Origin of the sequence: Chromobacterium vaccinii, from assembly GCF_000971335.1 — a bacterium.
GTDB classification, from domain to species: Bacteria; Pseudomonadota; Gammaproteobacteria; order Burkholderiales; family Chromobacteriaceae; genus Chromobacterium; species Chromobacterium vaccinii.
Genome location: NZ_JZJL01000032.1, coordinates 1 through 56,464, shown reverse-complemented (window position 1 = coordinate 56,464; position 56,464 = coordinate 1). Strand labels below are relative to the sequence as shown.

General features: G+C 66.0%; 49 protein-coding genes (1 of these 49 cut by a window edge). 24 read left to right on the top strand and 25 right to left on the bottom strand.

The features are described from left to right. The 6 genes in view from VL52_RS15555 to VL52_RS15530 are tightly spaced (at most 32 nt apart) and all read right to left on the bottom strand, a layout consistent with a single transcriptional unit that may run on beyond the window. Positions 1-683: the 5' portion of an ABC transporter ATP-binding protein gene (locus VL52_RS15555; RefSeq protein ID WP_082113783.1), read on the bottom strand. It extends 418 nt beyond the left edge of the window; 683 of the gene's 1,101 nt are visible here — the first part of the coding sequence; its start codon is at positions 681-683; its stop codon lies off the left edge, out of view. Beyond that, positions 671-2,290 carry an ABC transporter permease gene (locus VL52_RS15550; protein ID WP_046157878.1) on the bottom strand — a complete coding sequence of 540 codons (1,620 nt, stop codon included), beginning with the start codon at positions 2,288-2,290 and terminating at the stop codon, positions 671-673. The genes VL52_RS15555 and VL52_RS15550 overlap by 13 nt, the downstream gene beginning before the upstream one ends. Next, a complete protein-coding gene (locus VL52_RS15545) occupies positions 2,291-3,295 on the bottom strand; it encodes an iron ABC transporter substrate-binding protein (protein WP_052717679.1) in 1,005 nt (334 codons plus the stop codon). Positions 3,296-3,319: 24 nt separating this feature from the next. Then, positions 3,320-4,609 carry an iron uptake transporter deferrochelatase/peroxidase subunit gene (efeB, locus tag VL52_RS15540; protein WP_046157877.1) on the bottom strand — a complete coding sequence of 430 codons (1,290 nt, stop codon included), beginning with the start codon at positions 4,607-4,609 and terminating at the stop codon, positions 3,320-3,322. Next, complete coding sequence (locus tag VL52_RS15535) at positions 4,606-5,727, bottom strand: NHL repeat-containing protein (RefSeq protein WP_046157876.1); 1,122 nt, start codon at positions 5,725-5,727, stop codon at positions 4,606-4,608. Before VL52_RS15535 ends, efeB begins: the two co-directional genes overlap by 4 nt. 32 nt (positions 5,728-5,759) lie before the next feature. Further along, positions 5,760-7,250 (bottom strand): carbohydrate porin, encoded by a 1,491-nt coding sequence (locus VL52_RS15530; protein ID WP_200896035.1) that lies wholly within the window; start codon positions 7,248-7,250, stop codon positions 5,760-5,762. A gap of 407 nt (positions 7,251-7,657) precedes the next feature. Between VL52_RS15530 and VL52_RS15525 the strand changes: the two genes are divergently transcribed. The 9 genes from VL52_RS15525 (at position 7,658) to VL52_RS15485 (ending at position 18,084) form a co-directional block, all read left to right on the top strand. Next, on the top strand, positions 7,658-8,872 hold the full coding sequence (locus VL52_RS15525; protein WP_046157874.1) for an aspartate aminotransferase family protein: 1,215 nt from the start codon (positions 7,658-7,660) through the stop codon (positions 8,870-8,872). Between the two features lie 139 nt (positions 8,873-9,011). Beyond that, positions 9,012-10,031, top strand: coding sequence for an arginine/ornithine succinyltransferase subunit alpha (gene aruF, locus VL52_RS15520; RefSeq protein ID WP_046157873.1), 1,020 nt, complete (start codon positions 9,012-9,014; stop codon positions 10,029-10,031). A 12-nt stretch (positions 10,032-10,043) separates the two neighbouring features. Beyond that, a complete protein-coding gene (gene astA / locus VL52_RS15515) occupies positions 10,044-11,090 on the top strand; it encodes an arginine N-succinyltransferase (RefSeq protein WP_046157872.1) in 1,047 nt (348 codons plus the stop codon). Further along, entirely contained in the window at positions 11,087-12,547 is a 1,461-nt protein-coding gene (gene astD, locus VL52_RS15510; protein ID WP_046157871.1) for a succinylglutamate-semialdehyde dehydrogenase, read from the top strand. The genes astA and astD overlap by 4 nt, the downstream gene beginning before the upstream one ends. Before the next feature lie 10 nt (positions 12,548-12,557). Next, on the top strand, positions 12,558-13,904 hold the full coding sequence (gene astB / locus VL52_RS15505; RefSeq protein WP_046157870.1) for an N-succinylarginine dihydrolase: 1,347 nt from the start codon (positions 12,558-12,560) through the stop codon (positions 13,902-13,904). A gap of 662 nt (positions 13,905-14,566) precedes the next feature. After that, entirely contained in the window at positions 14,567-15,496 is a 930-nt protein-coding gene (locus VL52_RS15500; protein WP_046157869.1) for a branched-chain amino acid ABC transporter permease, read from the top strand. A 16-nt stretch (positions 15,497-15,512) separates the two neighbouring features. Beyond that, positions 15,513-16,604: an ABC transporter permease subunit gene (locus VL52_RS15495; RefSeq protein WP_046157868.1), complete on the top strand. Its 1,092-nt coding sequence runs from the start codon at positions 15,513-15,515 to the stop codon at positions 16,602-16,604. 2 nt (positions 16,605-16,606) lie between these two features. Then, positions 16,607-17,377 (top strand): ABC transporter ATP-binding protein, encoded by a 771-nt coding sequence (locus VL52_RS15490; protein ID WP_021478328.1) that lies wholly within the window; start codon positions 16,607-16,609, stop codon positions 17,375-17,377. Then, a complete protein-coding gene (locus VL52_RS15485; protein WP_046157867.1) occupies positions 17,374-18,084 on the top strand; it encodes an ABC transporter ATP-binding protein in 711 nt (236 codons plus the stop codon). Before VL52_RS15490 ends, VL52_RS15485 begins: the two co-directional genes overlap by 4 nt. Before the next feature lie 181 nt (positions 18,085-18,265). On the opposite strand, the gene VL52_RS15480 is transcribed toward VL52_RS15485, so the two are convergent. After that, the gene (locus VL52_RS15480) at positions 18,266-18,982 is read right to left on the bottom strand and encodes a substrate-binding periplasmic protein (protein WP_046157885.1); all 717 of its coding nucleotides are present in this window, start codon (positions 18,980-18,982) and stop codon (positions 18,266-18,268) included. 412 nt (positions 18,983-19,394) lie between these two features. Here VL52_RS15480 and VL52_RS15475 point away from each other — a divergent pair, with 412 nt between their 5' ends. Then, a complete protein-coding gene (locus VL52_RS15475; RefSeq protein ID WP_021478330.1) occupies positions 19,395-20,165 on the top strand; it encodes a substrate-binding periplasmic protein in 771 nt (256 codons plus the stop codon). Positions 20,166-20,218: 53 nt separating this feature from the next. Next, positions 20,219-20,977: a YdcF family protein gene (locus VL52_RS15470; RefSeq protein WP_046157866.1), complete on the top strand. Its 759-nt coding sequence runs from the start codon at positions 20,219-20,221 to the stop codon at positions 20,975-20,977. A 122-nt stretch (positions 20,978-21,099) separates the two neighbouring features. Here VL52_RS15470 and VL52_RS15465 read toward each other — a convergent pair whose 3' ends face one another. Together VL52_RS15465 and VL52_RS15460 are read right to left on the bottom strand one after the other, a co-directional pair. Beyond that, entirely contained in the window at positions 21,100-21,360 is a 261-nt protein-coding gene (locus VL52_RS15465) for a hypothetical protein (RefSeq protein ID WP_046157865.1), read from the bottom strand. A gap of 203 nt (positions 21,361-21,563) precedes the next feature. After that, the gene (locus VL52_RS15460; protein WP_046157864.1) at positions 21,564-22,688 is read right to left on the bottom strand and encodes a multidrug effflux MFS transporter; all 1,125 of its coding nucleotides are present in this window, start codon (positions 22,686-22,688) and stop codon (positions 21,564-21,566) included. A 95-nt stretch (positions 22,689-22,783) separates the two neighbouring features. Between VL52_RS15460 and VL52_RS15455 the strand changes: the two genes are divergently transcribed. Continuing rightward, on the top strand, positions 22,784-23,548 hold the full coding sequence (locus VL52_RS15455) for an AraC family transcriptional regulator (RefSeq protein WP_046157863.1): 765 nt from the start codon (positions 22,784-22,786) through the stop codon (positions 23,546-23,548). Here the strand turns inward: VL52_RS15455 and VL52_RS15450 are convergent. The 9 genes from VL52_RS15450 to pdxR all read right to left on the bottom strand — a co-directional run bounded on the left by VL52_RS15450 (position 23,545) and on the right by pdxR (position 35,797). Beyond that, the gene (locus VL52_RS15450) at positions 23,545-24,186 is read right to left on the bottom strand and encodes a hypothetical protein (protein WP_046157862.1); all 642 of its coding nucleotides are present in this window, start codon (positions 24,184-24,186) and stop codon (positions 23,545-23,547) included. The genes VL52_RS15455 and VL52_RS15450 overlap by 4 nt on opposite strands. A gap of 52 nt (positions 24,187-24,238) precedes the next feature. After that, positions 24,239-25,597: an alkaline phosphatase gene (locus tag VL52_RS15445; protein WP_046157861.1), complete on the bottom strand. Its 1,359-nt coding sequence runs from the start codon at positions 25,595-25,597 to the stop codon at positions 24,239-24,241. A gap of 20 nt (positions 25,598-25,617) precedes the next feature. Continuing rightward, on the bottom strand, positions 25,618-27,078 hold the full coding sequence (locus VL52_RS15440; protein WP_046157860.1) for an alkaline phosphatase: 1,461 nt from the start codon (positions 27,076-27,078) through the stop codon (positions 25,618-25,620). Between the two features lie 97 nt (positions 27,079-27,175). Beyond that, positions 27,176-28,315 carry an HD-GYP domain-containing protein gene (locus VL52_RS15435; protein ID WP_046157859.1) on the bottom strand — a complete coding sequence of 380 codons (1,140 nt, stop codon included), beginning with the start codon at positions 28,313-28,315 and terminating at the stop codon, positions 27,176-27,178. Positions 28,316-28,388: 73 nt separating this feature from the next. Further along, positions 28,389-32,324 carry an ATP-dependent RNA helicase HrpA gene (gene hrpA / locus VL52_RS15430; protein ID WP_046157858.1) on the bottom strand — a complete coding sequence of 1,312 codons (3,936 nt, stop codon included), beginning with the start codon at positions 32,322-32,324 and terminating at the stop codon, positions 28,389-28,391. Between the two features lie 75 nt (positions 32,325-32,399). Beyond that, positions 32,400-33,515: a zinc metallochaperone GTPase ZigA gene (gene zigA / locus VL52_RS15425; RefSeq protein ID WP_268753717.1), complete on the bottom strand. Its 1,116-nt coding sequence runs from the start codon at positions 33,513-33,515 to the stop codon at positions 32,400-32,402. Next, on the bottom strand, positions 33,506-33,613 hold the full coding sequence (locus VL52_RS25590; RefSeq protein ID WP_268753716.1) for a GTP-binding protein: 108 nt from the start codon (positions 33,611-33,613) through the stop codon (positions 33,506-33,508). The genes zigA and VL52_RS25590 overlap by 10 nt, the downstream gene beginning before the upstream one ends. Positions 33,614-33,642: 29 nt before the next feature. Beyond that, on the bottom strand, positions 33,643-34,266 hold the full coding sequence (locus tag VL52_RS15420) for a DUF1826 domain-containing protein (protein ID WP_046157857.1): 624 nt from the start codon (positions 34,264-34,266) through the stop codon (positions 33,643-33,645). 106 nt (positions 34,267-34,372) lie between these two features. Continuing rightward, complete coding sequence (gene pdxR / locus VL52_RS15415) at positions 34,373-35,797, bottom strand: MocR-like pyridoxine biosynthesis transcription factor PdxR (protein ID WP_046157856.1); 1,425 nt, start codon at positions 35,795-35,797, stop codon at positions 34,373-34,375. A gap of 98 nt (positions 35,798-35,895) precedes the next feature. Here pdxR and VL52_RS15410 point away from each other — a divergent pair, with 98 nt between their 5' ends. Together VL52_RS15410 and VL52_RS15405 are read left to right on the top strand one after the other, a co-directional pair. Further along, positions 35,896-36,744: an isocitrate lyase/PEP mutase family protein gene (locus tag VL52_RS15410; RefSeq protein WP_046157855.1), complete on the top strand. Its 849-nt coding sequence runs from the start codon at positions 35,896-35,898 to the stop codon at positions 36,742-36,744. A 37-nt stretch (positions 36,745-36,781) separates the two neighbouring features. Beyond that, on the top strand, positions 36,782-37,246 hold the full coding sequence (locus VL52_RS15405) for a carboxymuconolactone decarboxylase family protein (protein ID WP_046157854.1): 465 nt from the start codon (positions 36,782-36,784) through the stop codon (positions 37,244-37,246). 60 nt (positions 37,247-37,306) lie between these two features. Here VL52_RS15405 and VL52_RS15400 read toward each other — a convergent pair whose 3' ends face one another. Then, positions 37,307-37,966, bottom strand: a complete 660-nt coding sequence (locus VL52_RS15400) for a BamA/TamA family outer membrane protein (RefSeq protein WP_144410289.1) — start codon at positions 37,964-37,966, stop codon at positions 37,307-37,309. 100 nt (positions 37,967-38,066) lie between these two features. On the opposite strand from VL52_RS15400, the gene VL52_RS15395 reads away from it, so the two are divergent. Genes VL52_RS15395 through VL52_RS15380 form a run of 3 tightly spaced genes read left to right on the top strand, consistent with a single transcriptional unit; the run spans position 38,067 to position 41,328 of the window. Beyond that, positions 38,067-39,569, top strand: coding sequence for a sensor histidine kinase (locus VL52_RS15395; RefSeq protein WP_144410288.1), 1,503 nt, complete (start codon positions 38,067-38,069; stop codon positions 39,567-39,569). Next, positions 39,566-40,693 (top strand): histidine kinase dimerization/phosphoacceptor domain-containing protein, encoded by a 1,128-nt coding sequence (locus VL52_RS23430; protein ID WP_052729331.1) that lies wholly within the window; start codon positions 39,566-39,568, stop codon positions 40,691-40,693. Before VL52_RS15395 ends, VL52_RS23430 begins: the two co-directional genes overlap by 4 nt. Beyond that, a complete protein-coding gene (locus VL52_RS15380; RefSeq protein ID WP_235429315.1) occupies positions 40,660-41,328 on the top strand; it encodes a response regulator in 669 nt (222 codons plus the stop codon). Before VL52_RS23430 ends, VL52_RS15380 begins: the two co-directional genes overlap by 34 nt. 21 nt (positions 41,329-41,349) lie before the next feature. Here VL52_RS15380 and VL52_RS15375 read toward each other — a convergent pair whose 3' ends face one another. The 3 genes from VL52_RS15375 to VL52_RS15365 all read right to left on the bottom strand — a co-directional run bounded on the left by VL52_RS15375 (position 41,350) and on the right by VL52_RS15365 (position 44,838). Next, positions 41,350-42,222 carry a hypothetical protein gene (locus tag VL52_RS15375; protein ID WP_046157850.1) on the bottom strand — a complete coding sequence of 291 codons (873 nt, stop codon included), beginning with the start codon at positions 42,220-42,222 and terminating at the stop codon, positions 41,350-41,352. A gap of 191 nt (positions 42,223-42,413) precedes the next feature. Then, on the bottom strand, positions 42,414-43,925 hold the full coding sequence (locus VL52_RS15370) for a methyl-accepting chemotaxis protein (RefSeq protein WP_046157849.1): 1,512 nt from the start codon (positions 43,923-43,925) through the stop codon (positions 42,414-42,416). Positions 43,926-44,055: 130 nt separating this feature from the next. Next, the gene (locus VL52_RS15365; protein WP_046157848.1) at positions 44,056-44,838 is read right to left on the bottom strand and encodes a DeoR/GlpR family DNA-binding transcription regulator; all 783 of its coding nucleotides are present in this window, start codon (positions 44,836-44,838) and stop codon (positions 44,056-44,058) included. Between the two features lie 155 nt (positions 44,839-44,993). On the opposite strand from VL52_RS15365, the gene VL52_RS15360 reads away from it, so the two are divergent. Together VL52_RS15360 and VL52_RS24680 are read left to right on the top strand one after the other, a co-directional pair. After that, positions 44,994-45,773 (top strand): HAD family hydrolase, encoded by a 780-nt coding sequence (locus VL52_RS15360; RefSeq protein WP_046157847.1) that lies wholly within the window; start codon positions 44,994-44,996, stop codon positions 45,771-45,773. Between the two features lie 321 nt (positions 45,774-46,094). After that, a complete protein-coding gene (locus tag VL52_RS24680; RefSeq protein WP_144410287.1) occupies positions 46,095-46,859 on the top strand; it encodes a hypothetical protein in 765 nt (254 codons plus the stop codon). A 118-nt stretch (positions 46,860-46,977) separates the two neighbouring features. Here VL52_RS24680 and pta read toward each other — a convergent pair whose 3' ends face one another. Both pta and VL52_RS15345 read right to left on the bottom strand, forming a co-directional pair. Further along, the gene (gene pta / locus VL52_RS15350) at positions 46,978-49,059 is read right to left on the bottom strand and encodes a phosphate acetyltransferase (protein WP_046157845.1); all 2,082 of its coding nucleotides are present in this window, start codon (positions 49,057-49,059) and stop codon (positions 46,978-46,980) included. A gap of 15 nt (positions 49,060-49,074) precedes the next feature. Then, a complete protein-coding gene (locus VL52_RS15345) occupies positions 49,075-50,268 on the bottom strand; it encodes an acetate kinase (protein WP_046157882.1) in 1,194 nt (397 codons plus the stop codon). Between the two features lie 610 nt (positions 50,269-50,878). Between VL52_RS15345 and VL52_RS15340 the strand changes: the two genes are divergently transcribed. From VL52_RS15340 to VL52_RS15320, 5 genes are all read left to right on the top strand, one after another. Further along, positions 50,879-51,988, top strand: coding sequence for an aromatic ring-hydroxylating oxygenase subunit alpha (locus VL52_RS15340; protein WP_046157844.1), 1,110 nt, complete (start codon positions 50,879-50,881; stop codon positions 51,986-51,988). A 76-nt stretch (positions 51,989-52,064) separates the two neighbouring features. After that, complete coding sequence (locus tag VL52_RS15335; RefSeq protein ID WP_046157843.1) at positions 52,065-52,589, top strand: hypothetical protein; 525 nt, start codon at positions 52,065-52,067, stop codon at positions 52,587-52,589. Positions 52,590-52,685: 96 nt separating this feature from the next. Then, positions 52,686-53,498, top strand: coding sequence for a DMT family transporter (locus tag VL52_RS15330; protein WP_046157881.1), 813 nt, complete (start codon positions 52,686-52,688; stop codon positions 53,496-53,498). A 47-nt stretch (positions 53,499-53,545) separates the two neighbouring features. Next, entirely contained in the window at positions 53,546-53,902 is a 357-nt protein-coding gene (locus tag VL52_RS15325) for a SpoIIAA family protein (protein WP_046157842.1), read from the top strand. A gap of 59 nt (positions 53,903-53,961) precedes the next feature. Next, positions 53,962-56,274: a Tex family protein gene (locus VL52_RS15320; protein WP_046157841.1), complete on the top strand. Its 2,313-nt coding sequence runs from the start codon at positions 53,962-53,964 to the stop codon at positions 56,272-56,274. 4 nt (positions 56,275-56,278) lie between these two features. On the opposite strand, the gene VL52_RS25430 is transcribed toward VL52_RS15320, so the two are convergent. Then, on the bottom strand, positions 56,279-56,464 hold a 186-nt coding region (locus tag VL52_RS25430), incomplete at its 5' end, for a hypothetical protein (RefSeq protein WP_235429314.1).

Genomic DNA, 56,464 nt, shown 5'->3' with positions numbered 1-56,464 from the left:
GCCGGGCGCTGGTACAGCGCCAGCGGCGCGGCCACCTGCAGCAGCCGGCCTTGCCACAACACCGCCACCCGGCGGCCCATGGTCAGCGCCTCGGCCTGATCGTGGGTGACCATCAGCGCGGTAGTGCCGCTGGCGGCCAGCGCGTCGGCCACCGCCTGACGGGTTTCGGCGCGCAGCGCGGCATCCAGCGCGGAGAAGGGCTCGTCCAGCAGCACCAGAGCCGGCTTGGGCGCCAGCGCGCGCGCCAAGGCGACCCGCTGTTGCTGGCCGCCGGACAGCTGCTGTGGCGCGCGGCCGGCGAAATCGGCCGGCAGGCCCACCATGTCCAGCAGCTCCGCCACCCGGCGCCGTTCGCGGCGCTCGGCGCGCGGCAGGCCGAACACGATGTTGTCGGCCACCGACAGGTGGGGAAACAGCGCGCCTTCCTGCGGCACGTAGCCGATCTGGCGTTTTTCCGGCGGCAGGTGCAGCAGCGGGCTGCTGACCAGCTTGCCGCCGATGACGATGCTGCCCTCGTCGCAGCGCTCGAAGCCGCACAACAGCCGCAGCAGCGTGGTCTTGCCGCTGCCGGACGGGCCCAGCAGCGCCAGCAGCGAGCCTTGCTCCACGGTGAGGCTGATGTCGTCCAGCACCCGGTGCGCGCCGAAGCGTTTGCCCAGCTTCTCTATCTTCAGTTCCGACATGGCGGCTCTTCCTGTTGATTCCATGGTTGCGCCTGGCCGCCCAGCACCGCGCCGCGTCCCAGGCAGGACATCAAGAGCCAGGTGGCGGACAGCGACAGCGCGATCAGGATGGCCGCGTACGGCGCGGCGGCGGCGAAGGCCAGCGCCGCGGTGTCGGCCCATACCTGGGTGGCCAGCGTCTCGGTGCCTATCGGCGCCAGCAGCAGGGTGGCGGTCAGTTCGGTGATCACCGAGATGAACACCAGGCTGGCGGCGGCGCCCAGGCCGGGGGCGGCCAGCGGCAGCACCACCCGCCACAGCGATTGCCACCAGTTGAGCCCCAGCGAGCGCGCCAGCTCCTCCAGCCGGCTTTCCGCCTGCAGCAGCGCGCTCCTGACGCTGACCAGGGCCAGCGGCAAAAACATGATGGCGTAGGCCAAGGCCAGCATGGCCGCGGTCTGGTACAAGGGTTTCAGCCACTGGATGGCCAGGTTGACCAGCGCCAGCGCGATGACGATGCCGGGCACGCCCTGGGCCAGATACACCACCCGTTCCAGCAGGTGGGCCAGCCTGCCCGGATGGCGCGCCAGCAGGTAGCCCAGCGGCAGCGCCAGCAGCGTGGTCAGCGCAGCGGCGGACAGGCCCAGGACCAGCGAAGAGGCGGCGGCGGACAGCAGCAACTGCGGCGACACCTCGGCCGGCGTCACTGCGTCCGCGCCCGGCTGCAGCGTCCAGTACAGGATGGTGGCGATGGGCACCAGCAGCGTGGCGGATGCCTGCAGCAGCAGCCAGGCCAGCGCCGGCCAGCGTATCCAGCCCAGCTCCAGCCGGCCGGCGGCGCGCCGCGCGCCGCGGTCCAGCCGCTGGTAGCGGCCCTGGCCGCGCACGCGCAGCTCGGCCAGCAGGATCAGCACGCCGGCCGCCATCAGCACGCTGGCCAACAGCGAAGCGCCGGCGCTGTCGAAGCTGGCGCGGTATTCGGCGTAGATCTCGGTGGTGAAGGTGTGGAAGTGCAGCAGCATGAAGGCGCCGAACTCGGACAGGGTGGACAGCGCCACCAGCAGCATGCCGCCCAACAGCGCCGGCTTCAGCTGCGGCAGCGTCACCCGCAGGAAACAGGACCATGGCGACAGGCCCAGCGCGCGCGCGGTTTCCTCCAGCGCCGGGTCCATATTGCGCAGCACCGCCGACACCGGCAGGTAGACCAGCGGCGTGTAGGCGGTGGTCAGCACCAGCCAGGCGCCCCAGAAACCCTGCAGCTCCGGGCTGATGGACACCCAGGCGAAGCTGGTGATGAAGGGCGGAATCGCCAGCGGCGCGACGCACAGCAGCGCCCACAGCTTGTGGCCCGGCAGCCGGGTGCGCTCCACCAGCCAGGCCGAGGCGGTGCCTGCCGCGGCGCAGCTGGCGGTGCTGGCCAGCACGATCAAGACGGTGTTGCCGGCCAGCCGGGCGACGATGGGGCGGAACAGCAGCTCGGCGGCGGCGCCGCCGCCGTAGCTGATCGCCTGCCACAGCGTGAAGCCCAGCGGCAGCAGCACCAGCGCGGCCGCCAGCGCGGCGCAGGCGGTGAGGCCCAGCGGCCGCCGACGGGCGCCGGCGGCCAGGCGCAGGACCGCGGCGTTCATTTACAGCAGCCCCGCCTGGCGCAGCAGCTTGGCCGACTGGCTGTCGTCGCCCAGCTTCTGCATGTCCAGCGGCGGCGGGTTCAGCTGGTTGAAGGGCTTCAGCTGCGGGGCCGGGGCCACGCTGGGCAGCAGCGGGTATTCAAACGAGATGTTGCTCTTGGCGATCAGCTGCTGGGCGCGCGGGCTGACCAGGTAAGCCAGGAACTTGTGCGCCGCGTCGGCGTTGCGCGCGGTTTTCAGGATGCCGGCGCCGGACACGTTGATCAGCGCGCCGACGTCGGCATTGCCGAAGTGGTAGAGCTGGCTGTGCATGCCCTTGCTGCCCAGTTGCATCTGCAGGCGGGTCCAGTAGTAGTTGTTGATGATGCCGACGGCGACGCCGCCGCGGTTCACCGCCGCCACCACGCCCTCGTTGTCGTCGAAGGTCTGGGCGTTGTCGCGCAGGCCCTTCAGCCAGGCCAGCGTCGCCGGCTCGCCCTTCAGCGCGCGCACCGCGCTGACCAGCGGCAGGAAGTCGCCGTCGGACGGGGCGATGGCCAGCTTGCCCTTCCATTGCGGCTTGGCCAGATCCATCATCGAGGCCGGCATCTGGGCGCCGGCGGCCAGCTTGGTGTTGAAGACCAGCACGTTTTCGCGCGCCATCACGCCCACCCACTCGCCCTGCGGCGAGCTGAAGCGCGCCGGGATGGGCGACAGGGTGGCGGCCGGCAGCTTGGCCAGCATCTGCTTGCCTTCCAGCAGCATCAGCTCGGGCGAGTTGGAAGCGAAGTAGACGTCGGCCGGCGAGGCCTTGCCCTCGGCCAGCAGCTGGGCCGACAGCTCCGGTCCTTCGCCGGAGCGGATCTTGACGCCGATGCCGCTCATCTTCTCGAAGTCGTCTGCCAAGAGCTTCACCGTCTGCGGGTGCTGGGCGTTGTACAGCACCAGGCTGGCGGCGAGCGAGAGCTGGCTGGCCGCCAGCAGGCCGCCGGCGAGCAGCGCGGCGATCAGTTTCTTGGTGTTCATTTGTCTTTCCTTTGCAAGCGGGGGTTACAGGCCGGCGAACAGCGTTTCGCCGATATGGCCGCCGGGGCGCGCGCCGGGCGGGCAGGCGAAGACGGCGCTGGCCACGTGGGTGATGTACTGGTTCATCATGTCCATCGCCGCCAGCTTCTTGTTGATGCGGATGAAGCCGGTGCGCGGGTCGCGCTGGTAGGCGAGGAAGAACAGGCCGGCATCGTATTCGATGCCCTGGCGCCAGGGCGGCCAGCGCTCGGCGGTGAAGTTGGCGCCGTCGTTGTACGAGTAGGCGCGGCGCAGGATGCGGGCGCCGTCGTTCTCCTGCGGCGAAGCTACGCGCGAGTGGGCGGTGTCCGGAATCACCGGGTTGCCGTCCTTGTCCACCGCGTCCAGCTTCAGCGGCTCGAACTCATGCTGCTGGCCCAGCGGCGCGCCGCTGTCCTTGTAGCGGCCCACCACTTCCTGCTGGAAGCCCAGTTCGGTCTTGTCCCAATGTTCCAGCGCGATGCGGATGCGGCGCGCCACCAGGTAGCTGCCGCCCTTCATCCAGCCGCCTTCGTCGCCGACCCAGACGAACTGGCTCATCAGCGCCGGGTCTTTCGGCGACGGGTTGTTGGTGCCGTCCTTGAAGCCCATCAGGTTGCGCGGGGTGCCGCCGCCGGGCGCGCCGCTGGCGAAGCCGGTCTGCGCCCAGCGCACGGCGGCGACGCCGTCGGCCAGCGCGGCCAGCTGCCGCACCGCGTGGAAGGCCACCTGCGGATCGTCGGCGCAGGCCTGGATCGACAAGTCGCCGCCGCTCTTCTCCGGCACCAGCTGGTCGCCGTTGAACTTGGGCAAGTCCACCAGCGCTTCCGGCCGGCGCGCGGCCAGGCCGTAGCGATCCACGCCGTTCTTGCTGAACAGGCCGGGGCCGAAGCCGAAGGTGAGGGTCAGCCGCGCGGTGGCGAGGCCGACCGCTTCGCCGGAGTCCAGCGGCGCTTGGTGGGCCTGGCTGCTCAGCGCGCGCGCCGGCTGGCCGCGCGTCAGGCGGCCGGCGGCGTCGGTCCAGGCTTTCAAGAGCGCGATCACGTCTTCGCGCTTGGCGGTGTCGGCCAGGTCGAAGGCGGCGAAGTAGCTGTTCTGCTGCTGCGGGGTGAGGATGCCGCCCTGGTGCGGGCCGTAGAAGGGCTCCTGGTCCTTGGCCGGCGCGGTCTTGGCGCGGCCGGCCGCCGCGCGGGCTATGCCCGGCGCTCCGCCCAGCCAGCCGGCCAGCGCCAGCGCGCCGCCGCCGGCGAGAAAGCCGCGCCGGGTCGATTGCTTGGGTGCTTTGCTATCGCTCATTTCGCCAGCACCAGATTATTGTTGTCGTCGGTGACGTAGTAGAAGCCGTCGCCCTCCGGCGTCAAGGCGATGCCGAACAGGTCGCCGTTGCCGGGCGGGGTTTGCGCCTTGTTGGCGTCTATCCAGCGCGCGCCCAGCTGTTCGCCGGTGGCCGGGTCGATTTCCACCACCTTGCCGTTGGAGCCGTTGGTGGCCAACAGGTGGCCCTGCGGCGTGGCGGTCAGCGCCAGCGGGCGCAGCAGCAGGCCGTCGTGGGTCAGCGTGCGGCCGACGCCGGCGCTGGTGGTGCGGCTGGCGGCGTCCCAGATCTCGCTGATGCGGTTGCCCAGCGCGTCGGACACGTAGAGCTTGTCGTCCTTGCCGTAGACCAGGCCGGTGGGGCCGATCAGGAACACGCCCTTGTCGGCCTGCTCGCCGAAGCCGCTGGCGACGACGGTGCGGCCCGCGATCCTGGGCAGCTTGCCGGCCGGGATCTCCAGATCCAGCCTGAGCACGGTGGCCAGGTTGATCACCGGCGGCGCGCCCTTGGCGCTGCCGACGCCGAAGCCGGCGTTGCTGACGAACAGCGTGGCTTTGTCGCCGTTGTCTATCACCGCCATATTGCCCCAGGGATCGTTGATGTCCGGGCCGGACCACACGTCCACCAGCTTGCCTTCGGTGTCCAGCACCATCAGGCAGCCGGCGCCCTTGGTGTCGGTGGTGCCGTCGTTGCTGGGCGTGCTGCCGACGATCACCCAGCCGCTCTTCAGCACCGCCATCGCGGTGGACAGGCCGACGCCGCCCGGGCACTGCGCCAGCGTGCGCGGAATCTGCGCGAACAGCGTCAGGCTCTTGCTGTCCGGGTGGTAGTCGACGATGGTGCTGCCCATGCCTTGCAGGTTGGCGGCGTTGTTGAAGTTGTCCACCAGCACGTCGCCGGCCTTGATCTTGCCGGAAGTGATCGGCGAGACGACGATGGCGTACGGGTTCTGGTCGCCGTTGTCCGGCACGGTGTTGGTCAAGACGGTGTGGCGCTTGATGCCGGCCAGGAAGGCGTCGCCGGCCTGGGCGCCGCCCGCCAGCGCCAGCAGGGCGCAGGCGGCGGCGAGCAGCTTGCGCTGCGGAAATTCCAGTTTCATCGTTGCGTTCTCCAATGGGCAGAGGCCCGCGCTCAGAAGGTGATGTTGGTCTTCAGGCCCACCACCCAGCTGTTGGGGATGCGCTGGGTCTGAGTCGGATCATTCGGCGACACCACGCCGGCGCCGACGTTGCGCACGTACTGCACGTCGGCCTGCCACTGCCACCACGGGGTCAATTGATAGATATAGGTGGCCTCGACCTGGGTTTCATCGCCGCGCGCCGGATAGGCCGGGTTGCCGTTGGCGATGCCGGTGTCGGCGTCGTTGCCGGCGGCGTGGTTGCCCACCTTGACGTAGCCGAAGGCCAGGCCGACGGTGTCGTTGTCGCGGCCGGCGAACGGCGCGGTCAGCGTCACGCCGGCGTTGGCGGAGAAACTGACCAGGTTGCGGTCGCCGGGCGCGCCCATCAGGCGGGCGAACAGGTTCAGCGTCCGCGCGCTGTCCTCGGCCGGCCGCCACACGGTTTGGTCGGCCACCGCGTAAACGCTGTAGTTGCCGCTGTGCAGCTGCGGGCTGGCCAGGTTGAGCGCCAGCGGCTGGCCGTTGACGTCCCAACGGGTATCGGCGGTTTTCTGGTTCAGATACCAGAAGCCGATCTTGTAGGTGCCGGGCAGGCCGCCGATGCCGTTCAGCGGGCGCGGGGTTTCCAGCGCGCCGTTGGACGGCAGGTTGCGGCCGTACTGCAGCTCGCCGATGAACAGCGTGCCGCCGTGGCGGCTGAAGGTGGTGCCGTGCTTGTTCAACTGCTGCGGATCGGCCGGATTCTGGCTGACGTCGCGGGTCGGGTCGCCGGCGAAGGCGCCGCCCAGCCAGGTGAGGTTGTCGCCTATCTTGCCGCGCAAGCGCACGCCCAGGCCAGACAGCGGGTAGGCCGGGCCGCCGGCGGGCAAGTCGGCGGACGGCACCGCCGGCCAGCCGAACATGGTGCCGATGAAGGCTCCGCCGTACTGGGTGGCCATGAATTCCTGGTCCAGGCTCTGCTGGCCGATCTTCACATCCAGCCGCTCGCCGTCCAGCTGCTGCTGGAACCAGGCCTCCCACAGCCGGGTGGCGCGATCGGCCTCGATGCCGCTGGCGCTCTGGATGCTGCCGACGTGGTCGGCGCTGAACGGCTTGCCGTGGATATCCAGCGCGCTGACGTTGAAGCTGCCGCCGTTCCACCAGCCTGCGCGCTGGGTGTCCAGGCCCAGCGTCAGCGTGGAGAGGCCCTGATAGGCGCCGCCGTATTGCGCGCCGCCGCTGACGTTGCGCAGGTATTCGCTGCTTTCCGTCAGGCCCAGGGTGACGCCGTTGCGGCCCAGCGCGGAGCGCAGGCCGCCCATGTCGCCCAGCAATGTGGAGCGGTTCCACCAGCCGGTCCACTGGGTATCGGGCTTGGCCTTGATCGCTTGGTCGGCTTCCGGCAGGTCGGCGGGATTGACGTCGGCGTCGGCGCTGTCGGCGGCGCGGGCCAGGCCGGCCAGCAGCAGGCTGGAGGCGACGGCGCAGGCCAGCAGCCGGCGGGGTGGTGCGTATCGTTTCACAGTGTCACTTCTCCCTATGAGGGTTCCATTGCATCCTGAAGTAATGCGTATCGTTCTCGTTATTCGGCCGGAACGCGCCGGCCGCGAAGCCATGACCGCCGCGGTTGTACGGCAGTGGACTGTTTCAGCATAGAAAAACGAAAATCATTCTCAATGGTTGACTGTGGTCATGGATTTTTTTGTCAGACAGCTCGCCGGGCGACAGATGGGGCGCAAGAGTGGGGCAAAGAATGGATATTGCTGATTGTCAAACATGAAACCATGTTTTAACGAATGCTTTCTGTACGGCGGTGTCGCAAACAGGATAGTGACTTCTCGTCCGCTTCCTTTAGAATCGATCGAGCATGTAAAAACAGCCGCGCGGAAAAAGCGTTGGCGCACGACAGAACAAGGAAGGAAAACCATCAATGAGCAATTCGGTAACCCGCGCTGATTTCGACCAGATCATGGTGCCCAACTACGGCCCGGCCGGTTTCATCCCGGTTCGCGGCGAAGGATCCCGCGTCTGGGACCAGGACGGCCGCGAATTCGTCGACCTGGCCGGCGGCATCGCCGTCAACTCGCTGGGCCATTGCCACCCGGAACTGGTGGCCGCGCTGACCGAGCAGGCCAACAAGCTGTGGCACGTGTCCAATGTGTTCACCAACGAGCCGGCGCTGAAGCTGGCCAGCCTGCTGGTGGAGAAGACCTTCGCCGAGCGCGTGTTCTTCTGCAACTCCGGCGCCGAGGCCAACGAGGCCGCGTTCAAGCTGGCGCGCAAGTACGCTCATGACAACTTCGGCGCCGACAAGAACCAGATCCTGTCCTGCGTCAATTCCTTCCATGGCCGCACGCTGTTCACCGTCAGCGTGGGCGGCCAGCCCAAGTACACCGAAGGCTTCGGCCCGGTGCCGGGCGGCATCGGCCATTTCGAATTCAACGACATCGAATCGCTGAAGGCGGCCATCTCCGACAAGACCTGCGCGGTGGTGATCGAGCCCGTTCAGGGAGAGAGCGGCGTGCTGCCGGCCGATCCGGCATTCCTCAAGGCCGCGCGCGAGCTGTGCGATGCGCACAACGCGCTGCTGATCTTCGACGAAGTGCAAAGCGGCATGGGCCGCACCGGCGCGCTGTACGCCTACCAGCAGTACGGCGTGACGCCGGACATCCTGTCGTCCGCCAAGGGCATAGGCGGCGGCTTCCCGATCGGCGCGATGCTGACAACCGAGAAGGTGGCCAAGAGCTTCGGCATCGGCAGCCACGGCTCCACTTACGGCGGCAATCCGCTGGCCTGTGCGGTGGCCCACAAGGTGGTGTCCATCGTCAGCTCGCCCGAGGTGCTCGCCGGGGTCGAGGCGCGCCACAACCGTCTGGTGGCCGGCCTGGAGGCGATCAACGCCAAGTACAAGGTGTTCAAGCTGGTGCGCGGCAGGGGCCTGTTGATCGGCTGCGTGCTGACCGACGAATACAACGGCCGCGCCCGCGAATTCCTGAAGGCTGCCGAGAAGCAGCAACTGATGATTCTGGTGGCGGGCCTGAGCGTGCTGCGCCTGGCGCCGTCGCTGGTGATCAGCGATGCCGACATCGACGAGGGTCTGAAGCGCCTCGACGCCGCCATCGCCGATCTGCAGTCCGCCAAGTAAGCCAGCAAGGCCGCGCCGCGTGGCTCGCCATGCGGCTTTCCCGACCAAGACGCAAACGCCACGACCCCGCTTCGGCCGGGTCGCGGCTGCGGCTGCGCCCGCGATACGCGCGGCCGCCCCAACCCAGGGAGGTAGTCCCATGTTTACCGTGCGTCCCGTCCGCACCTCGGACCTGCCGGCGATCGAGCGGCTGGCGCAAGCCAGCGGCATCGGCGTCACCAGCCTGCCGAGCAACCGCGAGAAGCTGTTCGAACGCATACAGCAGTCGGTCAGCGCCTTCGAGCACGAAGCCACCGGCGAAGCCAGCCGCGACTACTATATGTTCGCGCTGGAGCAGGGCGGCGCGGTGGTGGGCACCGCGTCGATCTGCGCGTCGGCCGGCTTCGACGAGCCCTTCTACAGCTACCGCAGCGAAACCGCGGTCCACGCCTCCCGCGCGCTCAAGGTCAACAACCGCGTCCACGTGCTCAACATCTGTCACGACCTGACCGGCACCGTGCAGCTGTGCGGCTTCTTTGTCGACAGCGGGCTGGACGCCATCGCCGGCGAGCTGATGTCGCGCGCCCGGCTGCTGTTCATCGCCGGCGAGCGCGAGCGCTTCGGCCGCCGCATCATCGCCGAGATGCAGGGCGTGCACGACGACGCCGGCCAGTCGCCGTTCTGGAACGCGATCGGCCGCCGCTTCTTCAACCTGGATTTCCTGCAGGTGGAGCAGGCCTTCGTCAGCCACAGCAAGACCTTCATCGCCGAGCTGATGCCCAGCTACCCGATCTACGTGCCGCTGCTGCCCGACGAGGCGCAGCAGGCGATCGGCCAGATCCACCCGCACTTCGAGCGCGTTTGCCAATTGCTGTGCAAGGAAGGCTTCGAAGCCGACAACTATCTGGACATCTTCGACGGCGGCGCGGTGCTGACCGCCGAGCTGGACCGCCTGAAGACGGTGGAGCACAGCCGGGCTTACCCGGTGGAAATCCAGGCCAGCCTGCCGGCGCAGGCCAGCCTGCAGCTGGTCAGCAACCAGCGCCTGGCCGGTTTCGCCGCCACCGCCGCCCGCGTGGCGGTGGTGGACGGCGTGGCCTTCATCAATCCCGACGCGGCCAAGGCGCTGGGCGTATCCAGCGGCGACAGGGTGCGCGTCGCCGGTTTGCAGCAAGACTAAGGAGGCCTGGCCATGATGTTTATCCGTCCCGTTGAACACAAGGACCTGCCGGGCTTGATGGAGCTGGCCAGGAGCGCCGCCAGCGGCGGCGTGGGCCTGACCTCGCTGCCGATCAACGAAGACCGGCTGCAGAAGCGCATCGCCCGTTCGGTGCTGTCTTTCTCCGGCGAGCTGGACCGCGCCGACCACGGCTACGTTTTCGTGCTGGAGGATTCGGAAAACGGCAAGGTGGCCGGCATCTGCGCGGTGGAAGCCGCCGTCGGCCTGAAGGAGCCTTGGTACAACTACCGCATCGGCACCATCGTCCACGCGTCGGAAGAGCTGGGCGTGTACAGCCGCCATGAGACATTGTTCCTGTCCAACGACCACACCGGCTATTCCGAGCTGTGCACGCTGTATCTGCACCCGGACTACCGCGTCAAGCGCAACGGCGGCCTGCTTTCCAAGAGCCGTTTCCTGTTCCTGGCGCAGTTCCCGCAGCTGTTCGGCAAGATGGTGGTGGCCGAGATGCGCGGCGTGTCCGACGAGAACGGCCGCTCGCCGTTCTGGGAGGCGCTGGGCCGCCATTTCTTCTCCATCGATTTCGCCGAGGCCGACTACCTGACCGGCATCGGCCAGAAGGCTTTCGTCGCAGAGCTGATGCCCAAGCATCCGGTCTACGTCGACTTTCTGGAGCCGGAAGCGCAGGCGGTGATCGGCCTCACCCACGAGGCCACCCGCCCGGCGGTGGCGATGCTGGAGTCGGAAGGCTTCCGCTACGAGGGCTATGTCGACATCTTCGACGCCGGCCCGACCGTGCAGGCCTACACCGGCGACATCCGCGCGGTGAAAGAAAGCCAGCGCCTGCCGGCGCGCGTCGTCGATCCGTTGCCGGACGGCGACAAGGAATGCTATCTGGTCTGCAACGACGCCTTGCAGGACTACCGCGCGGTGCTGGCGGAGTCGGTTCGGCCGCAGGGCGAATTCTGCCTGACGCCGGAACTGGCGCGGGCGCTCAAGATTAAAGACGGCGATCACGTCCGCTGCGTGACGCTGACGCCGAAGGAGGCAGCGCAATGAGCAGTCTGTTCATCGATGGCAAATGGCTGGCCGGCGACGGCGAAGCCATGGCCAAGACCAATCCCGCCGACAACGCGCCGTTGTGGCAGGGCCGCGCCGCGAATGGGGCCCAGGTGGACGCCGCCGTGCGCGCCGCCCGCGCCGCCTTCCCGGCCTGGGCACGCATCGGCGTCGACGCGCGCGCCGCCGTGGTGCGCCGCTTCGGCGAGCTGCTGACCGAGCGCAAGGCCGAGCTGGCCCGCGTCATCGCCCAGGAAACCGGCAAGCCGCAGTGGGAAGCGACCACCGAAGTGACCACCATGGCCGGCAAGATCGACATCTCGCTGAAGGCGCTGGCCGAACGCACCGGCGAGCGCGCCGCGGCGATGGGCGACGCCCAGGCGGTGCTGCGCCACAAGCCGCACGGCGTGGTGGCGGTGTTCGGCCCGTACAACTTCCCCGGCCACCTGCCGAACGGCCACATCGTGCCGGCGCTGCTGGCCGGCAACGCGGTGATCTTCAAGCCGTCCGAGCTGACGCCGTGGACCGCCGAGGAAACCGTCAAGCTGTGGGCCGAGGCCGGCCTGCCGGCCGGTATCATCGGCCTGGTCCAGGGCGCCAAGGACACCGGCGTGGCGCTGGCCGGTCATGACGGCCTGGACGGCCTGTTCTTCACCGGCAGCTCCGCCACCGGCGCGCTGCTGCACAAGCAGTTTTCCGGCCGCCCGGACAAGATCCTGGCGCTGGAAATGGGCGGCAACAATCCGCTGATCGTAGGCCCGGTGGCCGACGTCGACGGCGCGGTCCACCACGCGATCCAGTCCGCCTTCGTCTCCGCCGGCCAGCGCTGCACCTGCGCGCGCCGCCTGCTTGTGCCGCAGGGCCAGTGGGGCGACGCCTTCATCTCCCGCTTGGTCGAGGTGGCCGGCAAGCTGCGCGTCGGCAAGTTCGACGCCGAGCCGGCGCCGTTCCTGGGCGCGGTGATCTCCAACGCCGCCGCCGACTCGCTGCTCAAGGCGCAGGACGCGCTGGTCGCCGCCGGCGGCAAGCCGCTGTTGGCGATGCGCAGGCTGGAAGAGGGCGCGGCGATGCTGACGCCGGGCATCATCGACACCACCGCGGCCGCCCGTCCGGATGAGGAATTCTTCGGCCCGCTGCTGCAGGTGATCCGCTACAGCGATTTTGATCAGGCCATCGCCATCGCCAACGACACCCGCTTTGGCCTGGCCGGCGGCGTGCTGTCGGACAGCCGCGAGCTGTACGACCGCTATTGGCTGGAGTCGCGCGCCGGGGTGGTCAACTGGAACAAGCCCTTGACCGGCGCCGCAAGCAGCCAGCCGTTCGGCGGCATCGGCGCGTCCGGCAACCATCGCCCCAGCGCCTACTACGCGGCCGACTACTGCGCCTACCCGGTGGCTTCGCTGGAATGCGACAGCCTGACGCTGCCGGCGCAGCTGTCGCCGGGCATTGTGCTGTGAGGGGAATGCGATGAACGCCTATGAAGTGAATTTCGACGGCCTGGTCGGCCCGACGCACAACTACAGCGGCCTGTCCTTCGGCAACGTCGCCTCCACCAGCAACGTCAGAGCGGCGTCCAATCCCAAGCTGGCGGCCAAGCAGGGCCTGCAGAAAATGAAGGCGCTGCACGACCTGGGCTTCAAGCAGGGCGTGCTGGCGCCGCAGGAGCGGCCCGACGTGGCGTCCTTGCGCCGGCTGGGCTTTGCCGGCAGCGACGCCGAGGTGATCGCCCGCGCGGCCAGGGAGGCGCCCGCCATCCTGGCGGCGGCGACGTCGGCGTCCTGCATGTGGACCGCCAACGCGGCCACGGTCAGCCCGTCGGCCGACACCGCCGACGGCCGCGTGCATTTCACGCCGGCCAATCTGAACAACAAGTTCCACCGCTCGATCGAGCACCCGACCACCGGCCGCGTGCTGCGGGCGATGTTCGCCGACGAGGCGCGCTTCGCGGTGCATGAGGCGCTGCCGGCGCAGATGCACTTCGGCGACGAGGGCGCGGCCAACCATACCCGCTTCTGCGCCGGCTACGGCCAGCCGGGCGTGGAGTTCTTCGTGTTCGGCGCGGCGGCTTTCGACATGCGCTATTCTAAGCCAGCCAAGTTTCCGGCGCGGCAGACGCTGGAGGCCAGCCAGGCGGTGGCCAGGCTGCACGGCCTGGCCGAGGCAGGCGTGGTGTACGCGCAGCAGGACCCGGACACCATAGACGCCGGCGTGTTCCACAACGACGTGATTGCGGTCGGCAACGGCGAAGTGCTGTTCCACCATCAGCAGGCCTTCCTCAACCAGGCCGACGTGCTGGACGAGGTCGCCCGCAAGCTGGCGGCCCGCGGCGGCCGTTTCGCCGCCATCGAGGTGCCGCGCGCCGAGGTGACGGTGGAGGAGGCGGTGAAGAGCTATCTGTTCAACAGCCAGTTGCTCTCCAAGCCCGGCGGCAAGATGCTGATCGTGGTGCCGGAAGAGTGCCGCAACAGCGAACGGGTGTGGAGCTATCTGCAAAAGCTCATCGCCAGCGGCGGCCCGATCGACGAGGTCAGGGCGTTCGACCTGAAGCAAAGCATGCAGAATGGCGGGGGCCCGGCCTGCCTGCGCTTGCGCGTGGCCTTGACCGAGTCCGAGCTGGCGGCGGTGAATCCCAGGGTGCTGATGAGCGACGCGCTGTTCGCGACGCTCAACGACTGGGTGGACCGCCATTACCGCGACCGGCTGGCGCCCGAGGATCTGGCCGATCCGCAGCTGTTGGCCGAATGCCGCGGCGCGCTGGAGGAACTGACCCGCATCCTGGGTCTGGGCAGCGTCTATCCCTTCCAACTGGCCTGAGCCGCGCTTTCCGCATTGAAACCCGCCCCGGCAGCGCCGGCGCGGGTTTTTTCTTGTACGCGGATTTAGCGGCTGTTAACAAATTGCTTGCCGGCTATTCCAAATGCGGGACTATGGTGAGAATTGGCATGGATGTTGCATATTTGAATCGGCGCCGGCATGAAGTCACAGAGGGAAAGGCGATTCCGCAAGAAATTTTCTACAGTCCGGCGGTTGCAGAAAAATGGATAGCAAGTGGTACTGTAGATTGTATGCAAATGAATGATGCTCATGCGTGTATGTTCGCAATGGGTGCACGGGACGCGAGGGGCCTGTTCGAATGTGAATAAAAAGAATGGCAAATATGACTGAAATGTAAAATGGACTGTAAAAGGGAAAGAGTTTTGCCAAGTCGGGTCTATAGTAAATTTCCACATGAAGAAAACAATGAAAATCCTTTTGAAATCAAATGGATAAATTGATTTTAAAAGATGGTTTCACAGGCTGTTTTTGAGACGACTATTCGCAATTGACAGTCGATTGGATACATGGTGATAATCGGTTCGCCTGTCGGACAGAAGCCAAAAAAAACGGCGCGTCCCAGGCGGTAAAACAGGCAGCAGTCAATAAGAGGAGACATCCCGCAAAGCTGCCGGGTAGACAATCAGAGGAGATCTCCAAACGTGGACATTTTTCTGCAGCAAATCCTGAACGGCCTCGTTCTGGGCAGCATCTATGCGCTGATCGCGCTGGGCTACACCATGGTGTACGGCATCATGGGCCTGATCAACTTCGCCCACGGCGAGGTGGTGATGTTCGGCGCCATGGTCACCATCACCGTCATCACCACCCTGATGGGCATGGGCATCAACCTTCCGGGGCCGGCGCTGGTGCTGATCGGCCTGCTGGTGGCCATTCCGGCCTGCATGCTGCTCGGCTTCACCATCGAGCGCATCGCCTACCGCCCGTTGCGGGGCAAGCAGCGCCTGGCGCCGCTGATCACCGCCATCGGCGTATCCATCGTGCTGCAACAGGTCGCCATCCTGATCTGGGGCCGCAATTACATCCCCTTCCCGCAGATTCTGGACCATGACGTGGTGACCATCTTCGGCGCCAGCATCACCAAGCTGCAGATCGTGATCATCGTGCTGTGCCTGGCCATCATGGCCGGCCTGCTGCTGATGGTGGAGAGGACCAAGCTTGGCCGCGCGATGCGCGCCACCAGCCAGAATCCGGCCGTGGCCGGCCTGATGGGGGTCAACGTCAACACCATCATTTCCGCCACCTTCGTCATCGGCTCCGGCCTGGGCGCGATCGCCGGCGTGATGGTGGCCACCAACTACGAGCAGGCCCACTACTACATGGGCTTCATGATTGGCCTGAAGGCGTTCACCGCCGCGGTGCTGGGCGGCATCGGCAATCTGGGCGGCGCGGTGGCCGGCGGCATCCTGCTGGGCATCATCGAAAGCCTGGGCGCCGGCTACATCGGCACGCTGACCGGCGGTTTCCTGGGGTCCAACTATCAGGACATCATCGCCTTCATGGTGCTGATCCTGGTGCTGATCTTCCGTCCGTCCGGCCTGCTGGGCGAAAAAATGGCCGACCGCGCCTGATCCGGAGGAGAGAGACATGGATCTGAACCATCTGAGCACCGGCAAGAAAATGGCGGTATTCGCCGCCAGCGCCGTCCTCCTCGCCGTGCTGCCTTTCCTGGTCGGCGGCACGCTGGGCAATTCCTGGGTGCGCATCATCGACTTCGCGCTGCTGTACGTGATGCTGGCGCTGGGTCTGAACATCGTGGTGGGCTTCGCCGGCCTGCTGGACCTGGGCTTCATCGCCTTCTACGCGATCGGCGCGTATACCTACGCGCTGCTGAGCTCGCCGCACTTCGACATCCACTGGCTGTTCTTCCTGACCATCCCCTTGGGCGCCGCCTGCGCCTCGCTGGGCGGGGTGTTGCTGGGCACGCCGGTGCTGAAGCTGAAGGGCGACTACCTGGCCATCGTGACCCTGGGTTTCGGCGAGATCGTGCGCATCTTCATGAACAACCTGAACTCGCCTATCAACATCACCAACGGCCCGCAGGGCATCAACCTGATCGACCCGATCCACATCGGCGGCGCGTCGCTGGGCCAGACCATCGAGTTGTTCGGCCTGAGCTTCCACAACGTCTACCTGTACTACTACCTGTTTCTGGCGCTGACCGTGCTGGTGGTGATCATGGCCTGGCGCCTGCAGCACTCCCGCATTGGCCGCGCCTGGGTGGCGCTGCGCGAGGACGACATCGCAGCCGCGGCGATGGGCATCAACATCCGCAACATCAAGCTGCTGGCCTTCGGCCTGGGCGCCTTGTCCGGCGGCGTGGCCGGCGGCCTGTTCGCCTCCTTCCAGGGCTTCGTGTCGCCGGAATCGTTCAGCCTGCTGGAGTCCATCATGATCCTGGCCATGATCGTGCTGGGCGGCATGGGGCATATCCCGGGCGTGATCCTGGGCGCGGTGGTGCTGACCATCGCCCCGGAAATCCTGCGCGACGTGATCGGCCCGCTGCAGATGAAAACCTTCGGCCGGATGCTGATCGATCCGGAGAATGCCCGCATGCTGCTGTTTGGTCTGGCGATGGTGGTGATGATGCTGGTCCGTCCGGAAGGGATGTGGCCTTCCAAGCGCCGTAAGGCTGAATTCCAGCACGCCAAAGAAGAAGCGGCTGCGCAGAAAGGTTAATCATGGCTGAAGTTTTGCTGAAAATCGAAGGCATTCATAAACGCTTCGGCGGCCTGCACGCGCTGAGCGACGTCGGGCTGACCATCAACAAGGGCGAGATCTACGGCCTGATCGGACCGAACGGCGCCGGCAAGACCACCTTGTTCAACGTATTGACCGGCCTTTACGTGCCGGACGAAGGCAAGTTCGCTTTCGACGGCCACGATCTGTTCCAGCAGAAACCGCACGTGGTGGTGGCCGCCGGCATCGCCCGCACCTTCCAGAACATTCGCCTGTTCGCCGAGATGACGGCGCTGGAGAACGTGATGGTGGGCCGCCACATCCGCTCCAAGGCGGGCGCGCTGGGCGCGGTGCTGCGCGACAAGGGCACGATGGACGAGGAGCGCTCGATCGAGGCCAAGGCCTGGGAGCTGCTGGAGTACGTGGGCATCGCCGACGTGGCCGAGGAGCGCGCCCGCAACCTGTCCTACGGCCACCAGCGCCGTCTGGAGATCGCCCGCGCGCTGGCCACCGAGCCCAAGCTGCTGGCGCTGGACGAGCCGGCCGCCGGCATGAATCCGCGCGAAACCGAAGAGTTGAAGGCCTTGATGAGCAAGATCCGCGACGGCGGCGTCACCGTGCTGCTGATCGAGCACGACGTCAAGCTGATGATGGGTCTGTGCGACCGCATCGCGGTGCTGGATTACGGCAAGAAGATCGCCGAGGGCGTGCCGGAAGAAGTGCGCCGCAATCCGAAAGTGATCGAAGCCTACCTGGGAGCGGCCCACGCATGAGCATTCTGGAAGTCAAAAACCTGCAAGTGGCCTATGGCGGCATTCAGGCGGTCAAGGGGGTCGATTTTCACATCGACCAGGGCGAATTGGTGACGCTGATCGGCGCCAACGGCGCCGGCAAGACCACCACGCTGAAGACGCTGGTGGGCATGGTGAAGAAGTCCGGCGGCAGCATTGTCTACGACGGCAAGGACGTGGCGTCGATTCCGTCGCACGATTTCGTCCGCCACGGCCTGGCCATGGTGCCGGAAGGCCGCGGCGTGTTCGCCAAGCTGACGGTGGAGGAAAACCTGCAGATGGGCGCCTACTACCGCAACGACAAGGCCGCCATCCAGAGCGAGATCGAGCACGTTTACGAACTGTTCCCGCGCCTGAAGGAGCGCCGCCTGCAACTGGCCGGCACCCTGTCCGGCGGCGAGCAGCAGATGGTGGCGATGGGGCGGGCGATGCTGTCCAGGCCCAAGCTGCTGCTGCTGGACGAGCCGTCGATGGGTCTCGCGCCCATCATCGTCGAGAAGATCTTCGAGATCATCCAGATGGTGTCCAAGCAGGGCGTGACCATGCTGCTGGTGGAGCAGAACGCCAAGCTGGCGCTGGAGGTGTCGCAGCGTGGCTACGTGATGGAAAGCGGCCGCATCACCATGAGCGGCGACGCCAAGGAGCTGCTCAACGACGAACGCGTGCGCAACGCCTACTTGGGCGAGTGAGTTTCGCCTAAGTCACCAAATCCCCCGCCGGCTCTGCCCGCGGGGGATTTTGTTTTCGTCCGTCCGTCCGGCCTCATGATCTTGCATGCGGCTGCCGGAGCCGGGCTTGCGAGACGCAAATGCATATCCGATGCGTCCCGCCCTTCACGCCTGCCTGATTGTGAAGATCACAGGCGGGCTTTCAGATTCTGGCCTGCTTCAGCATCTTGTCCAGCGTGCCGTCCTGCCGCATCGCATCGAGTCCGCGGTTGAAGTCCTGGATGCGTTTTGCCGCTTGCGGCTGCCGCTTGGCGATGCCCAGGCGCATAGGGTAGACGATGACGGCGGGCGGCAGCCACTCCAGTTTGGGCGCGAGAGCGGCCAGGCTGCCGTCCAGCAGGTAGTTGGCGACGCCGCGGTCTATCAGCGCCAGGTCGATGTGATGCGCGGCCAGCTTGGCCAGATTGCTGGCGTCGCTCAACGTTTCGTCGGTTTTCAGCCGGGCGGCGTCGAAGGTCTCGGAATTGGCGTAGCCGCGCACAATGCCTATGGTGTAAGGCTTGAGGTCGGCCAGCGTACGGTAGCGGATGTCGTTGTCGCGGCGCTTGAAGAAGCCGATGTGGTTGTCGAGGAAGGCCTGGGAGAACAGGAAGACACGTTGCCGCTCCGGCGTGGTCCACAGTCCGACGATGCCGTCCAGATGGCCGTCGCGCGCCTCGCTGACTGCGCGGGCCCAAGGCAGGTAAATGGTTTTGGCTGAATAGCCGGCGCGGCGGAAAGCTTCGCGGACGATGGCCACCGCCACGCCGCCGTTTGCCATTTGCGACGACATATAGGGCGGATATTCGGAGGCGGCCAGCGCCAGGGCATCGGCGCTTCGCGCCGCGCCGGCGAGGAAGGATAGGGAAACCACAAGCATGAGCGTGTATTTCCAGCTGGCCATCGCCTCCCTCCATGGTTGCCGCCGCGCAAGCGGCTTGGTCTGCGTGATTCGAGTATAACGACAAACCTTGGACGCGCGCGCGGTATCCTCCTGGCATCTGGATGGCCCGCGGCTGCGGGCGGACATGTCGCCCGGTTTGCTGTCGGCAACCAAGCGGATGCGAGGGCAAGCTCATGATTTGTTGCGGATGGCCAGGCGCGGCGCGCCGGGGTTTGTATAGATATTCCCTGGCCGCGACAGCGGTATGGGCCTCGCTCGGGTGTGGCGGCCGCGCACATGATGAAATGCTGATATTTGCTGGCGGCCCGAGTCGCGTATCCGTTGCGGATTGAGTAAAGAGCCTTCCTTCGCTAAATTCAAGACATACCCTTCTATCGCGCAAATCGCCATGAGCCGCTTCCGCCTGCTGTTCGCCGCGCTGTCCACCGTATTGGCGCTATCGGCGAAGGCTGGCGGATTGCCTGCGCTGGATATCCTGACCGAGGATGATCCGCCGCTCACTTTCAGCCAGAACGGCAAGCCCGCCGGACTGGTGGTCGAGGTGGTGCAGGAGATCCAGCGCCGTGTCGGCAGCCATGATCCCATTACCGTCATGCCCTGGGCGCGGGGCTACCGGCTGGCGCAAACCCAGGAAAACACGGCGCTGTTCAACACCAACCGGATCGCCGAGCGCGAGCGTCTGTTCAAGTGGGTGGGGCCGGTCACCACCACGCTCGGCAGCTTCTTCGTCCGGCGCGACAGCAAGCTCAAGCTGGTTTCGCTGGATGATGCCAGAAAGCTTGGCCAGATTCTGGTGGTGCGCGACTGGTATCTGCAGCTGATGTTGTCGGCGCAGGGGTTTTCCAATCTGAACGCCATCGTCACGCCCAATCAGATGGTGTCGATGCTGATGCATGGCCGGGCAGACGTCATCGCCAGTGAGAACACCACCATGCCCACGCAGCTGAAGCAGCTGGGCTATCAACCCGCCGACGTGCGCAAGGCTTACACCTTCATTCATACTTCGGGCTATATCGCGTTTTCGCCCAAGACTTCCGATGCGGTGGTCAGGGCCTGGCAGCAGGCGCTGGACGATATGAAGCGGGACGGCAGCTTCGCCGCCATCTATCGCCGCTGGCTGCCCGGCGAGCCTGTGCCGGGGCTGACCGGCGAAAAATAGTGCAAGGCGCGCCCGCGGCGCGGGACGCCGTTCGATTTCGACAAGGGAAAACCATGTTCAGCCAGACCGTTTTTTGGCACAGCCTGCTGGGGGCCTTGCTGCTGCCGCCGATTCTCAATCTGCTGCCCATCGTCGCCGGCGCCATGCTGATCCGGCGCTGGCAGCATGTCGGCCGGCTGCTGCTGGCTTTTGGCGTGGCGCTGACTTATCTGCTGTCGATTCCGCAGACGGCGGTGTGGCTGGCGCAGGGCGTGGAGCGCTATCCGCCCATCCGCCCGGCCGATTTGTCGGCGGTGGACGCCATCGTGGTGCTGGGCGGAGGCAAGCGGGCCGCGCCGGAATTCGGCGGCAACGCGCCCAGCGGCGACACGCTGGCGCGGCTGCGCTACGCCGCCTATCTTGCGCGGCACAGCGGCAAGCCGCTGCTGGCGACCGGCGGCGCGCCGTTGGGCGGCGAGCCCGAAGGGGACGTCATGGCGCGCGCGCTGCGCGACGATTACGGCATCCGCGCGCGCTGGGTGGAGGATAAGTCCGACACCACGCTGGACAACGCGCGCTTGTCGGCGGCGATGCTGAAAGCGGATGGCGCGACGCGCGTCGCGCTGGTCAGCCAGGGTTGGCATCTGGCGCGCGCGGTGCCGTTCTTCCAGCGGCAGGGTCTGCAAGTGCTGCCGGCCCCGACTGGCTTCATCCGCTATGAAGGCCCGGCGTACCGGCGCTACATTCCCAGCGGCAAGGCGATGGAAGAGTGCCATGCCTTGCTGCGCGAATATATCGGTTTGCTTTACTACCGCATGAGGCCGGGAGCCTGAGCTTTCCCGGCAATGGCGAGCCGCCGGCGTAAATGTAAAAGCCTTGCCTGGCGAGGCAAGGCTTTTTCCATTTCAACTCAACAACGATGCAGGGCGGTGGAGGATAGCGAGTTCGGACATCCCTATGATTCGTCTGGCAGCGTCTGTGAAGGGCGGCGCGGGCCGGCAAAGATCTTTACGAAGATGGAAACCAGTATCAGCAGTGTCGCCAGCCCCGGCAGCATCAGCAGGCCGCACAGGATGAGGGCGAGCAGGGATAGCAGCGCCAGCCGCCCCCAGCCGACTTCCATCAGCCAATCCACATACAGCCGCCAGTAGATGGCTATCTTGTGGCAGGCGGCGTTGAGGTCTGCCAACGCTTCCGAGTGATTGTGCCGGTTCATGCGATTCTCCCGTGTCTGAGTGTAGCCTGACTTTAGGTTGCGGCTTGGCGCCGCGATACGGGATTGCGACGGAATGCGCCGCGCTGGGGATGGAATGGCGATAGGCGCGATGAACGGGCGGAGAGCATATGGGCTTTCCGCCCGGGATCCTGGACGCGACAGCGCTCAGGCCTGGCTTGCGTTTCAGCCGGGGCGCGCTCGAGCTACTTCGGCGACCGGCACAGCAGCGTGGCGGCGGCGCAGACGCTCAGCGCCAGGCCGAGGTTTTGCGCCAGGCCGGCCAGGCCCAGCATCACGCTCAGCAACAGATAATAGCTGAGGCCGAACAAGGCGCCGGCGGCGCCGGCCTGCTCGCGGTAATGGCGCAGCGCCTGGCTCAGCGCATTGGGAATGGCGATGCCGAAGGCGATCACCACGCCGGTGACCGGCAGCAGTATCCATGCCGAATCTCCAAGCAGCCAGGCGGCCAGGCCGGACAGCAGCGCCAGCCGGCAGGCGGCCCGCACCAGCTGCGCCGGCTGCCGTCCGCTTCCCAGCAGCCTGCGGTTCAGCAGGCTGCCCAGCAGCGAGGCTGCGGCCAGCGCCGCGCCGGACCAGCCGAACTGGCTGGGACTCCAGCCCTGGCGCTCGAACAGAAACGGCGCCAAGCTGTAGTAGCTGAACAGCATCGCGTTGAACAACGCCACCAGCATCGCGTTGCGCCACAGCTCGGCGTCGCGCAGCATCCGGCCGGCCAGCCGCGCCATGTCGGGGCGGACCGTTTCGAGCGGGCGGGTTTCCGGCAGCCGCAGCGCCGCCAGCGCCAACAGCGCGAAGGCGAGCAGCAGCAGGGCGGCGAACACGCCTTGGTGGCCGAAATGGCCTGCCAGCCAGCCGCCGCTGACCAGGCCCAGCACCGGGCTCAAGGCCAGCGCCGCCCCCAGCAGCGAGAACACGCGCGCCAGCCGGATCGAATCGTAGCTGTCGCGCAGCATGGTCTGCACCACCACCGAGCCGGCCGCCGCGCCGAGCGCGGAAATCATCCGCGCCAGCAGCAGGGTGTCGAAATCGGGGGCGGCCAGCGCCAGCGCGCAGCCGGCGCCGTAGCAGGCCAGTCCCAACAGCATCGCCGGACGGCGGCCCAGCGCGTCGCTGAGCCAGCCCCACAACGCGACGCCGGCGGCGAAGGCCAGGAAGTAGACCGACAGCGTTTGCGAAGCGCGCGTCTGGCTGACGCCGAAGGCGGAGGCGATATCGGTCAGCGCCGGGCTGTAAATGGTTTCCACCAGTTGCGGGAACGTGATCAGCGCCGTCAGCAGCCACAGCGCCGGACGGGTCGTCGTTTTCATTGCTTTTTCCTTTCTTTCTTGACGGCCGCCAGTCTAGAGAAAGGAGATTTGTCTGATTACAATGATATGGACTTTATCTATTGAAAATCGGACATATGGCTTTGATTCTGGCCGAACAGGAATTCGACGCCGACGGTTTCGACGCGCCGGTGATAGGCATCGCCGCCGACATGGGCCTGCACGATTCCGGCCGCCACTGCCACCGCCGTCACCAGCTGCTGTTCGCCGCCGCAGGCTGCATCACCATCGAGCTGGCGGATACGCTGTGCCTGCTGCCGCCCAGCCGCGCGGCCTGGATTCCGGCCGGCACCGCGCACCGGGTGCTGATGCGCGGCGTGGTCGCCTATCGTTCGCTGTATTTCGCCGCCGAGCTGCCGTTTCCCGCGCCGCCCTTGCAGGTGGTGGAGGTCAATCCATTATTGCGCGAGGTGATAGAGCGGATGGCGTTCTGGCCGTGGGATTGGCCCGTCGAAAAACAGGCTGGCCTGCTGGCGGTGTTCGGCGAGGAACTGCAGGCGGCGCGGGGAGAGAACTGGCGGCTGCCGTTTCCCTCCGACGCCAGGCTGGCGGCCTGGCTGGACAGCGTGCATCGCGGCGAGCTGCCGCCGCGGCTGAACCAGCTGGTGGAGCAGGTGGGGGCCGGCGAGCGCACCATCAGCCGAATCTTCATCCGCGACACCGGCATGAGCTACCAGGCCTGGCGCCAGCAGTGGCGCCTGCTGCGGGCGATGGAGCTGCTGGCCGACGGGACAAGCGCCGGCGAGACGGCGCAGCGGCTGGAGTTCGCCAGCGACAGCGCCTTCATCGCCTTTTTCCGCCAACACACCGGCGAGACGCCGGCGCGTTACGCCCAAGCCTAATCCAGCGTATCCAGGTAGTCGAGCGCCGGCCAGCCGGCGCTGCGCCGCCAAGGCGGGACGAAACCGGCCGGCAACGGCAGCGGCTCCACAGTGATGGTTTCGCGCTGACGGCCGTCGGCCGAGCGCAGCGACACCTGCAGCGGCATCTGCCAGCGCTCGCTCCAGCGCAAGGTCTTGCCGGCCTTGCTGTAGACCACGGCGTCCGCGCCGCCGGATTTCCTGGCGAAGCCGCGCATCTTGGCCATGTCCACCAGCTGGCTGGCTCGCGCCCAGGAGCCGTCGAAGCCGGCATCGCGCCATTCGCGCGGCTCGACGACGATTCTTTCCTTCTTGGCCGCGTGGACGAACTCCACTTTCAGCTCGCCCTTGGCGTCGCGCCAGACGTGGCGCGGGGCGGCGGCGAAATCCAGGTGCTGGTGGCCGTCGTCGTCGTGGCGGTGCGGCGCGCCGGCGTTCAGACGTTCGCGCCAGGCATGTCCGTCCTGGCGCACCCACCGTTCGCTGTAGCGGATGGTTTTCTCGACGCCGTCGGCGCCCTGGCTGATGGTTTCGTAGCGGACGACGGCCTGCAGATCGGGCGGGGCGGCGAGCGCCTGCTGGGCGGCGAGCGCCAGCGCGGCGAGAGACAAGAATTTCATCGATATCTTTCAAAGCGAAGCGCGCGGCCGGGCGGCCGCGCGCGGGAGGGGATTACAGGCCGAGCGCGGATTTCACCAGGCCGAACACCTTGGTGTTGTCCATCACGCCCTTGAAGCCCTTGCTGCCGGCGCCGCCGGACATCAGCATCACGTCGCCGCCGCCGTGGGTTTCGCTGGACAGGCGGATGCCGGTTTCCTGCTGGTAGTCGTCGGCGGTGGCGGCGGCCGAATCCACCGACACGCGGGTCGGCTTGCGGTTGGGGCCGTTGCCGAAGACCAGCGTAGTGTAGACGGCGCCGTCGGCGTCCTTGGCCGGCTGGCCGTCCGAGTAGCCGCGCGCGATGTCGTGGATGGGGTTGCCGCGCTTGGAATAGCCGTTGATGGTCATGGTGTGGTCGTGGTCGGCGGTGACGACCACCAGCGTGTTGTTCAGGTCCACCTTGGCCAATGCGGTCTTGATCGCGTCGTCGAAGGCGACGGCGTCCACCAGCGCGCGCTTGGCGTTGGTGCCGTGCAGCGCGTGGTCGATGCGGCCGCCTTCCACCATCAGCACGTAGCCGTTGCCGTTCTTGGCCAGCACGTCTATCGCCGCCGCGGTCATCTGCGCCAGGCTGGGCTGGTCCACCTTGTTCTTGACGCGGTCCAACTCGTATTCCAGGTGGTCCTTGCCGAAGATGCCCACCACGCGGCTGGCGGATTTGGCGTCGAAGGCGGCCAGATCGGCGCCGGTCTGCAGCACCGGATAGCCCTTGGCGGCGAATTCCTGCAGCAGGTTGCGGCCGTCGCCGCGCTTGCCGCCGCTGGCCTTGGGCAGCAGGAATTTGCCGCCGCCGCCCATCAGCACGTCGAGGCCGTTGCCCAGCTTGGCGTTGTAGCCGGCGCCGCCCGGCACCGCCTGGGCGATGATGTCGGATTCAGCGTCGCGGTGGCAAACGTGGGCGTAGGTGGCGGCCGGGGTGGCGTGGGTGACGCGGGTGGTGGTGACCGCGCCGATGGCCTTGCCCTTGGCCTTGGCCAGCTCCAGCAGCGTGGCGGCCGGCGCGCCGTTATTGCTGCCGCAGTTGCCGGTGCCGTCGCTGTTGGGCTCGATGGCGCGGGTGTCGGACGACATCGAGATCACCTCGTTGTTCATCTTCACGCCGGTCATATAGGCCGACATCGACGGCGCGCTGTCGGTGGTCTGCGCGTCATTGGAGAAGGTCTTGATGCGCGCGGTGCGACCAAGCTTCTCCATATTGAGCTTGCCGCTCTCGCCGTACTGGTAGATGCGGGCAGCGGTGACGGTGGCCGGCCCCATGCCGTCGCCGAGAAAAAAGATCACGTTCTTGGCCTCGCCGGCGGCGTGGGCGGGGATGGCGGGCAGCGCGGCCAGCACGGCGGCGGCCAGCAGGGTTTTCATCGCGGTTTTCATTTTATTGTTCTCCAATGCGCTTACAGGCCGGCGGCCTTCTTGACCAGACCGAACACTTCGATGTTTTCCAGGAAGCCGTGGATGCTGTCCGCGCCCTGGCCGATGGCGCCGATGTAGACATCAGTGCCGCCATGGGTCTCGCCGCCGGCCGGCATCCGTATCGCCGCCTCCTGGTGGTAGTCGTTGGCCGAGACGGCGTCGTCGGTCAGCGCGGCCGCCGCGCTTCGGGCGCCGGCGACGCGGTTTTCGCCGTTGCCGAAGCCGATGATGGAGTAAGGCATGCCGTCGGCGTCGGTCAGGTTCTTGCCGCTGACGTAATCCTTGGCCAGACCCAGCACGCCCGGATTGCCCGGCGCGGTCTTGCCGGTGCGTTTGGCATAGCCATTCAGCACCAGGGTGTGGTCGTGGTCGGCGGTGACGACGATCAGCGTGTTCTTCAGACCGGGGTCTTTCTGCTGCATCGCGCTGATCGCGGCCTGGATGGCCTGGTCGAAGGCCACGGTGTCCTGCAGCGCCTTCTTGGCGGTGGTTTCGTGCAGGGCGTGGTCGATGCGGCCGCCTTCCACCATCAGGAACATGCCTTGCTTGTCGCTGCGGTTCGCCAGCAGGTCGATGGCCTTGGTGGTCATCTCGGCCAGGCTGGGCTCCTTGTTCGGGTCGCGGTCCAGGTCGTAGCTCATGTGGCTGCTGGTGAACAGGCCGACGGCGCGCTGGGTCTTGGCCGGATCGATGGCGCTGAGCGCGGTTTTGTCGGCGGCGTAGCCGTAGCCCTTGGCCTTCAGCTCCGCCACCAGGTCGCGGCCGTCGGCGCGCTTGCCGCCGGCTGCCTTGGGCAGGAAGAACTGGCGGCCGCCGCCGAACACCACGTCCACGCCGTCCCGCAGCGAGGCGTTGTATTGCGCGCCGCCCGGCACCAGTTGGGCGGCGATGTCGGATTCGGCGTCGCGGTGGCAGACGTGGGAATAGGTGGCGGCCGGGGTGGCATGGGTGACGCGGGTGGTGGTGACCACGCCGGTGGCGCGCTTGCCGGCTTTGGCCAGTTCCAGCAGCGTGGATACCGGCTTGCCGTTGCCGGCGCCGCAGTTGGACGTCAGGTCGGCGGTGGGCGATTTGGCCACGGTGTCGGTGGACATCGAGATGACTTCGTTGTTCATCTTGACGCCGGTCATGTAGGCCGACATCGACGGCGCGCTGTCGGTGACCTGGGCGTCGTTGGAGAAGGTCTTGACGAAGCCGGACTCCGGCAGCGTGTCCATCGTCAGCTGGCCGTCCTCGCCGGCGGCGTAGATCCGGGCGGCGGTGCTGGTGGCGATGCCCATGCCGTCGCCGAGGAAGAAAATGACGTTTTTGGCGGCGGCCGCAGCCGGCGGCTGGGCTTCTGCGTTGTCCTGAGAGCGGGGGGCGTTGCCGCCGCCTCCGCTGCTGCAGGCGGCAAGGGCCAGCGCGGCCAGCAGGCCGGCGCCGAGAGTGAAAGTGCGCATCACGGAATACCTTATTTTAGTAAAAATGCGCACAAATGATATTTTTAAGGTATTTCTGCCAAAATACCAAAATATTAAGATTGGATGACGAAGGGATTCAGCTCTTCCACAGATGGGCGAGGAAGGACACCCGCACCTTGGCCTCGCCGGCATGGCAGGGCGCCGTGACCTTATGCGCCGGCTTGCTGGTGTCCCGCAGCAGCGGCTCTCCGAAGGGCGGGCCGTCGGCGCGGCGTATCGCCGCCACCAGCGGCTCGCTTGGCTTGGCGCCGGCCGAGATCACCACGCAGATTTCCTCGCTGGCGATGCGCACGAAGCTGCCGGGCGGGTAGATGCCCAGTTCCTTGACCAGCATGGTGATGAAGGCCTGATCGAATTCGTTGTCCTTGCGCTGGAAGATCTGCCCCAGCGCGGTGGCCGGCAGCAGCGCCGATCGGTAGCGGCGCGGCAGCAGCTTGGCGCAGGTGATGTCGGCCAGGCGCAGCATGTGCGCCGGGGGCAGGATCTGTTCCCTGGACAGGCCGAAGGGGTAGCCGTTGCCCTGCCAGGACTCGTGGTGGGTCTGCACCAGCGTGTGCCACAGCTGGTCTTCCACCCCTGCCTCCCTGAGGATGGCCGAGCTCATGATCGGGTGGTCGAGCACCGCCCGGCGCTGGTCGTCGTCGAGGCGGGAGGCCTGGCCGAACAGCTCGTTTTGCAGCTCCACCTGAGAGATGTTCATCGTCAACGCCGCGCAGATCAGCGTCTCGCGGTGCTTGGGCGGCAGCGTGATGTGGCGGGTGAAGATGGACAGCAGCGCCGCCGCGTGCAGCGAGTGGGCGACGCTGTATTCGGAAAACGGCACCAGGAAGATGGAAGCGATCAGCGCGTCCGGAAATTTCTCGGCCAGCTGGATCAGCGACTGGGCGATCTCCATCACCTTGGCTTCGAAGTTGCGGGTGACCAGCGCATGGTGGAGCACGCTGCGCACGCGCTGTTGCAGGAAGGCGATGTCCTCGAACAGCGATGGCTTGTGATTGTCGTTGAGGTTGGGCTTCTCTACCGGCTTGGCATCGGCCTTGGCTTCGGCGAAGCCCAGGCTGACCAGTTTTTGCTTCTGCTCCGGCGTCAGCACGTAATGGCCCCGCTTGAGCAGCAGGAAACCGCTCTTGGAATAGACGTCCACCGGCAATTCCTTGCCGATGGACAGCATCGATGAAGAAACCTTGGTCGGTTTCTTGCCTGAGTCAACGGTCATGTCGATAGTCGCTTGCGACGTGAAAATTCACAGCATGATAATTCAATGTCATTGCAAGCTGTACTCAATCTCGCTATCGCGGCAACTCGTTCCAGACTTTTTGCAGCCGCTTGACCGAAACCGGGTACGGCGTTTTCAACTCCTGGGCGAACAGGCTGACGCGCAATTCCTCCAGCATCCAGCGGAAATCCAGCACCGCCGGTGCCGCTTCGCCCTGTTCCTGCTGTTCGGCCACGCGCTGTTCCCACTGCTGCCACAGCTCGCGGATTTCCGCGCCGCGCTGGCCGTCCCGCTGCGGATTGGCCGGCTGCTTGTCCATCCGCATGCTCATCGCCTTCATGTAGCGCGGCAGCTGGGGCAGCTGGCTCCAAGGCGTGGCGGCCAGGAAGCCCTTGTAGACCAGCTTGTCCATTTGCTGTTTTAGCTCATGGCCCAGCTTATGCTTCTGCATTTTATTGCTTAGCGGAACATACTCGGCGGCGATCTGCTGCAGGTATTGCGCCACCGCCTGGATCACCGCCGGCAAGCGCGTGCGGGCGCGGTTCTTCTGGTCGTTGAAGGCCTTTTCATTGCGCGGCAGCGCGTCCTCGCCGATGAAGGCGCGGTCGCAGATGGCGGCGATGGCGTCGGCGAGCAGGTCGTCGGCGTTGGCCACCGCGCGCAGCTGCAGGCCGATTTGCGTCATGCCCGGCAGGCCTTTGCCGAGCTGCTTCATCTGCTCTTTCAATTGCAGCTGCAGCAGCTTCACCACGCCCTGGCGGTGATGTCTTTCCGCCACGGCCTGGGTGTCGAACAGGCGGATGGCGACGCGGTCTTCCTCCAGCGTCAGCGCCGGGTAGCCGGTCAGCTGCTGGCGGCCGCGGGCGAACTGTATGCTTTCCGGCAGTTCGCCGAAGTCCCAGGTCTTGACGTCGTCGCGCTCGAATTCGGCGCTGGTGTCGCGGAAGGTCAGCTGCGCCGCCTGGCCGAACTGCTTTTGCAGCGCGGCCAGGTCGCGGCCCATGCCGATCTCCTGCTTGCCGTCGTCGATCACGCGGAAGTTGAACAGCATGTGCTCCGGCAGTTCCTGCTTGTTGAACTCGTCGATGTCCACCTTGACGCCGCCGGTCTCGCGCAGGATGAAGCGCGCCAACTGCGGCGCGATCGGTTGTTGCAGGTCCGGATTGGTCAGCAGGAAGCGGGTGATGAAATCCGGCACCGGCACGCAGCAGCGGCGGATCTGCTTGGGCAGGCCCTTGATCAGCTGCTGCAGCTTGTCGCGCAGCATGCCCGGCACCAGCCATTCGAAGGGCCCCGGCGTCAGGCGGTTCAGGATGGCCAGCGGCACGTCGATGGTGACGCCGTCCAGCGGGTGTTTCGGCTCGAAGCGGTAGCGCAGCTTCAGCTTGCCGTCCTCCAGCTCCAGCCATTCCGGGAACTGGTTTTCGGTCACGTGCTGGGCGGCGTGGCGCATCAGCTCTTCGCGGGTCAGGTGCAGGAGCTTGGGCTCGGCTCTTTCCGCTTCCTTGCGCCAGGCTTCGAAGCTGGCGGCGTCCACTACCTCGGCCGGGATGCGTTCGCTGTAGAAGGCGTACAGCGCTTCCTCGTCCACCAGCACGTCCTGGCGGCGCGCCTTGTGCTCCAGTTGCTCCACCTCGCGGATCAGCTGCTGGTTGCGTTGGAAGAAGGGCGCGTTGCTGACGTATTCCATATTCACCAGCGCGCCGCGGATGAACAGCTCGCGCGCTTCTTCCGGCGCGATGCGGCCGTAGCTGACGGCTCGGCGCGGGATCAGCGTCAGGCTGTACAGCGTGACGCGCTCGCTGGCCACCACTTCGCCGCGGCTCTTTTCCCAATGCGGTTCGAAGTAGTGGTACTTCACCAGATGCGGCGCCAGCTTTTCCACCCATTCCGGCTCGATCTTGGCCACGCAGCGGGCGTAGAGGCGGGTGGTCTCCACCAGTTCGGCCGCCACCAGCCACTTGGGCTTGGCCTTCTTCAGGCCGGAGCCGGGGAAGACGTGGAAGGCGACGCCGCGCGCGCCCTGGTAGTCGTCGCCTTCCTGGTTTTTCATGCCGATATTGCCGATCAGGCCGGTCACCAGCGCCTTGTGCAGGTTCTCATAGGCCACGGCGTCCAGTTGCTGGCGTTTCTTGGCCGACATCTGCGCGTCAGGCTGCTCGGCGTCGGCGTGGGCCTCGTCGCGGGTGATCAAGCCCAGTTCGCTGGCGATCTCGGCCAGCTGCGCGTGCAGCTCGCGCCACTCGCGCATGCGCATATACGACAGAAAGTGGTCGTGGCAGGCGTTGACCAGCTGGCGGTTGGTCTTCTTGTTCTTCAGCGCGTCGGCGAAGAAATCCCATAGGTGCAGGAAGGACAGGAAGTCCGACTTTTCGTCATTGAAGCGCGCCTGGGCCTTTTCGGCGGCGTCGCGGGCTTCGAACGGCCGCTCGCGCGGGTCCTGTATCGACAGCGCGGCGGCGATGATCAGCACTTCGCGCGCGCAGTGGAAGTCGCGGCCGGCGAGCAGCAGGCGGCCCACTTTCGGGTCCACCGGGATGCGCGCCAGCTCCTTGCCCACCGGGGTGAGCTCGCCCAGCTCATTGACGGCGCCCAGTTCGGTCAACACCTGGTAGCCGTCGGCCACCAGGCGGCTGGACGGCGCTTCCAGGAAGGGGAACTCGTCCACCTTGCCCAGCCGCAGCGCCGCCATGCGCAGGATCACCGCCGCCAGGTTGGAGCGGACGATTTCCGGGTCGGTGAAGGCCGGGCGGGCGTTGAAGTCGTCCTCGGCATACAGGCGCACGCAGATGCCGGACTCGACGCGGCCGCAGCGGCCGGCGCGTTGGCGGGCGGCGGCCTGCGACACTTTTTCCACCTGCAGCTGCTCCACCTTGGCGCGCGGGCTGTAGCGGTTGATGCGGGCGAGGCCGGTGTCGATCACGTACTTGATGCCGGGCACGGTCAGCGAGGTTTCCGCCACGTTGGTGGCCAGCACGATGCGGCGGCCGCCGGACGGCTTGAAAATCTTTTGCTGGTCCTCGTTGGACAGCCGCGCGAACAGCGGCAGGATCTCGTAGCCGCGGATGCCGGATTTGCGCAGTTTCTCAGCCGTCTCGCGGATTTCGCGCTCGCCGGGCAGGAACACCAGCATGTCGCCGGGCCCCTGGCGCGACAGCTCGTCCGCCGCGTCGACGATGGCGTCTTCCATCTCCATCTCGCGCTCATCCTCATCGCGCTGCTTCAGCGGCCGGTAGCGCACTTCCACCGGGTAGGTGCGGCCGGACACCTCGATCACCGGCGCGCCGTCGAAGTGCCTGGAGAAGCGGTCGGCGTCGATGGTGGCGGAGGTGATGATGATCTTCAGGTCCGGGCGGCGCGGCAGCAGCTGCTTCAGGTAGCCCAGCAGGAAGTCGATGTTCAGGCTGCGTTCGTGCGCTTCGTCGATGATGATGGTGTCGTACGCTTCCAGGTAGCGGTCGGTTTGCGTCTCCGCCAGCATGATGCCGTCGGTCATCAGCTTGATCACCGATTTTTCCGACAGTTTGTCGGTGAAGCGCACCTTGAAGCCGACATGCTCGCCCAGCTGCGAACCCAGCTCTTGCGCGATCCGCGTCGCCACCGAGCGCGCGGCCAGCCGGCGAGGCTGGGTGTGGCCGATCAGGCCGAACACGCCGCGGCCCAGCTCCAGGCAGATCTTGGGGATCTGCGTGGTTTTGCCGGAGCCGGTCTCGCCGCAGATGATCACCACCTGGTTCTTGTCGATCGCGCTCTTGATGTCGGGCAGCTTCTGGTTGACCGGCAGCGCGTCGTCGAACTGGGGCTTGGGCAGGTGCGCGCGGCGCGCGTCGGCGCGGCTGCGCGAACGCTCCACCTGGCCGGCGATGTCCGCCAGCAGCTTGTCGGCGAGCTGATTCTTCTTCAGCCGGTCGCCGGCGTCGGCGAGCTTGCGGCGTAGCAGGTGGCGGTCGCGGATCAGGCAGCAGGACAGGGCGGATTTCAGGTCGGCGAGGCGGGCGGCAGGAGTCATCGGCTAAAGAACGGAGAATTGCGGAAAGCGCCGATTATAGCAGAGCGGGCGGCGGCGAGCCGCCCGCGCTTGGCATCAGTCCTCGGCCTCTTCCTCGCGGATTTCCCAGCGCGGGAACGGATCATCCAGCGTGTCCCAGGCGGCCATGCCGCCGGCCAATTCGGCATCGTTCAGCAGACAGGCGTCGAAGCCGGCCGTCAGCGCCTGCCGGTCCATGTCCATGCCGATCAGCACCAGCTCCTGCTGGCGGTCGCCGAACGGCTCGGCCCAGCGCGAGCGGATCAGCGCCAGGCTGTCTTCGTCCTGGGGCCATTCCGCGCGCTCCAGCGCCGCCCACCACAAGCCGGCGCAGGAATGGCGGGCCACCGCGCCAGCCTGCGACCACAAGGCGGCGAACTGCGGCCGGCTGGCCAGCCAGAAATAGCCTTTGGAGCGCACCACGCCGGGCCATTCCTGCCGCATCCATTGCCACAGCCGCTGCGGATGGAAGGGACGGCGCGCGCGGTAGACGAAGCTGCTTATGCCGTAGGCCTCGGTTTCCGGCACATGCTCGCCGCGCAGTTCGGCCAGCCAGCCCGGCGCCTCGGCCGCGGCGTCGAAGTCGAAGCGGCCGGTGTTTAGCACCCTGTCCAGCGGCACGCGGCCGAACTCGCTGCGCACGATGTCGGCGCGCGGGTTCAGCGAGCGCAGAATGCCCTCCAGCTCGGCCAGCGCTTCGGCGCGGATCAGGTCGGTCTTGTTCAGCACGATGACGTCGCAGAACTCCACTTGTTCGATCAGCAGATCCACCACGGTGCGCTCGTCTTCCTCGCCCAGGCTGGCCTGGCGGTCGGTGAGGCTGTCGCGCGAGGCGTAGTCGCGCAGGAAATTGCAGGCATCCACCACCGTCACCATGGTGTCCAGCCGCGCCAGATCGGCCAGGCTGCGGCCATCGTCGTCGCGGAAAGTGAAGGTTTCCGCCACCGGCAGCGGCTCGGAGATGCCGGTGGATTCGATCAGCAGGTAGTCGAAGCGGCCTTCCGCCGCAAGGCGGCGGATTTCCAGCAGCAAATCCTCGCGCAGCGTGCAGCAGATGCAGCCATTGCTCATCTCCACCAGCTTTTCCTCGGCGCGCGACAACTGGGCGCCGCCTTCGCGCACCAGGCGGGCGTCGATATTGACTTCGGACATGTCGTTGACGATCACCGCCACCCGCTTGCCTTTTCGCGGTTGGCCAGAATGTGGTTCAGCAGCGTGGTCTTGCCGGCGCCGAGAAAGCCGGACTGCACCGTTACAGGCAGCATGTTCATGTTTTGACTCCTTGTTTGCGGGGAGGGGGCTAGCACACGGCGTCCAGCGCCAGCAGCACCCGGGGCTCGCCCGGCGCAGGGGCCGGCGAGCGATGGATGGCGCCGCCGTTGGCTCCAGGCCATCCGGCGCCTTTCAACAGCAGCACCGAAAACGGCAGCGCCCGGCCGATGGCGGCGGCGTCGCGCACTAGGCCTGACTGCGTGTCGACGCCCAAGCGGGCGCGGTCGGCGGCGGCGTCGGGCAGCCACTCGGTGCCGGGGCCCTGATAGCAGCACAGCAGGCGCAAGCCGATCCGGTCGACGTGAAAGCGCGGGCACATCGCGCCGCTCAGCACTTCCAGCCGCGCGCCGACGCGGTCGCAACCGGTCAGCGTGGCGTACAGATCACACAGCCAGGCGATATCGGCGTAGAGCGCTTCGCGGCCGGGCAGGTCGGCCAGCGGCGCGTCGACGGCCTCGCCGGGCGTCAGCACGCGCCGCCAGCCCAGGCCTGGCAAGCCGTCGCGTCCGGCGCGGCACAGATAGCCAGCGATGTCGGCTATCGGCGGACGACGGTACAGGCAGAGTTCGACGTTGGGGTCGAAGATGGCGGCGAGATCGGCCAGATTGTCGGAAAGACGAGCGCTTGCGTATCGGTTGGCGGCGATGGTCATCTAGGTCAGGTCGTGTGAATTTTGAGATGTTATATCATTGCATTGAATATAAAGAAAGTTATAACATAACATTTTCTGAATCAACAATTGAGCCGAAGAGGCATCCCTAGCGCGCGTCCAGCGCCTCCCTGAGCCGCCGCGCCAGCGCGGGCGCCTGCTCGGCCGGCACATTGGCGAAGCCCAGCAGCAGAGCCGGAGGATGGCCGCATTCCAGGCTGAAGGCGGACAGCGGCTGGCCCGCCAATCCGCTGGCGCTCAGGCGCGCCGCCGCCGCGCGGTCGTCTTCGCCGTCGTGCAGCCAGGCGGTCAGTTGCAGGCCGACCGCCTGGCCGTCCAGCCGCAGCCGCGCGCCGCATTCGGCTTGCAAGGCGGCGGCCAGCGCGGCGCGGCGCTGGGCGTAGAGCGCGCGCATCCGCTTGATGTGGCGGGCGAAGTGGCCCTGATCCAGGAAGTCGGCGGTTGTCGCCTGATCCAGGATGGACGGCGAGGGGGAGAGCAGATTGCAGGCCTCGGCGAAGCGCGCCGCCTCGCTGGGCGGCGTCACCAGATAGCCCAGGCGCAGACCGGGAAACAGGGTCTTGCTGAAGCTGCCGATGTAGAGCGCCCGGCCGGAGCGGTCCAGGCTGCTGAGCGCGGGAAGCGGCGGGCCGTCGTAGCGGAATTCGCCGTCGTAGTCGTCCTCGACGATCCAGGCTTGCCGCCGCGCGGCCCAGTCCAGCAGCTCGAGCCGGCGCGGCAGCGACAGCGTGATCCCCAGCGGCGAATGGTGGGAGGGCGTGCAGTAGGCCATCCTTGCGTCGGGTTCGCGGCGGATCGCCTCGTCCACTTGTAATCCATCGCTATCCACCGGCGCAGGCGCAAGCCTGGCGCCGGCCAGCCGCAGCGCGCCGCTGGCGCGGAAGTAGCCGGGGTCCTCCATCCAGACCGGGTCGCCGGGGCGCAGCAGGGTGCGGACCGCCAGCCCCAGCGCGGCCTGGAAGCCGCTGGTGATGAATATCTGATCTGCGGAGCACTGGATGCCGCGAAACAGGGCCAGGTGGCGGACGATGGCCTCGCGCAGCGGCGGATAGCCCGCGGGGTCGGGATAATTCAGCCGCGCCAGCGACAAGCCCCTGGCGCGGCGGCCGGCAAGCCGCGCCCACAGCTTGCGCGGGAAGGCGTCCAGCGCGGGCAGCCCGAGCTGGAAGGGGCGCGGCGGGGCGGGCTCGGGCGAGTCGGCCAGGACTGGCTTCGGACCGGTTGCCGAGGGGGGCGATGGATCGGGGCGTCGGGCCTCCAGTTGGGGATGGACCACGGTGCCGGCGGTGGCGCGGCTGAGCAGAAAGCCTTCCGCCAGCAATTGGCCGTAGGCCTGGTCGACGGTACCGCGCGAGATGCCGAGGTCGGCGGCCAGCACCCGCGTGGCCGGCAGGCGGGCGCCCGGCGGCAGCTGGCCGGCCAGGATGGCTTCGCGGATGCGCAGATAGAGCTGGCGATGCAGCGGCGACGCGTGGCCGCGCAGCAATTCGAACTGGAGGGCGTCGGGAATCATGGCCTACTCGTTTTGACGATTTTTGGCTCTCAGCATTGTACCATCCCGCCGGTATCTTGCCGGGTAGCCAAATGACCGCCAACCGACAAGGAATGCCGATGAACCATGCCGACGCCGTATACCGCGCCCAGACCTTCCGCCGCCTGCATCAGGGCTCAACGCCGCTGTTGTTGCCCAATGTCTGGGACGCCTTGAGCGCCCGGGTGTTCGAGCAGGCCGGCTTCCCCGCACTGGCCACCAGCAGCGCCGCGGTAGCGTGGTCGCTTGGCTACCGCGACGGCGGCGAGCTGCCGCGCGAGGAGCTGCTGGCCGCCGTCTCCCGCATCGCCAGGGTGCTGAAGGCGCCGTTGAGCGTGGATCTGGAAGACGGCTACGGCGATGCGCCGGCCGGAGTGGCGGACACCGTCGCCGCGGCGATCCGCGTCGGCGCGGCGGGCGTCAATCTGGAGGACGGCCGTTACGACGCCGCTGGCCGCTTCTCGCTGCGCGGCGCGGACGAGATGCGCGAACGCCTGCAGGCCGCCCGCGCCGCCGCGGACGCGCTGGAGGTGCCCATTTTCATCAATGCCCGCACTGACCTGTTCCTGCATGGCGAAGGCCCGGCCGAAGCCCGTTTCGACGAGACGCTGGCGCGGGCGCGGCTGTACCTGGACAGCGGCGCCGACGGCGTCTTCCCCATGGGCCTGTCCGATCCCGCGCTGCTGGCGCAGCTGTGCGACGCCGTGCCGGCGCCGGTCAATGCCGCCGCGATGCCCGGTTTGCCGGGCCTGGCCGAGCTTTCCGCGCTGGGCGTGGCGCGCGTCAGCACCGCCATCGGTCCGGCGCTGGTGGCGATGCAGGCCTTGGGCCGGACTGCGACGGCGCTGCGGGACGCGGGCGATTTGTCGGCGCTGAGAACCCCGCTGGGCTATGCCGACGCCCAGGCGCTATTCGCGCCGCGCGGCTAACGCGCAACTTCCCAAAACCCATTCAGGAGCAGCAAGCATGTCCCGTTTTCTCGACTATCCGAAAATCTCGCCGCAAGGCTATCAGGCCCAGGCGGGGCTGGAGCGCTACATCCGCGGCTGCGGCCTCGATCACGCCCTGCTCGAGCTGGTGAAGACCCGCGTGTCGCAGCTGAACGGTTGCGCCTTCTGCATCGACATGCACACCAAGGACGCGCGCGCGGCAGGCGAAACCGAGCAGCGTTTGTACCTGCTGTCAGCCTGGCGCGAAGCGCCGTGCTACACCGAGCGCGAGCGCGCCGCGCTGGCCTGGGCCGAGGCGCTGACGCAGGTGGCCGCGGGGCATCCGGAAGCGGCGCTGCGGACCGAGCTGGCGCGGCATTTCGACGACAAGGAAGCCGTCGATCTGACCTGGGCCATCGTCGCGATCAACGGTTGGAACCGCGTGTCCATCGGCTGCGACACGCCGGCGGGAGGGTATCAGCCGGGCCAGTACGCATTCTGAAGCCCGGCTGGCCGGAGTTTAAAGAGGCCTGCGCCATCGGCGGCGCAGGCCTTTTCCACATCAGAACGCGTAGCTCAGGCCCACGCCCGCGCTGAGATGGAAGCGGGTGCCGCCCAGGTCGTGGTCCAGCTTCTGCTGCGCCGCGGCCAGGTCCGACGCGGCGATGCCGCCGGCCGGATTCAGCGTGGCTTTGCCGCCGAAGCGCAGTTGCGCCCCCAGATCGGCGGTGACGCGCCAGCGGGGCGCCGCCGGCAGCGTGAAATCCCAGCCCGCGCCTAGGTACGCGCCCAATTGCCGGTATTCCACCTTGCCGTTCAGCGAACCGATGGCCGATGCGGCGTAGACGTTGCCGTTGAGGGGGTAATTGCCCGCGCCGTTGGCCGAGAACGCCAGGTCGTCCCGCGGCTTGCCGGACAGCAGCAGCCCCCCAGTCAGGCGGAAGCCGCTGCCGCGCGCCGGGCGCCAGTCCAGGCTGGCGGCCAGCCCGGGGTTGGCCCGGGATTTCAGCTGGTAGGACGAGCCGTCCAGGCTCTTGTCTTGCTGGTAGCGGAAGGTGTCGGCGATGCCGACGCGCAGGTCCAGATCGTCGTTCAGCGCGTAGCCGACGCCCAGCTCGGCGCCGGTGCCTATCTTGCCGTAGCCGAAGCTGTCCGCGGCGCGGGCGGCGGGAAGGTGCAGCGACAGCAGCGCCAAGGCGGCCAGGGCGGAATGCCGTTTCATTTTGTCGTCCTTTCTCGGATGGGCGGCCGTGGGGCCGGATGCCGCATTGTCGGCGGGCCGGGGCGGGGCGCGCATGTGCCGGAAGATAGAGGCCGCGGACATGACTAACGGCACTGTCGGGCCGATCGGCGCGGCGGCATGCTTGGCCGGATCGAGACGGGAGGCCTGCATGCTGGATGGGTTGAGATGGGCGGTGCGCTCGCTGGCGCGTACGGAGTGGGAAATGGGGGCGGATGCCGGCGGCATGGCGTCGGCCTTGTGCTACGCTGTCGGCTGCTGCGCGGCCCTGGCCGCGCTGATCCCTCTCATGCGCCGGAATGTCGATCCAATGTCCGCTTTGCTCAACGCCGCCGTGGGCCGTCCCGGCCTGTTTCGCCGCGCCCTGTTGCTGGCCTGCCTGCTGATGATGGCGGCCGGCGCGATCGACCTCGCGCAAGCGCCTGCGCCGCTGTTGAACGCCCAGGCCGACGCCTGGCTGTGGCCGGCGCGGCTGGCGCGGGTCCTTTCCGGCTGGCTGGCCTTGCCGGATGCGGCGCTGCTGGTGTTCACCGGCCTGATCGCGCTGTTCATGCTGTCTCTTTGGCGCTGCTTGCGCGACCAGGGGCCGCCGGCGCGTTTATGGCCATGGCTGGCAGCGCAGATGCTGATCGCCGCGGCGCTGGAGGCGTGGACCGAGCCTGGCCTTGGCTACCTGGTGGCGGCGGAGCTGGCTTTCCTGTGGCCGTGGCGCGCGGCGGCGGCGGGCGCCTTGCTGCAGGCGGCGCTGATCGACGCGGCCTTGCTGCCTTACCTGGCGCGGGTGGGCGACGGCCACCCGGCCTGCAATCTGCCAGGCGCCTTGCCGCCGCCGTTCTGGGTCATGGCGGCGCTGGATTGGCTGCAAGGGCTGGTGTTCCAGGCCTTCGCTTTTTGCGTCGGCTACGGCTGGGCCGAGGCGCGGCGCGGCAGCCGGCGGCAGGAAGCCGCCAATGCCGAACTGCAGGCTACCCAGTTGCTGTTGACTGAGGCGGTGCGTGGCGCCGAGCGCGCCCGGATCGCCGATGGCCTGAGGTTGCAGGCGGCGGATCAGCTGGCGGGTTTGCAGCTGCAGTTGCGCCTGGTTCGGGCGCAGCCGGGAGACGCGGCGGACGGCGACATCGACGCCGCCTGCGAAGCGGCGAGGCTGCTGGGGGAGGAGCTGCGCGCCGCCGGCAGGCCGGAAGCAGCCGTCCCGTTCGATTTGCCAGGCGCGCTGGCCACGCTGTGCCGCGGCATTCCGTCGCCGGCAGTCAGGCTGGACATCGCCGACGGGCTGATCCTGGACGAGCCGGCGCTGGCCCACGCGGTTTTCCGCTGCGTGCAGGAGGCCTTGAGCAATGCCTTGCGGCATTCCGGCGCCGCGAGGGCCGCAGTGAGGCTGGAGCCGGCGCGCGGCGGCGTGGCGGTCACGGTCAGCGACAACGGCCGCGGGCTGGACGCGGCGGTGGCGGAACCGAGCGGCCATGGCCTGGCCGGCATGCGCGAGCGGGTGGAGGGAAGGGGCGGCACGCTGGACATCCTGTCGCCGCAGGCGGGCGGCTGCTGCCTGCGCGTCTGGCTGCCGCTGGCGGGAGGCGAGCGATGAGGCGGGGCGCGTCGCCATCGCCGCTGGCACTGTTTCGCGCGGTCGCGCTGCTGTCCTGCCTGGCGCTGTGGCTGCGGCAAGCGCTGCCGCTGGCATGGCTGGGCCAGGGGGGCTTGTCCCATCTGCATCAGCGTTTGCTGCTGCTGCTGGGGCCTGCCGAGAAGTTGTGGCTGGCGCAGGCGGCCTACGGGGTGGGCTTCGCGGGGTTCGGCTGGATGCTGTGGCGCTGCGCCGCCGCGGGCGGGAAAACGCCGCGGCCGGCGGCGAGGGCCGTCTTGGTGGCGGGCCAGGTCGCGCTGGCGCTGCTGGTCGACGACAAGCTGCTGTACCTGACGGCGGCCGAACTGGCGCTGTTGCTGTCCTGGCGGGCCGCCTGGACGGCGCTGGGCGCGCAGCTGGCTTTGATGGCGCTGGCTTGCGCCTGGCAGGCGCAGCGTCTGGATGGGAACGAGCTGGTCTGCAATGTCAGCGGCTCCGAGGTCCAGACCCCGCCGTTGGACCGGCAGCGGGGACAGTTATGGCTGGATGCGGCGCTGGGCGGCGGTTTTCAGCTGCTGACATTCGGCGTGGGCTGCCTGGGCGCGACCGAGCGCCGGCGGCGGGAGCGGCTGGAGGCCACCCATGCCAGCCTGCTGGCCGCGCGGCAATTGCTGGCCGGCGCCGCGGGCAATTGCGAACGCTTGCGAGTGGCGCGCGAGCTGCACGACGGCATGGGCCATCATCTTTCCGCTCTGAATCTGCAACTGGAGCTGATGCTGAGGCGCGGCGCAGGCAAGGCCGAGCCTCCGCTGCGGGAGGCGCGGCAGGCGGCGCGGCAACTGCTGGCCGAGGTGAGGTCCATGGTCGGCGCGGAGCGCAGCGGACGGGCCGCGCCCTTGCAGGCCGCGTTGCGCCGCCTGTGCGAGGGGCGGCGGATAGAAGCCGACATCGCGCCATTGGCGGTATCGGACGAGTTGGCCTGGCGGGTGTTCGCGGCGGCGAGGGAGGGATTGGACATGCTGGGCGATCGCCCGGGCAGGCTGAGCCTGTCCGGCACGGACGACGGCGGCGCGGCGCTGAGCCTGGGCCGATTGGATGGAAAGGACGAGGGATGGACGAGGGTGTTTCGGGAAGCCGAAGCGTGATCCGCGTCGGCGTAGTGGACGATCAGGCCTTGGTGCGCAGCGGCGTGCGCGGTCTGCTGGAACTGACCGGCGACATCCAGGTGGCGCTGGAGGCCGCGGACGGCGCCGAGGCGCTGGAACGGCTGGCTGTTTTTCGGCCCGATGTGTTGTTGCTGGATGTGAGGATGCCCGGCATGTCGGGCATCGAGCTGCTGAGGGCGCTGAATGACCGCGGCGGCGCGCCGCCCACCATACTGTTGACCACCTTCGACGACGACGAGGCCCTGCTGGCCGGCATGCGCGCCGGCGCTAGGGGATTTCTATTGAAGGACATCTCGCTGGAGCGGCTGGCCGACGCAGTGAGGCGGGCCGAGGCTGGGGAGACGCTGTTCCGCCCGGGCCTGACCGAGCGGGTGCTGGCCGGCGTGCGCGGCGGCGGCGACTTCCCGAAGCTGGACCTGCCGGAGCGGCTGACCGGCCGCGAGGTGGAAGTGCTGGCGCTGATGGCCGGCGGCTTCAACAACCGCGAAATCGCCGACGCGTTGGGGCCGAGCGAAGGCACGATCAAGAATCACGTCTCCAGCATCCTGTCCAAGCTCGGTGTCCGCGACCGGGTGCGCGCGGTGCTGCGCGGGCTGGAGCTGGGCTATATCTGAGCCGGCGGCTTCGGCCCGGAGTCAGTCGCGGGCTTCGGTTTCTATAGGCTGAAATCGGATGGGATGACGCCATTGCGGAAACAGGCAGTGCCAGAGCAGCGTACCGGCGATGGCGCAGCACAGCATCGCAGCCAAGATGGGCAGCAGGCTGGATGCGCCGGCGCCGACATCCAGATTCCACACGGTGGCGAGGAGGATCGCCATCGATGCCAGTCCGCCCAGAGCTTGCGCGAGCAAGGGCTTGCTCATCGGGCGCCAGCTCGCCGGGTCGATTCGCATGCCGATGAAGACCGATGGGGCAAACCGCAGATCGGGCCGTGACGCCAGGCGCACCAGCAGCGCGAGCTTGAGCTCGTCGCCGTTGACAAAGGTCCCGCGGGAAAATCTTCGCAGCGGGATGCGCTGCATCCGGACCGTGCCTTGGGCATCGCGGTGCCAGAAAACCAGATCCCGGGTGACCCCTTGGCTGGTAGTGAATTCGGTCCGCACGTCAGGCTGGCCATCGGCGGCGGGGACGATGTCGCGCCAGGCAATGGTTCTTTCCTGTCGCGGCCCATCCAGCAGCCAGGAAGACGGGGTTTTGTAATGCAGGGCTTCGTCGCTCAGGCTGAGTTCATGATGGGGAGGATGTCGCCAGTTCCGGAGGACGGCGTAGGATCCGCCCAGCCCCAGGGCTGCTAGGAAAAGGCAAAGCAGAATGCCGGCTACAGGCTTGTTTTGTATGTCGGCAAACAAGGGCATGGCCAGCATCAGCAGACCGAATAGCGCGGTCAGCGCGCCGATGATCAGGTGAATGGCGCGCAGCCGCTTCAGATTGGCCTGGCCGGCCAAATCTCCGGATGCCATTTGCAAAAACCGGTTTGACAGCGGCAACAGGCGGTCTTGCGAGGCCATGGCGGGTTTGCGATGAGATGGCGAGGGCATGCGGGCGTTTGGCTGCGGGTTTGGCTGAGAGGCGTTGCAGGCTAGGGATGGTGGGGCTCGGTGTCAATCCTGGCGGGCCGCCGAACCATTGCTTGGCTTGGAGCCGGCAGCTTCGAATAGAGACGTCCCGCCGCCTGGGGGCGGGACGTAGGGCTAAAACGTCAATTCAGGTAGGTTTCGCGGCGTGTGGCGGAAGTGGCAGGCGACGTCTCCTGCCGGCTCATCGCCTGATGCAGCTTGTCCATCTGCTCGTCCAGCCGGCGCACCGCTTCGGCGATGTTGTGGGTTTCGCCGGACAGGCTGCGGCTGGACTCGCCGACGGCGACGATGTCGCCGGCGAACTGCGAGAAGCCCTGGTTCTGGCTGGCCTCGGCCTGGGACACCTGCTGCAGCAGGCCGGCCAGCTCGCCGGCGCCGTCTATGATGCCGGACAGCTTGAGCTGGGCTTCCTTGGCGTGCCCGCGGCCCGCCTGCATCTGCTGGTTGCCGTCGCGCATCGCCACCAGCGCCTCATTGGTGCCGTCGACGATCACCCGGATCTTGCTTTCGATGTCCTTGGTGGCGTTCTGGGTGCGTTCGGCCAGTTTTCTCACCTCATCGGCCACCACCGCGAAGCCGCGGCCGGTTTCGCCGGCGCGCGCCGCTTCGATCGCGGCGTTCAGCGCCAGCAGATTGGTCTGGTCGGCGATGTCGCGGATCAGTTGCACGATGCCGCTGACCTCGGCGCTGCGCTGGCCCAGCTCCTCCAGCCGATCCGAGGCGTGGCCTATCACTTCGCCGGCGCGGCCCAACTGGTCCACCGCCTGGTTCATCGCCTTGCCGCCCTCGCGCGCGGCTTCGCCGGAGTTTTGCGCCAGCAGCGTGGCGGTGGTTGATTGTTCGGCGTTCTGGCTGGTGACCACCGCCATCTGCTGGGCGACCACCACCATGTCTTCGGAGCGCTCGCGCTGCTCGGCCATGGTGCGCGCCATGCTGCCGGTGCTGTCGGCGATCTGGCGGCTGGCGCCGGAGGCGTCGCGTATCGAATGGCCGATCTGCTCCATCATCCGCGCCAGCGCCTCGCCGGCTAGTTCGGCTTCGGCGCGCGCGGTTTCCAGCTTCTCGAAGCTCTTGCTCTTGGCCTTGTCGAAGGCCAGCGCCAGCACCAGCACCACCAGCGACAGGCCGGCCAGCGACTTGGCCTGCAGCTTGGGCAGCTCCTCATGCGGCAGCGGGCTCTTGGGCAGGGCGTCGATGCCGGACAGCCACATGATGGTCCCGACGGCGGCAAGCGACATCGCCAGCCAGAACATGCCGGAGCGGCGGGTGGCGATGAACACCGCGGTGAAGGGGATGGCAGCGAACCACATCAGACTGGTGGAGAGGATGCCGCCATTGACGAACACCATCCAGCACACCATCGCGTACATGCAGCTGGTGATGAATTCGGCGGTGACGCGCACCGCGCCGCTGAGGCGTAGCAGCAGCGGGCCGCACAGCAGCCCCAGCCCGCCCAGCGCGATGCCTTCGGCCATCGGATAGTGGCCCAGCATCAGGTATTCGACGGCGAACAGCGGCGCCATCAGGCCGGCCAGCAAGCCGACGCCCACCACGGTGCGCGCGCGTATCGCCTGTTCCGGAATCTGCCGGACGTCGTCCGGGATGAACCATTCGGTGATGGCCTGTATCGACATGGATTCCCCTCCAAAGGATGTTCCGTTTGCAAAAGCGCGCTGATTTGTAATGGTTTTATCGAGGATGCGCGCCGTGCAGAACTTTAAAACAAATGTTTGATTGGAGGCAATATGCCGAAAGGGTGGAAGATCAGTCCGCGATCAGCAAAGGCGCGCCGCCCGCTTCCAGATGGGCGCGGCGGATCGGGTCGGCGTCGGGCTCGATGATCAGCGTGCCGATGTCGGACAGCGGGGCGACGATGAAGGGAGAGGCGGTGTCCAGCTTTTCATTGGTGACGGCGAGCACGGTGTGGCCGCATTGCTCCACCAGATGGCGCTTGAACGCCGCTTCGTCGGCCATCACCGTGCCCACGCCCAGCTCGCCGTCCACCGAGCAGGTGCCGAGAAAGCAGATGTCCGGCCGCATCGTGTCCAGCATCCGGGTGGCGGTGGTGCCCAGCGCGTCGCCGCTCTGATGATTGAGGCTGCCGCCCAGCACCAGCACCGACAGCTGTTTTTGGCCAAACAGCGCGGCGGCGATGGGAATGGAATTGGTGGCTACGGTCAGCGGCAGCTGCTCCGGCAGCGCGCGGGCGATTTCCAGATTGGTGGTGCCGCCGTCCAGAAACACGAACTGGCCGGGTTTGAGCAGCCGCACCGCGGCGGAGGCCAGCCTGGCCTTGCGTTCGGTGTTTTCGTGGCGGCGTTGCAGGAAGCCGCGGCGGTTGGGCGTCAGCGCGATGGCGCCGCCGTACACGCGCTGGCAGGCGCCGTCGGCCGCCAGTTCGCGCAGGTCGCGGCGTATCGAGTCTTCGGACACCCCCAGCACCGCCGCCAGCTCGCCGGCGGAAACCCGGCCGTGCAGCCGCAGCTGTTGGCGGATGTATTGATGGCGGCCGGAGGGCTGGTTGGCGCTTGCGCGTTCTTTGGACATGGCGGGGTTGAAGTCAAACGGAATGACGGGAGTGTTGCACGATCGTGCAGGCTCAGTCAAAGAAATGGCAGGATTTACGCGGGATTATGCACAATTATTTGCCTGGTTTTGCGTGATCGTGCACAATTCAGCGATGCGAACACGGAGATTCCGATATGCGACTGATTGTTTCCGATCTGGACGGCACCCTGCTGGACAAGGATTCTAGGCTGGCCGACGAGACGCGCGCCGCTTTGCAGGCGGCGGCGGAGCGCGGCATTGCCCTGGCCGTCGCCACCGGCCGGCACGAGCGCCAGGTGCGGAAACTGTGGCCGCGGGATCTGCCGCCGGTGCCGGTGATCAGCGCCAACGGCGCGCGCATCCACCTGGCGGACGGCGCGCTGCTGCATCAAAGCCGGCTGTCGCCGGAGTTGCTGGCCAGGCTGCTGCGGCCGGAGCTGATCCGGGAAACCGAGCTGGGCGTCTACCGCGACGACTGCATCATGGCCTACCACAGCAAGCGCGAGTTCAGCCATTACACCGGCGAGGTGACGGAAATCGAGGACCTGGCGGGTTTCAAGGCCGACGACGTGTCCAAGGTGATTTTCTGCGGCGCGCCGGCGCAACTGAAGGAGGTGGAGGCCGACATCGCCCGCGAGCTGGGCGACGAAGTGTCCATGACTTACTCCCATGTCTGCTACCTGGAAGTGATGGCGCCCGGCGTGCACAAGGGCAGCGCGCTGCGCCGCCTGCTTGATCACCTGAACATCGCGGCGGAAGACTGCGCGGCCTTCGGCGACAACCTCAACGACGCGGAAATGCTGGCGCTGGCGGGCCTGCCGCACGTGATGGCCAACGCGCATCCGGAGTTGAAGCGCCGCCTGCCGGACGCGCCGGTGATAGGCGACCACGACCAGGCCGGGGTGGCGCGGCAATTGAGAGCCCTATTGGAATAGAGACGTGTGACTCCTTTATATCAATTAGGGTGGTATCTTGGGTTTGTTAACGGATTTGGAAATTACTCAATGAAAATACTAATTAAAATGTCTAAAAGTTGAATGTGGAAGAATAGGGGGTGATCCGGACGATGTGTCTTGGATGACTATTTGATGATGATGGGCTATGTTGAACTTTTGAGTGGCGCTGCTGGCAGTGCTCAATGTTATGGGTCATCTGATTTGCTATTTATTGATGGTGATCCTTAAGGTTGGTAGTGTGTGCTTGAATGGTACGAGAATTTCTTCATGTATAAATTGCTCTATATTGAGGATTGAATCATGAATGGTATCGTAATCATTTTTCTAAGCCTATTTTCTTTGTCTTCGATAGCTGCTGAAGTCAAGTTTGGTTTTTTTGAATCTCCATCGCAACGAGTGGAGAAATTCAAGTCATCTTTCCCTGTTGGTTCTCGCTTTTCTGAAGCAATGTCTGTTGGCAGTATGAATATACCTTTGCCCGCTGGTGATTGGGTGTTGGTTGCGGCATCTGCAGACATTCCCGTTCTGAATGATTTATCCAAAGATAGTAAATCTGAATCAGTGCCTCATGGGCGAGTGATGCTGGTTTCGGCTGATATAATTGGGGAGAATCGGCCAAGGAAATTATTGATTTTGAGAATGCCTTTGGGAGGCTTTAAAAACAGAACCTGGTTGGCATCGGTTCCTGATTTGTGCAATCCTGACTGGGGTGGGAAAAGTATAATTGATAGAGAGCTTTTAAGTCTGGATCAAAGGTCTCTTGATTGTAGGGCTATTAGTTACGCCAAGATTTTTTCATGGAATGATTTCTTGGTAAACAGCGGAAAAGTTGGCTTGAAGTATTTGGGTGGCAGCTATGGTGGAAAGGATAATTACCTTTTGTCAATGATTTTGCTGAGCAAGAATAATTCGGTTTTTTATGCTGAATATGCGGAGCTTATTGATGATGGCGAGTATGGCGATGTGTCGACATTCATCAAGCAGCATGATAACGAAATTGTTGGATTCAGATCGACTGCGCTTATGTTGAATGGCAAATTCAAGAATGCGTTTGATGCAATGTGATTTTGGTCGTTTTATGATTTGCTGGGAAATTGTTTTGCTGACGGTTATTGTCTTGATTCAAAAAATGCCGCGCACCTGTAAATGTACGCGGCATTTTTTTGCGTGATCAAGTTTTAGATCAATTCGCCGGCGTCTGCTCCGCCTGCAGCGCGGTCAGGGCGATGGTGTAGACGATGTCGTCCACCAGCGCGCCGCGCGACAGGTCGTTGACCGGCTTGCGCAGGCCTTGCAGCATCGGGCCCACCGACACCACGTTGGCGGAGCGTTGCACCGCCTTGTAGGTGGTGTTGCCGGTGTTCAGGTCCGGGAACACGAACACGGTGGCGCGGCCGGCGACCTGGCTGTCCGGGGCTTTCTGGCGGCCGACCGACTCCACCGAGGCGGCGTCGTACTGCATCGGGCCGTCGATCAGCAGGTCCGGGCGCTTCTCTTGCGCGATGCGGGTGGCTTCGCGCACCTTCTCCACGTCGCTGCCGCTGCCGGACGAGCCGGTGGAGTAGGAGATCATCGCCACGCGCGGGGTGATGCCGAAGGCCACGGCCGAGTCGGCGGACTGGATGGCGATGTCGGCCAGCTGTTCCGCGGTCGGGTCCGGATTCACCGCGCAGTCGCCGTACACATACACCTGTTCCGGCATCAGCATGAAGAAGACGGACGACACGATGCTGGAGCCCGGCGCGGTCTTGATCAGCTGCAGCGCGGGACGGATGGTGTTGGCGGTGGTGTGCACGGCGCCGGAAACCAGGCCGTCCACTTCGTTCATCGCCAGCATCATGGTGCCCAGCACCACGGTGTCTTCCAGCTGCGCCAGCGCCATCGGCTCATTCAGGCCCTTGCCCTTGCGCAGTTCGACCATCGGTCCCACGTACTGGCCGCGGATTTCGTTCGGATCCAGGATCTCGACCGATTCCGGCAGCGTCACGCCCTGGGTTTCGGCCACTTGCAGGATCTCGGCGCGGTTGCCCAAGAGCACGCAGCGGGCGATGCCCTTTTCCTGGCAGATGGCGGCGGCCTGGATGGTGCGCGGCTCGTTGCCTTCCGGCAGCACGATGCGCTTGTTGGCCTTGCGCGCCTTTTCCATCAGCTGGAAGCGGAAGGCCGGCGGCGGCAGACGGATTTCGCGCGGCTCGCCGACGCTTTGCTTCAGCGTGGACACGTCGAGGAATTCGGCGACGTGCTCGATCACCTTTTCCATCCGCTCCAGGTCGTCGGACGGCACCTGGTGGCTCATCGCGTTCAGCGCGCTGGCGGTTTCCATCGAGTTCAGCGAGGTCGCCAGCACCGGCAGGCCGCCGGTGAACGCTTGCTGGCACAGCTGCTGGATGCGCGGATCGGGCTCGGAGTCGCAGGTCAGCAGCAGGCCGGCCAGCGGCACGCCGTTCATCGCGGCCATCGAGGTGGCCATCACCACGTCTTCGCGTTCGCCCGGGGTGATGATCAGCGCGCCCGGCTTCAGCAGGTTGACGATGTTCGGCGCGGTGCGGGCGGCCACCACCATGTTGCGCACGCGGCGGTTGGCCTGCTGTCCGGCGTGCACCACATTGGCGTTCAGATAGCGGGCCACATCCTGGGTGCGCGGCGCCAGCAGTTCCTGCTGGTACGGGATCACGCCCAGCAGCGGCAGGCCGGCTTTCTTCAGGTTGCCGGACTCCTGCACTTCGCGCGCCAGCTCGGCGCGGTCGGCGCCGGGCAGCACGTGGTTGAGGATGTAGCCGGACACGGTTTGCGCGCCGAAGGCCTGGATGTTCATTTCCAGCTGTTCTGCGATTTCCGTCGCGTTCAGCGCCTTGACCGAACTCACCAGGATGGTCTGCGCCTGCAGGTTGCGGGCGATCTTGGTGTTGAGGAAGGTGGAGAACACCTGCTTCTGGTCGGGCACCAGGCCCTCCACGATCACCACGTCCACGTTTTGCGAGGCTTGCTGGAACAGGCTCACCACCTCTTCCATCAACTGGTCCACCTGGCCTTGCGACAGCAGGTGCTCGACGCGCTCCATGCTGATCGGCTGCGGCGGGTTCAGGCGGCAGATGGCCTGGGCGAAGTGGGTGGAGCGCTCGGCTTCGCCGTCCTTGGTGTCCTGGGCGATGGGCTTGACGAAGCCCACGCGCAGGCCGGCCTGCTCCAGCGAGCGGATCGCGCCCAGCGTGACCGAGGTCAGGCCGGCGTTGAAGCCGGTAGGGGCAAGAAAGAATGTCTGCATGATCGCTTGCCTTTCTTACTTGGCCAGACCGGCCAGTTTGGCGGTGTCCATGGCGATCATCAGTTCTTCGTTGGTGTTGATCACCAGCGCCGGCACGGAATCGGCGGCGGTGATGCGGCCGGCGTTGCCGCGGATGCACGCTTCGTTGGCGGCGGCGTCCAGCTTCAGGCCCAGGAAGCCCAGCTGATTGATCACTTCGGCGCGCAGGAAGGAGGAGTTCTCGCCGATGCCGCCGGTGAACACCACGGCGTCCAGGCGGCACGCGCCCACGCTCATCGAGGCCACGTACTTGGCCAGGCGGTAGGCGAACACTTCCAGCGCGCGCTTGGCGCCTTCATGGCCCTTGGCGGCGGCTTCTTCCAGTTCGCGGCAGTCGTTGGACAGCTCGGACAGGCCCAAGAGGCCGGATTCCTTGTTCAGCATATTGGTGATGGACGTGATGTCCATGCCGCGCTCGGTGGCCAGGTAGCCGAACACGCTGGGGTCGATGTCGCCGGAGCGGGTGCCCATCACCAGGCCTTCCAGCGGAGTCAGGCCCATGGAGGTGTCGGCGCACTTGCCGTTGCGGATCGCGGCGATGGACGCGCCGTTGCCCAGGTGGGCGATCACCAGGCTGGTTTCATCGGCCGGCTTGCCCAGCATCTTGGCGGCTTCTTCGGCCACGAAGCGGTAGCTGGTGCCGTGCATGCCGTAGCGGCGCAGGCTGTTCTCGCGGTACAGCTTCATCGGCACCGCGTACAGGTAGGCCTTTTCCGGCATGGTCTGGTGGAAGGAGGTGTCGAACACGGCCACTTGCGGCAGGCTCGGGAATTCCTTGATCGCGGTGCGGATGCCCAGGATGTGCGCCGGGTTGTGCAGCGGGGCCAGCTTGATGCAGCGCTCGATCTCGTTGATCGCGGTGTCGTCCAGCAGCGCGGATTGCTTGAAGTGCTCGCCGCCGTGCACCACGCGGTGGCCGATGGCCTTCACGCTGTCCAGCAGCGACACTTGCTGCAGCTTCTCGATGATGGCGTGCATGGCCGCGGCGTGATCCGGGGCCGACAGCAGGGCGGTCTGCTTGCCGCCGTCGTGCTTGAAGGTGATGCAGGCGTCGGCCAGGCCCAGCTTCTCGGCCAGGCCGGTCATGACCGCTTCGTGGCTGGCGCTGTCGATCAGCGCGAATTTCAGGGAGGAACTGCCGCAATTGATGACGAGGATGCTGGAATTCATAGCTTTGAACATGTAATTTGAAAAAAAAGGATGAAATCGGTGAAATAATCCACTGCGATGCGCTTGCAGCCAATTTGCTGCCGGAGCGCGGGCGGCGGCCAGAGGGCCGCGCGCCCGGTTTCCTTACCGTGTGGTAGCGCATGGCGGGCGGTTTAGCCAGCCTGTTGTTGCGCCCGGGCATCCCGGGGCGTATCGATCATCCGCTTCGCCATATCAAGGCCTTAGCCGGGCCGATGAGCAGTCCGGCCTGGTCAAGGCGAAAATCAGACAGTCGATGTGGCAACAAAGTCGAGCCTAGTATATCACTATAAATTAACGGCTTCTAATGTTGCGGCGCACTAAACTTGGCAAGTCTTTGATTTTAATTAACTGCCATGCAGATTGTTTGCCATTGGCAGGGGGTGGGGGCATATCCCTCTACAAGTCCGTGTCTGAACAGAATTGTCACAAAGAATTAACGCTTGCCCCGGGGGAGGGGGGAGGGCATAATTCCGCCCTCGTAAGACAGGGTTCCCCCTTGTTTTGATTGATTGTTTTTGATAGTCCCGCAAACTCGTCCCGAGCGAGATTCGGCTGGTCTTATATCTTCTTCCACGGAGGTGTGGGAATAATGTCTGATCTGGCTTCTGCTCAACTGCTTCAAGCATCCGCAGCCCAGCTACCCATTTATACCTATTTCGATCCCGCGTTCTATGCCAAGGAGCAGGAGCTGCTGTTCGCAGACGCCCCGCAGTACTATGGCCATGAGCTGATGGCGCCCAACCCCGGCGACTATCACACGCTGGAGTGGCTGGGCCACGGCAAGATGCTCAAGAACGTGGACGGCGAGATCAAGCTGATCTCCAACGTCTGCCGCCATCGCCAGGCCGTCATCTACAAAGGCCGCGGCAACGGCAACCACATCGTCTGCAATCTGCACGGCTGGACCTACGACGCCGGCGGCAAACTGGTGGGCGCGCCGCATTTTCCGGAAACGCCATGCCTGAACCTGGGGCAGACCGAGCTGGCCCGCTGGAACGGCCTGCTGTTCGACGCGCGCCGCAATGTGGCGGCCGATCTGGAGAAGCTGGGCGTCGCCAAGCACATGACCTTCGATGGCTATGCCTTCCACTCGACGCACAGCGCCGATTACGATTTCAACTGGAAGACCTTCATCGAGGTGTACTCGGAGGACTACCACGTTGATCCCTTCCATCCTGGCCTCGGCAATTTCGTCGATTGCGGCGACCTGAAATGGGAGTGGGGCGACAGCTACCACGTGCAGACCGTGGGCGTGAAGAACTGCCTGGCGCGCGCCGGCTCCAGGGTGTACGGCAAGTGGCACGAGGAAGTGCGCCGCCGCTATGCCGAACAGCAGCCGGAGTTCGGCGCCATCTGGCTGACCTACTACCCCAACATCATGGTGGAGTGGTATCCGCACGTGCTGGTGGTCAGCGTGGTGATTCCGCGCGGTCCGGAGAAGTGCACGGTGATCACCGAGTTCTACTACCCGGAAGACGTGGTGTGGTTCGAGCCGGAATTCATCGAGGCCGAGCAGGCCGCCTACTTCGAAACCGCCAAGGAAGACGACGAGATCTGCATCCGCATGCACGAAGGCCGCAAGGCGCTGTGGATGGCCGGCGTCAACGAGGTGGGCCCGTACCAGTCTCCGACCGAGGAGGGCATGCAGCACTTCCACGAGTATTATCGACGCCTGATGGGCTCGGCATTGGCTGGCTGAATAGGCAAGTTAAATGCCATAATGCAGGGGCGCGGGATATTCCGCGCCTTTTTTTATCCTTCCATCGGCCAAGATCATGCCCGCAATTTTCCGCATGCTGGCGCTGGGCGCGCTGCTGGCCAGTCCGCTCGCGCTGGCGGCCACTTACGCCGATCCGGTCAGCAAGGCGCGCTTCATGCTGCCGCCGGGCTGGAAAGTGCGCGCCAGCGTCGCCAATCGGATTCGGGTGCTGAAGGTGATCCCGCCCAAGGCTGACCAGCGCGAGCGCGCCGCCATCGAGGTGCAGATCGGCGTGCGCAAGCCGGGGCGCGGCGATACGCTGCCGCGCTTGGCGGCGATGTTCCGCCAGGAAGACGGCGACCGTGAGGCGGCCAACCTCGTCCGCGTCAATCAGAAGGCGGGCCGGCTGGTCACCGAGTATCGCGATGGCCGCTTCGTGTCCAACCGGCTGTGGATCGTGCGCCATAATCTGCATGTGATCCAGTTGGTGGACAAGAACCGGCTGCTGGAGGCGCGCTGTACCGCCAACGCGTCGGAGTTCAAGACCTACCGCAGGCAGATGGAGTCCATCTGCCTGAGCGTGGCTTTGGCTAAGAAATAAGAGTATGCAATCGCGGCCTGCGGGCCGCTTGGCAGGGAAGGCGAGAAAGTGCTTGTGCGTGGCAGGTTGGCGGGTTTCCGCCTGGGTTCCGGCTGGATGGTTGTGGCCGCGGTGTTCTTCGCCCTGATGGGCTTGTTCGTCAAGTTGGGCGCAGAGCATTTCTCATCGACGGAGCTGGTGTTCTGGCGCACCTTGATCGGCGTGCTGACGCTGGGCGGCGCGGCCTTGTGGCGGCGGGAGCGTTTCGCCACGCCCTTGCTGCGCTATCACCTGCAGCGCGGCGTGATCGGCTATGCCTCGCTGCTGATGTCGTTTTACGCCATCGCCCACCTGCCGCTGGCGACGGCGTCGACGTTGACCTACACCTCGCCGATGTTTCTGGCCTTGCTGTCCGTCGCGCTGTTGCGCGAGCGGCTGCCGGCGCAGGCGCTGGGCGGGCTGGCGCTGGGCTTCGTCGGCGTGGTGTTGCTGCTGAAACCGACCTTGTCCGGCGATGTGTGGTTCGCCGGCTTGTTGGGGCTGGCTTCCGGCTTCCTGGCCGGCTGGTCCTATCTGCATGTGCGGGAACTGGGGCGGCAGGGCGAGGCCGAATGGCGGGTGGTGTTCTACTTCGCGCTGATTTCCACCGTCGGCGGCCTGTTGTTGATGTGTTTCGAGCGCTGGCACCCGGTGACGCTGGATAATGTGGGCTTGCTGCTGGGCGTCGGCGCCACCGCCACGCTGGCGCAACTGGCGATGACCCGCGCCTACAAGGTGGGGCGCAAGCTGACCGCGGCCAATCTGTCCTATCTGACCGTGGTGTTTTCCTGTCTGCTGGGCGCGCTGGTGTGGGGCGACGCGCTGACGGCGGATTCGCTGCTGGCGATGGGCTTGATCGTGGTCAGCGGCATGTTGGCTGGACGGCGCTAGAATACAGTCAAAGCGTTTGCGACAATCAAACAGGAGTGGAGAAGCAAATGATCTCGATCCGTGAGCAGGATTATGGCCTGGACGTGGCCTTGTTCAACGAGTTCACGCTGGCTGATTTCCAGCTGCTGGAGCAGGCCTTGCTCAAGCGGCTGGAGGAGCGCGACAAACCGGACATGCTGCTGGACCTGACTGAACTGAAAGACTTCACGCTGGACATGGCGATGGAGGAGGTCAAGTTCATGCGCGCGCATGAGGAGAAACTGGGCCGCGTGGCCATTGTCGTCGGCGACGTGTGGATACGCCTGGCCACCCACATCGCCGGCTTGCTGTCCCATACTCATGTTCAGTATTTCGACCTGATAGAAGAAGCGCAGGCCTGGCTGGCGCGTCCGGTCGCGGCTTGATTTTGCGGCGGATGGCGGTACAGTAGCGGTTTTTGTTCGACGCGAAAGAATAAAAGCCGATGCTGAAAAGCCTTTCCAGCCGCCTGGCGGCTGAGCTTGCCGTCCGCGAATCCCAGGTGGCGTCCACCATCGAACTGATCGACGGCGGCGCCACCGTTCCCTTCATCGCCCGTTACCGCAAGGAAGTCACCGGCGGTCTGGACGACACCCAGCTGCGCATGCTGGCCGAGCGTCTGGTCTATCTGCGCGAGATGGACGAGCGCCGCGACAGCATCCTCAAGAGCATCGCCGAGCAAGGCAAGCTCACCCCGGAACTGGAAGCGGCCCTCTACGCCAGCGACAACAAGACCACGCTGGAAGACCTCTACCTCCCTTATAAGCCCAAGCGCCGCACCAAGGCGCAGATCGCCCGCGAGGCCGGCCTGGAGCCGCTGGCCGACAGCCTGCTGGCCGATCCGTCGCAAGACCCGAACGCGCTGGCCGAAACCTATATCAATGCCGAAGCCGGCGTCGCCGATGCCAAAGCGGCATTGGACGGCGCGCGCGCCATCCTGATCGAGCGCTTCGCCGAAGACGCCGAGCTGTTGGGCCAGCTGCGCGAAAAGCTGTGGAACGAAGGCGAACTGGCCGCCGCCGTGGTGGCGGGCAAGGAAAACGAAGGCGCCAAGTTCTCCGACTACTTCGACCATCGAGAACATATCAAGGCGATTCCGTCGCACCGGGCGCTGGCGCTCTTGCGCGGCCGCAACGAGGGCGTGCTGAGCGTCGCGCTGAAATATCAGCCGGACGAGACGCCGATCACAGAGCGTTCGGCCTATGAGCAGCTGATCGCCGCCCGCTTCGGCGTCAAGGATGCCGGCCGCGCCGCCGATAAGTGGCTGCTGGACGGCGTCCGCCTGTGCTGGCGCGCCAAGATCTTCCTGTCGCTGGAGCTGGAGCTGGTGTCGAGGTTGAAGGATGCCGCCGACGGCGAGGCGATCAAGGTTTTCGCCGCCAATCTGCACGACTTGCTGCTGGCCGCCCCGGCCGGCCGCCGCGCCACCCTGGGCCTGGACCCGGGCCTGCGCACCGGCTGCAAGGTGGCTGTGGTCGACGATACCGGCAAGGTGCTGGACGCCACCGCCATCTATCCGCATGAGCCGCGCCGCGAGTGGGACAAGTCCATCGCCATCCTCGGCGCGCTATGTGTCCGCCACAAGGTGGACCTGATTTCCATCGGCAACGGCACCGCCAGCCGCGAAACCGACAAGCTGGCGCAGGACCTGATCAAGGCCTTCCCGCAACTCTCCATGACCAAGATCGTGGTGTCGGAAGCCGGCGCGTCGGTGTATTCGGCGTCCGAGCTGGCGGCCAGGGAATTCCCCGATATGGACGTCAGCCTGCGCGGCGCGGTGTCCATCGCCCGCCGCCTGCAGGACCCGCTGGCCGAGCTGGTGAAGATCGATCCCAAGTCCATCGGCGTCGGCCAGTACCAGCATGACGTCAATCAGAGCCAGCTGGCGCGCGCGCTGGATGGCGTGGTGGAAGATTGCGTGAATGCGGTGGGTGTGGACGTGAATACTGCATCGGTGCCGCTGCTGACCCGCATCTCCGGCCTAAACGCCACGCTGGCGTCGAATATCGTCTCCTATCGCGACCAGAACGGCGCCTTCCGCACCCGCAGGGACTTGCTGAAAGTGCCGCGCTTGGGCGACAAGACTTTCGAGCAGGCGGCCGGCTTCCTGCGCATCGCTGGCGGCGACAATCCGCTGGACGCGTCGTCGGTGCACCCGGAGGCCTATCCGGTGGTGGAGAAGATCGTGGCCAAGGCCGGTCGCGACGTGAAGACCTTGATTGGCGATTCTTCTTTCCTTAAGTCGGTGCGCGCCACCGATTACACCGACGAGCGCTTCGGCCTGCCGACGGTAATGGATATCTTGAAAGAGCTGGACAAGCCGGGCCGGGATCCGCGCCCGGAGTTCAAGACCGCCACCTTCCAGGATGGCGTCGAGGATATCAAGCATCTGCAGCCGGGCATGGTGCTGGAGGGGGTGGTCACCAACGTTGCCAACTTCGGCGCCTTCGTCGACATCGGCGTGCATCAGGATGGCCTGGTCCACATCTCGGCGCTATCCAACAAGTTCATCGACGATCCGCGCAAGGTGGTCAAGGCTGGCGACGTGGTCAAGGTGAAAGTGCTGGAAGTGGACGTGGCGCGCAAGCGCATCGCGTTGACGATGCGCCTGGACGACGAGGTCGGTTCCGGCAATAGCCGCGGCGGCCGCAACGACAGCCGTTCCGACAACCGTCCACGCCAGCCACGCGGCCAATCCACCGCTCCGCAGAATGATACCGCGATGGCGGCGGCCTTCGCCAAGCTGCGCAAGGGCTGATTCACTATATGGATGTGTCTGGAACAGGCCGGCGGCAACGCCGGCCTGTTTGTTTTGGGATGCGCCGGCGCGGCGGCAAACGGGCAGGCATGCGCTTTTTTACGGGTAGGTTCAAATACCCTTTGTTCATATCTTCTGTCGGATCATGGGCTTGTCTGCGACTGGCCGGTTTGAGGATGAATTTCCCTGC

Excerpts from the sequence above, each read along its gene's own strand:
- VL52_RS15365 (WP_046157848.1), bottom strand. The coding sequence starts at position 44,838 with ATGTCCAAAGAACGCGCAAGCGCCAACCAGCCCTCCGGCCGCCATCAA.
- VL52_RS15360 (WP_046157847.1), top strand. The coding sequence starts at position 44,994 with ATGCGACTGATTGTTTCCGATCTGGACGGCACCCTGCTGGACAAGGAT.
- VL52_RS15490 (WP_021478328.1), top strand. The coding sequence starts at position 16,607 with ATGGCTGAAGTTTTGCTGAAAATCGAAGGCATTCATAAACGCTTCGGC.
- VL52_RS15440 (WP_046157860.1), bottom strand. The coding sequence starts at position 27,078 with ATGCGCACTTTCACTCTCGGCGCCGGCCTGCTGGCCGCGCTGGCCCTT.
- VL52_RS15455 (WP_046157863.1), top strand. The coding sequence starts at position 22,784 with ATGGCTTTGATTCTGGCCGAACAGGAATTCGACGCCGACGGTTTCGAC.
- VL52_RS15335 (WP_046157843.1), top strand. The coding sequence starts at position 52,065 with ATGCCCGCAATTTTCCGCATGCTGGCGCTGGGCGCGCTGCTGGCCAGT.
- VL52_RS25590 (WP_268753716.1), bottom strand. The coding sequence starts at position 33,613 with ATGAACATGCTGCCTGTAACGGTGCAGTCCGGCTTTCTCGGCGCCGGC.
- astA (WP_046157872.1), top strand. The coding sequence starts at position 10,044 with ATGATGTTTATCCGTCCCGTTGAACACAAGGACCTGCCGGGCTTGATG.
- VL52_RS23430 (WP_052729331.1), top strand. The coding sequence starts at position 39,566 with ATGAGGCGGGGCGCGTCGCCATCGCCGCTGGCACTGTTTCGCGCGGTC.
- VL52_RS15345 (WP_046157882.1), bottom strand. The coding sequence starts at position 50,268 with ATGAATTCCAGCATCCTCGTCATCAATTGCGGCAGTTCCTCCCTGAAA.
- VL52_RS15410 (WP_046157855.1), top strand. The coding sequence starts at position 35,896 with ATGAACCATGCCGACGCCGTATACCGCGCCCAGACCTTCCGCCGCCTG.
- pta (WP_046157845.1), bottom strand. The coding sequence starts at position 49,059 with ATGCAGACATTCTTTCTTGCCCCTACCGGCTTCAACGCCGGCCTGACC.
- VL52_RS15330 (WP_046157881.1), top strand. The coding sequence starts at position 52,686 with ATGGTTGTGGCCGCGGTGTTCTTCGCCCTGATGGGCTTGTTCGTCAAG.
- pdxR (WP_046157856.1), bottom strand. The coding sequence starts at position 35,797 with ATGATTCCCGACGCCCTCCAGTTCGAATTGCTGCGCGGCCACGCGTCG.
- VL52_RS15420 (WP_046157857.1), bottom strand. The coding sequence starts at position 34,266 with ATGACCATCGCCGCCAACCGATACGCAAGCGCTCGTCTTTCCGACAAT.
- VL52_RS15475 (WP_021478330.1), top strand. The coding sequence starts at position 19,395 with ATGAGCCGCTTCCGCCTGCTGTTCGCCGCGCTGTCCACCGTATTGGCG.
- VL52_RS15485 (WP_046157867.1), top strand. The coding sequence starts at position 17,374 with ATGAGCATTCTGGAAGTCAAAAACCTGCAAGTGGCCTATGGCGGCATT.
- hrpA (WP_046157858.1), bottom strand. The coding sequence starts at position 32,324 with ATGACTCCTGCCGCCCGCCTCGCCGACCTGAAATCCGCCCTGTCCTGC.
- VL52_RS15445 (WP_046157861.1), bottom strand. The coding sequence starts at position 25,597 with ATGAAAACCGCGATGAAAACCCTGCTGGCCGCCGCCGTGCTGGCCGCG.
- astD (WP_046157871.1), top strand. The coding sequence starts at position 11,087 with ATGAGCAGTCTGTTCATCGATGGCAAATGGCTGGCCGGCGACGGCGAA.
- VL52_RS15550 (WP_046157878.1), bottom strand. The coding sequence starts at position 2,290 with ATGAACGCCGCGGTCCTGCGCCTGGCCGCCGGCGCCCGTCGGCGGCCG.
- VL52_RS15450 (WP_046157862.1), bottom strand. The coding sequence starts at position 24,186 with ATGAAATTCTTGTCTCTCGCCGCGCTGGCGCTCGCCGCCCAGCAGGCG.
- VL52_RS15395 (WP_144410288.1), top strand. The coding sequence starts at position 38,067 with ATGACTAACGGCACTGTCGGGCCGATCGGCGCGGCGGCATGCTTGGCC.
- VL52_RS15400 (WP_144410289.1), bottom strand. The coding sequence starts at position 37,966 with ATGAAACGGCATTCCGCCCTGGCCGCCTTGGCGCTGCTGTCGCTGCAC.
- VL52_RS15545 (WP_052717679.1), bottom strand. The coding sequence starts at position 3,295 with ATGAACACCAAGAAACTGATCGCCGCGCTGCTCGCCGGCGGCCTGCTG.
- VL52_RS15470 (WP_046157866.1), top strand. The coding sequence starts at position 20,219 with ATGTTCAGCCAGACCGTTTTTTGGCACAGCCTGCTGGGGGCCTTGCTG.
- VL52_RS15525 (WP_046157874.1), top strand. The coding sequence starts at position 7,658 with ATGAGCAATTCGGTAACCCGCGCTGATTTCGACCAGATCATGGTGCCC.
- VL52_RS15380 (WP_235429315.1), top strand. The coding sequence starts at position 40,660 with ATGGACGAGGGTGTTTCGGGAAGCCGAAGCGTGATCCGCGTCGGCGTA.
- aruF (WP_046157873.1), top strand. The coding sequence starts at position 9,012 with ATGTTTACCGTGCGTCCCGTCCGCACCTCGGACCTGCCGGCGATCGAG.
- VL52_RS15375 (WP_046157850.1), bottom strand. The coding sequence starts at position 42,222 with ATGGCCTCGCAAGACCGCCTGTTGCCGCTGTCAAACCGGTTTTTGCAA.
- efeB (WP_046157877.1), bottom strand. The coding sequence starts at position 4,609 with ATGAGCGATAGCAAAGCACCCAAGCAATCGACCCGGCGCGGCTTTCTC.
- VL52_RS15435 (WP_046157859.1), bottom strand. The coding sequence starts at position 28,315 with ATGACCGTTGACTCAGGCAAGAAACCGACCAAGGTTTCTTCATCGATG.
- VL52_RS15340 (WP_046157844.1), top strand. The coding sequence starts at position 50,879 with ATGTCTGATCTGGCTTCTGCTCAACTGCTTCAAGCATCCGCAGCCCAG.
- VL52_RS15480 (WP_046157885.1), bottom strand. The coding sequence starts at position 18,982 with ATGCTTGTGGTTTCCCTATCCTTCCTCGCCGGCGCGGCGCGAAGCGCC.
- VL52_RS15495 (WP_046157868.1), top strand. The coding sequence starts at position 15,513 with ATGGATCTGAACCATCTGAGCACCGGCAAGAAAATGGCGGTATTCGCC.
- astB (WP_046157870.1), top strand. The coding sequence starts at position 12,558 with ATGAACGCCTATGAAGTGAATTTCGACGGCCTGGTCGGCCCGACGCAC.
- VL52_RS15320 (WP_046157841.1), top strand. The coding sequence starts at position 53,962 with ATGCTGAAAAGCCTTTCCAGCCGCCTGGCGGCTGAGCTTGCCGTCCGC.
- VL52_RS15465 (WP_046157865.1), bottom strand. The coding sequence starts at position 21,360 with ATGAACCGGCACAATCACTCGGAAGCGTTGGCAGACCTCAACGCCGCC.
- VL52_RS15325 (WP_046157842.1), top strand. The coding sequence starts at position 53,546 with ATGATCTCGATCCGTGAGCAGGATTATGGCCTGGACGTGGCCTTGTTC.
- VL52_RS15535 (WP_046157876.1), bottom strand. The coding sequence starts at position 5,727 with ATGAAACTGGAATTTCCGCAGCGCAAGCTGCTCGCCGCCGCCTGCGCC.
- VL52_RS15405 (WP_046157854.1), top strand. The coding sequence starts at position 36,782 with ATGTCCCGTTTTCTCGACTATCCGAAAATCTCGCCGCAAGGCTATCAG.
- VL52_RS15460 (WP_046157864.1), bottom strand. The coding sequence starts at position 22,688 with ATGAAAACGACGACCCGTCCGGCGCTGTGGCTGCTGACGGCGCTGATC.
- VL52_RS24680 (WP_144410287.1), top strand. The coding sequence starts at position 46,095 with ATGAATGGTATCGTAATCATTTTTCTAAGCCTATTTTCTTTGTCTTCG.
- VL52_RS15370 (WP_046157849.1), bottom strand. The coding sequence starts at position 43,925 with ATGTCGATACAGGCCATCACCGAATGGTTCATCCCGGACGACGTCCGG.